We start from the raw sequence: 55,573 nt of genomic DNA on the forward strand, positions 1-55,573 counted from the left end.
GAAAAAAGCGAAAGTTCGTTCGCATCATATATGACCTTTTTTATGCTGCTTTCACTTGGCGTTTTTTTCGTTTCCGGCGGATATCTTCTTTATATCGGCCCGGAGCCGCCCGGGTTATCTATATCAATGTCTGACCCAGGATTGTTAATCAGATCCTAACATAAGGCTCAAGGCGAGTGCATACTGCGCCGTCGAGCTCAGGGGTTGATTTCACGCATCAGCTAAGGCGCAGTACGCACCGCCTTAGCCATGTCGTTAGGCGTTCTACGCACGGTGGCTAACTTGTACTTCAACCACGCATTGGAGAGACGAAGGGATTATCATAAGAGTAATGAAAACCTCACTTGAACACCTTCCTGAACAAAAACAGCAAGAATTACAAAAAGCTATCGAGATCATTCGAGAAGAAATCGATCTCGATATGCTTATATTGTTTGGGAGTTATGTCCGTGGTGACTGGGTTGAAGACCTTGACCCAGAAACGCTTCTCTATCGCTATCAAAGCGACTTCGACCTTCTGGTTGTTACCGAAACACCTCGCCAAGCCAGCAAAATCGAGCAAAACAATCAGCTTGCTCAACGCTTAGCCAAAACTATCCACCGAACCCCAATCAGCCTGATTGCCGAAGATATCCAGTTTTTAAATCGTCGTTTAAGGAAAAGTCAGTATTTTTATATTGACATCCTGCGGGAAGGAGTACTTCTGTATGATTCAGGTAAGTTTCAATTGGCGGAGCCAATTGAAATATCACCCAAAGAACGAAAAAAATTAGCTGAAGAGGATTTTGAGTATTGGTTCAATAGTGCTAAAGAGTTTTATGCTACATACCAAATAATGCTCGAACAGAACTTTCATAATAAAGCAGCATTCATTTTGCATCAAGCAACGGAATGTTTTTATGGAACTATTCTATTAGTATTTACTCGCTATAAACCAAGTACTCATGATTTAGAGAAATTAAGTCAAAGAGTATCAAGCATAGAGCCAAGGTTCTTAACCATATTTCCGCGTGCTACTGAAGAAGAAAAAGAAAGGTTTAAGTTGCTTCGGAAAGCCTATGTGGATGCCCGGTATAAACCAAATTATACAATCACAAAAGAAGAGCTTAACTGGCTTGCGGAGCGAGTACAAGAGTTACAGAGTTTAACAGAAAAATTATGTAGGGAGAAAATAGCAAGCTACGAGTAGAAATCAAACAGTAAAGGGGCTAGGCTTAATTGACGAGTCGTTTTTCACAGATCATTCGCCTAACATTCGGCTGCAGGCGACCCAATGCCGCGGTCCGGCTCCTCAGCAACTTTCAAGCTCAGTGCCACGCGGCATTGGGCGCCTGAGCCCAAACGTTATGTGAAATAGAGATCAGTCAATGATTCAAGTGGATGACTATCACTTTGTGATAGGAAAAGATGGAGAATGGATAAAAAGACCAGGACGGTTGAAGATGTCTTTTTGTACAAAAAGCGTCACTAAGTCGGAAATTCTCGCAGAAAAGTTAGTAAAAAATACTAGGCTAAAAGGGCAATTGAGGGAAAGAGTAGTATTCAGTATTGCAAAATTCGAAGAGGCCTCCGAGTGTTTAAATGAGTATTTGCATAAGTGTCAGGTCTTGACCTGTGCCTTCTCGATCAGACTGATAATTTTACTGATCCTTGAGTAGTGCACTCCCACATGATCGCCGATCTCCCGCATGTTGTAGCCCCCGCCGGCAAAGGCCTCGAAGATTGCGGTATCTCGCATCCCTGCGGAAAGGTTCTGCCGGGGGTTTCGGCAAGAAGATGATAATAGAAGGCGTTAATGGTTGGCACAGTACATCCTTGCGGTTAGAGGTTGCCTGAAGGCCGAAGGCGGGATGCGCTGCGCTTTCCCGCCCTACGCGGGCTGTGTGTGCAGCTCTCATGATACCCCCGCCATCAGACTCTCATAAGGGATACGCAATCCGTCGTGCAGGCGCTTCACCATACGCAGGCTCAAGGGGCGCTTGCGATTCAACACCTCCGACACCCGACCGCTGGGGCCGATATAGGCCTCGAGATCGCGTGGGGTCAGCCCCTGTTGTTCCATTCTGAATCTGATGGCGTCGACGGGGTTCGCCGGACCGATCGGATAATGCTTATTCTCATAGGCTTCGATCAGGGTAACCAGGATCTCCATTTCATCCGCCTCCGGCGTTCCCTCTTCGGCCTGAAAAATCGCCTCGAGACGGCGAAAAGCCGCTTGCAGATCCTCGTTGCAACGGATAGGCCTAATATTCATTCACGGTCTCCACGTCGATCTTGTCGTACTGCGCATGGCTTCCTACGAATTTCACCCACACGATGCCGGCCCGATACTGCACCTCTACTACCAAGCGGTACTTGTTGCCGCCGATATTGAACACGACACGATTGTTGGCACAGATGCTGGCGTTGCGGTACTGCGCCTTGATCTGCTGGGGTGATGCCCATTTGGCTCTTGCCGCTTCCTCATGCCAGCTTTGCAATGGGCCTTGAGCATCCCTGTATGCAGGCTGGTCGCAGAATTTCTTCAACGTGCTCTTGGCGATAATCCGCATGTTTCAGTGTATCTCCCATTATGGGAGAAGTGTAGCCAAGAAGCGCCCATCCAGCAAGGGGGGAAAGGGGTCAGGTCTTGACCTGTGCCTTCGCGATCAGACTGATCATTCTACTGATCATCGAGTAGTGCACTCCCCCATGATCGCCGATCTTCCGCATGTTGTAGCCCCCGCTGGCAAAGGTTTCGAAGATTGCGGTACCGGCATGATCAAGGCACCCTCGCGCGGGGCGCCGTGTCGGCTGGAGGACTTCGATTCCGCCTCGCTGCTGGCGCGTGGGCATGACTCTGCGCCATGAAGTCCCTCGACATGCACGGTAAGTCCTGATGGTTGTCAAAGGTTGCGAAATAGCTAAACTAGCTGTGTCAGTCATTCCATGGAGAATCCCATGATTACCGTAACCTCTGTCGAAGCGCAAAATCGTTTCGGCGAACTGATCGACCGATCCCAGCGTGAACCCGTCGAGGTCACTCGACGTAGACGGACCGTGGCCTATGTCGTTTCCAGCCATGACATGCAGGAGTTGGTTGAATTGCGTAGACGGCGTGACGAGGCGACACGCTGGTATTCTCGCTACCGCCGGAAGGTGACCGAGCAAACGGATGACAGCGAATCCCCCACTCTCACGGATTCGGGCGTGAACCGCTTGGTGCATGAGCTTCGTTAGGCGGATCGTCATCGACACGGGCGTGTTGGTGAGTGCCGCCATCCGGCCCGAGTCTGTTCCTGCATTGGCGCTGGAAAAGGCCCTGCTGCAATTCGAGATTTGCGCCAGTGACGAGACGTTGGCCGAACTGGAAACCGTCCTGATGCGCCCAAAGTTCGACCCTTATGTCGGGACCGGCTTGCGGCGGGAATTCGTCGCCGAATTTCGGCAAAGGGTGACCATGGTCGCCGTCGACCGGACCGTGACCGACTGTACCGACCCGAAAGACAACAAATTTCTCGCACTCGCAGAGGCAGCCGGCGCTGAGCTCATCGTCGCCAGCGACCCGCACCTCACCGATATGCACCCCTGGAGGGAGATACCGATCCTGCCTCCGTCGGCGTTCTTGGTGGGTATTCGGTGACGAGAAGAATCGAGTCGAGCCGAGATAACCTATGCACGGAGAAGTCATGTTGGAATCCCCCCGGATTACCATTGATTTTCGAGTCGGCGAGTGCCACAGATGGGCGAAAGACTACTGCGCAGTATTTCACCAAGTGATAAACTTTTTTTCATGAGGAGAGTGTTCAGGACCCGTACCTTCACTCGTTGGATGCGCAGGGTGGACTTGTCTGATGCAACGCTCTGCAAGGCCATTTCCGAGATGGAGGATGGTCTGATCGATGCGGACCTCGGTGGCGGCGTGCTGAAAAAGCGCATCGCGCTTCCGGGGCAAGGAAGGCGCGGCGGCGCCCGGACAATCGTCGCCACAAACCTGGGAAGCCGCTGGTTCTTTCTCTACGGATTTGCGAAGAACGAGCGGGTCAACATCGATGAGCGTGAATTGCGTCTATTCCGGGAAGTGGCAACGGACCTGCTCGGGCTCGATGATCGACAAATCGTCGTTGCGCTTTCCTCCGGTGAGATAGAGAAGATTTGTCATGACCACAACCAAGAGTAACAGCCGAATCCTGTCAGAAATGCATGAAACCGCTCGCGGATTGCACGCAGCCGGCCTGATCGACAAACGCCGCATGCACGAGTTCGATGCATTGTGCCATCTCGATGTCGAGGAGATGCCGCCAGAAAAGATCAGAGCGCTTCGCGAAACGGCGCATGTCAGCCAAGCGGTTTTTGCCGCTATCTTGAATACGAGTGTGTCCACCGTTCAAAAGTGGGAAATAGGTGAGAAGAAGCCGAGCGGGCCTTCCGTGAAACTTCTCACGCTCATTGATCGTAAGGGGTTGGAAGCGGTGTTGTGAGTGGACAGGGGCAAGTTCTCGCAATGTGGTGCTTACAAGATACGGACGACGCAGCAAGGCTTGTTCTCTGCCGTGAAATCATGGAATCTGGGTGGTGGCAGAGCGAGGTCAGTGTATCTATGGAATGCAAGACCCCGATCCCCTTTCGGCTTGGTAACAAGACCTCGGAGCGGGTGAATCAGCGACTTGCCTCCGTCCTGAGCCTGAGCAATATCGATTGGACGAGCGGTATATTCGTCACCGTCACCGAAACAACACTCCGAGTTCGTCAACTTCCTTTGTGATCGTCCACCGTGGGCATTTTGATGGCAGACCTGGATCATCAGCTGGCCGCACGCACGAGAAATACCGTGATGTGGCCCCATCGTTCCACTGCGACACGCCAACAGCTCAGCAACGCAAAAACCGTGGTACGTCCCCGGTTTCCCTCCCCCATGATCGTCGATCTTCCGCATGTTGTAGTCCCCGCCGGCAAAGGTTTCGAAGATTGCGGTATCTTAATCTCTGATGGTTGGAGAATGCCCCATGACCACGGTCGTCCTCTCCGATGAAAGGCAAGTTCCGCTTCCGGCGGACCTGCGTCGGCGGCTCGGACTAGGTGCAGGTGCGCGACTAGAACTTTCAGAGGCGCCCGATGGACTGCGGCTACGCGTTCTTCGCGCACATCCCCCGACGGACATCGCGAACCTTGCCGGCATGATCAAGGCACCCTCGCGCGGGGCGCCGTGTCGGCTAGAGGACTTCGATCCCGCCTCGCTGCTGGTGCGTGAGCATGACTCTGCGCCATGAAGTCCCTCGACACCAACGTCCTCGCGCGCTTCTTCATCGACGATCCTGACGATGTGCAGGCCACGGGGTAGCGCCCCGCGGCGGTCGCCGCCCTTTCCGAGCCCTCCATAGTCACGGTAACCGTGCTGCTGGAATTTGAGTGGGTGATGCGCGGCTTCTACGGGTTGGTGCGGGCGGATATCACGCAGGTGTTGTCCGCGCTTCTTGGTATTGAGCATATCACCATCGAGGATCGCGAGGCGGTCGCCACCGCATTGGATCTCTTCGATGCCGGTATGGACCTCGCCGATGCCTTACACCTGGTCTGCAGCAACCGCGCGGCCGCCTTTGTCACTTTCGGTCGGAGACTGGCAAAGCGCGCCAAGGTGCTTGGGTGTTCCCCAGCGGTAGAGCTCCTGAAGTGAGCATGAGGGAAGGGGAAAGGCGGGGAGAGGTGCCCCACCCAATGATGGATTCGGTTGAAGCGTTGGGTATACACGCCGTTTAACTGGCGCATCCCTGCGGAAAGGTAGCTGTCGGGGGTTTCGGCAAGAAGATGATAATGGTTCCCCATCTGACAGTAGGCGTGAACAACCCAGTTGAAGCGTTTGCAGACCTGTCCCAAGACATCCAGCCACAGCTCCCGATCGCCGTCTTCCAAGAAAATAGCGTTCCGCCTATCCCATGGCGTGAATCTACTCGATCACGGATCAAGACCTGACCCCGTCTCCTCTCACTTGCGTGTTGTGGCGCGCCTGGGAGCAGATATTCGAGCACAGGAAGGGGAAACAATTGACCTTTCCGTCGAACGAGGCGATGTCCATTTGTTTGATTCTGAAACCGGCGAGAATATCACTCCGGTGGTTTCATGATTTTCCGGTTCTCCCGGTCGTTGTTGCGAAGGTAAGACCGGCGGGGGAGTCCGGGTAGAGTCGTCGGCTGTCCATTTCGTCCTTGCGGGACCTGCCGTCGACGATCGGGCCGATTCCTTCGGGCTTGAAGCGAATCGTGCGAAAGGATGGCCGGTCGGCTGTCAGCTCGATGAGGCGCTTTGCACCAGTCGTCCGTTATAAACAAGATGGGTGTCCTTTTATTGTTTTCTGTGTTTTCTGGGCGATGAAAACACAACATTTTGTGGTTTTTCGCAACCAGTGAACAATATCTTGTACCTGAATAGTTACGATTTTGGAAGAATGAGGATACATACATGCAAGAGATAATCGACCGGCTGTTGGCCCGTCCATTCGATTGGGCCGAAGCGCCCCGGATGGGGGCATCCGGATTTCACTCCAAGTTCGGTGGCATCGAGTGGAAGCATGATGATACCGGCATCTACACACGTGCAGGTGGACCGGAGCGCAGCCGCGGTGAGCCCCTTTCCGTCTTGACCGCTCTGGATCTGTACGGGGATGCGATCTTTGCGTTCTCCATGCGTTATGGCATCCCTATGGAGCTGATCCTGATGACGATTGGGGTGGAGACCGCTTTTTTCCTCAGGCCGAATATACCGCTGAACTTAGGGAGAACCCGTCATGCACCTCGATCAAGCCTGCGATGATTTTCTTTCCCACTGCCGATTCGACAAGAACCTGTCGGAGCATACGCTACGCGCTTATGCAATCGACCTCAAACAATTCCAATGTTTTAAAACCCCCCGAAGTGACGTCACGCAATGCAAGCGGGAAGACATACGCGCCTATCTCAAGTGCCTGAATGACAAATGCAATTTGAAGGAGGCCAGCATCAAACGTCACATCGCCAGCGTCCGCGCCATGTTTCGTTGGTTGGAAACCGAAGAGGTCATCGATGTCACCCCGTTCCACCGACTGGCAATCGATATCAAACAGCCGGTACATTTGCCACGGGCACTTACCAGCAACGAGATCCGGCGCCTACTACGCCAACCCTTGACCAAGCTCGGTCTGCCGACACGCAATCCATACAAGTCGCAAAGGATTGCCCGCACGGTTCGAGACCATACGGGGTTTCTAGAATTGACGACCTTGGTAACGCTCGAGCTGCTTTTTGCAACCGGGGTTCGGGTCAGCGAGTTGAGCGCAGTGAAAGTTTCGGACGTCGATTTTGATCGTCGGATGATCTTGATCCGTGGCAAGGGTAACAGAGAAAGGCATGTCGTTATCCCAGATACCGACTTACGAGAGCTGATTCTGGGCTATGTCGAGGCCCGCGATACCCTGTCCCCAACGACCACAAGCTTGCTTATAAACTCCCGTGGCACACCCGCGTCACCACAATTCTTGCGCCACCTTGTGATCAAGGCGGGAGAACGTGCGAATCTTACGCGCCGAGTGACTCCCCACATGCTGAGGCATTCTACGGCCACACACCTCCTCGAAGCTGGAATCGATATCCGCTATGTCCAGAGGTTGCTCGGCCACCAAAGTATCACTACGACACAGATCTACACGCATGTGACGGATTCTTCGCTGAAATCCGCGATAAGCAGTACTAAATTCAGGGTTCAGCTATTGGAGAGAAACGATAACTAGGAATTATCCTTCAATTCAAGAGGTTGTTATTGTGAGAATCTGTGTTGCTAATTTATTGGGAATATTAAAAGAAAGCGTTAATGCAGATATAATCTTTTCTATTCTAGAAGAACTTCAACCTAATAAGCTATCCATAAATGAATTAGCTGAGGCAATTTTATCGATCGAGAGAAAATATGCACAAAGGTTTGGTACCGAGCACGTTAATAACTTTGGGACTGGTGGAGACTGGAAAAAAACGATAAATATATCAACAATGTCGTCCATAATTGCGGCTAGGCATTTTTTGCCAATAGTAAAAGTTGGCACAAGCCATGTAACGTCTTCATGGGGCAGTAGGGAGTTCTTTGATGCGTTGAAGTTATCAGGTAACAACTTGATCGAAGATTACCTAAGAATATCAGAATTTAGATACATTGGGTTAGAAGAATTAGGTATACCATACAGCAATCCCTTACGGGCTGCTAGAAGAGATTTATTTGAAAATGAATTTCTTGACATATTCAAGGTAATATTTCCTATTTCCAACTTAACAGGATCTTTAGGGCAAGTAAACGGGGTTTCTGATGTTAGGTATCTGAGTATTTTCGTGGATATAGTCAGACACCTAAGAAGAAACAGTATTATTTTGCACAACGAGAACGGTATTGACGAAATATTCTCTGGAGGGAATGTGATAATTGAAATAAGAGACGGAAGAGTTAAAGAAGAATATCTGACTATAGGCCCGTATAGTGAAGAAACTTCTGAATTTATGAAGGAATCAAGTTCAGTACTTCATCATGTAGATAAATTTGAGAGAATACTGTTAAAAAAGTGCCCGGCAAGTGCTTTAGAAACAGTTGGATATAACATATCCGCAGTCACTAAACTAAAAATGCCTTTTGTACCTATTAATGATATATATGATATGGTAAGTAATGTTATCTAAGCATCAAAATCTATGCTTAGCTTAGCAAGGTTACATGCTTCTGGATAATTGCTTTCAAGATAACCTAAAAACTCATTAATACCTATTATCGGAAGCAAGTTTTTTCTGCTTGTTTCAATATGGTTTCGTATATATCTTAACACCCAGTCATTATAGAATACGATCATGAAATGTGGATTACTGTCTGTCGAGAATGCTGGATTATGAATATAGGTTACACATTGTTCCAACCCTTCTTTTTCTCCCATGAAATATGTAACAAGTTGTGATTGTTGCACATTTGCATTAGCATTAGCATTTTTTCGTGGCACGTAGAAAGTTATTTTTTTTCCTTCTTTTTCTGTTATTTTCTTGGCGAGCGTCGTATACAATGCATATATATTCTGAACCCATATTTCTCTTTCTTCCTCACCTAACTCTGACAGAACTGGATAGTAATAATATGCTCTCTCAAAATGATCGGATCTATAACGTCTTGCATGAACGTCGCTTTGATGATCTAGATCTGATGTCTCAAATCTAAGTGGTGCATTATATGCATGATAAATCCCCGTAAAATCATCAAAAATATTCCGGCTCTCTCTCATATCCGTTATTAATTTTATTCCTCCCTTGCTATAGGGGCAGTTGAAATCTTTATCTGGCAAAGCGCATTTATTAAAATCACTTCTTATTTTCTTTACTTCAAAAAATATATGCACAGAGAAAAAAGATACAAAGCCGGCAAAGATAATGAGAAAAGCTAGTTCTTTCCCCGGAAATAAAAATTCCGAGAATTGGCTAAATATCGCTATCAATACTAATACACTAGCCGATCCGTAACTAAGAATCTTTTCCAAGGTATCTCTTTGCATCGAGTGCCCCCAATTTATAATGAATAATTCCTAGTTATCACTTTATTGTGATGAAAAGAAATTAGTCAGGTGGCTACAGGTGATTGATCACCTGTGGCCTCCACAGAACGGTTAAGGCAAATCCGACCTCCCCATCAACCACTCGTCCACGGCACGGGCACACTGGCGGCCTTCGCGGATGGCCCATACTACCAGGGATTGGCCGCGGCGCATATCGCCGGCGGCGAAGACGCCGGGGATTGAGGTGTGGTAGGCATCGGGGCCTTCGGTGTGGCTTTTGACATTGCCGTGTCCGTCGTGCTCCACGCCCAACTCTTCGAGCATCCCGGCATGGATCGGGTGTAAAAAACCCATGGCGAGGGTGACCAGATCGGCTTCCAGGGAGGATTCGGTACCTGGGATCGGGGTGTCTACCCAACGTCCAGCGGCATCTTTTTTCCACTCTACTTCGACGTACTCGACCGATTTGACTCTGCCATTTCCGTCATCCATGAACCGAGTTGTTTTCACCGACCACAAGCGGGGCTCGCAGCCTTCTTCCTGGGAGCTGGAGGTGCGCAGCTTGTTAGGCCAGTCGGGCCAGGTGAGTCCTTTGTCTTCTTGCTCCGGGGGCTGGGGCAGGATTTCGAGCTGGGCGACGGATTTGGCGCCGTGGCGGTTGGCGGTGCCGATGCAGTCCGAGCCGGTGTCGCCGCCGCCGATGACGACGACTTGCTTGCCTTCGGCGCTGATGAATTCGGCATCCGGCACATGGACGCCTTGGACACGCTTGCTGTTGGAACGCAGAAAATCCATGGCGAAATACACGCCCCGGAGCTCACGGCCCGGCACCGGCAGATCCCGAGGTTGTTCGGAGCCACCGGCGAGCACGACGGCGTCATAGTCCTCGACCAGCCTGCAGGCCGGGATGTCGATGCCGACGTGCACATTCGTGTGAAACTCCACGCCCTCGGCCCGCATCTGGGCCATGCGCCGGTCGATGAGTCGCTTATCGAGCTTGAAATCCGGGATGCCGTAGCGCAGCAGTCCGCCGATGCGGTCCTGGCGCTCGAAGAGCTTGACGGAGTGGCCAGCGCGGGCGAGCTGTTGTGCCGCTGCCAGGCCGGCGGGTCCGGAGCCGACCACGGCAACTCGCTTGCGGGTCTTGTGGCGGGCGATCTGGGGTTGGATCCAGCCTTGCTCCCAGGCCTTGTCGATGATGGCGCATTCGATGGTCTTGATGGTGACCGGGGCGTCGTGCAGGTTCAGGGTGCAGGCGGCCTCGCAGGGGGCGGGGCAGATGCGCCCGGTGAACTCCGGGAAGTTGTTGGTGGCGTGCAGCACCTCGATGGCCGCCTGCCAATCGCCTCGGTATACCAGGTCGTTCCAGTCCGGAATCAGGTTGTCTACCGGACAGCCTTGGTGACAGGACCGTAGGGCGGGAAAGCGCAGCGCATCCCGCCGCGTCAGTCTCAGTTTGTCAAGGGAAGTGGCGTAAAATCCCGCGCTGGCAGAAGCCGCTCAAAGTCGTAGTCGAAGGTTACCAAATGCTCGCCGAGCGTTTCGACCGTGGAAGCAATCCAAGCATTGGTCACGCGGTTGCCGCGTAGGCCGAGTGTCAGCGACTTGTTGCGCAGGAGGGGCCACTCCCTTCCGCAGTTGCGCAGATCGACACCGGGCGAATACTAAGAAGCTGTCTAAAAACTAAGTCATTGATTTTTATGGAACCGTACCCGGAGGGTGGGCTGTGCCCACCGGTCAGGCGTAGTATTTGGTGGGCACAGCCCACCCTACAGGTTAGTTGGTTTTTAGACAGCCTCTAAGCGTCTCGTGCTCCTGGACCGCAGCCGCTTTGGCCCTCGCCAGCAGGTCGTTATGAAGATGGAATGGATGTTCCCGGCCTTCAGGTCCCGCCAACCATCACGGTGGGTCACGATATGCCTGTCACCTGACGCGAGCCTCTCGAATGCGCGCATCGTCGGCCATGGCTTTCAGGTAGGCGGCATCGTCGCCGAGACCCTCGAAGGCGTAAGGATTCAGGAACTGGCGACCCCACAGCAGGGTGCGGTCTGTCGGAGCGAGCTCGGCTTGGTCACAAACGCTGTCCCAGCTCGCGATAATCTTGTCCAGCAGACCTTCGAGGATCGCGATTGCCTCTTCGCGGGACAGCAGAAAATGAGCCGCGGCATTGAGGCATGAAGCGATCCGGCTCATGCGATCTCCACCGGTGATCAGCATCGCCTGTGAGGCCTCGTTGCCGGTGCGCGGTTGCGGACAGATATCGTAGGCCGGTGTCAGCGCGAGCGTCTGCCCGTCCCAGAAGGCCGAATGGTTGCGGGCATGATCGTCCGTATTGCCGCACAGGATGTTGAATGCCAGCCGGGAGAAGAGCTCGCGTAGCGTTGCTCGAGCATCTTTGAAGCGGTGACGGGCGAGCTCCGCCAAGTCTTCGTAGCTCGCATAGCGCGCCATCATCTCATCGAGGGCGAGCATCGTGAGTGCCGACACCATCGCCTTGCGTTGCCACCCACCACCGGATGGCGCGCGGTCGAAACGCTCGATCAGCAGCACTTCTTTGTGCATCGCGCGGGCAAGGGAGACGGGCGCCACCTCGAGCCCCGCCAGAGCGCCAATTCGCATGGCAATGAATTCTGCCTTGACCAGGCTGTAGAGATCGGTCGCCGACGCAAACTTGGCGATGTATTTTTTGCTACCCGTTTGGATCTGCGCCTTGGGCCGTGCTCCGCCGATCGAGGTCCCATGCAGCAAGGCTTGATCGAGCTCGGGGCTCAAGGGCAAGCCTTTTTCTACGCGCTCGGCGGACTGTACGAGCCCGCGTAGGGCGGGACAGGTCAGGGACGACCGTATCCCGCCGTCCGAGTATCGGCGGGATGCGCTGCGCTTTCCCGCCCTACGCGGGCTGGCGGGGCCCTCGCTACATCAACGCCCAGCTAATCTTCCGGAGCAACGAAGACAAGGAGTGGAGGGACGCGACGGGTGATGGCGGGTGCATTCAACAGAAAGTTTCTGTCCCGCCCTATGGCATGGTGTTACTTCGAGAGGGATCGTAGTGTTGACATTTAGAAGGTCCGCACAGCGGACCCTACGTCAACCATATACTAAGGCTTGTCCACCAGGATTCTCACAGATTTTTTCGTTTTTTTATCTGCGAAAATCTGCGAAATCTGTGGATTAAAAAGGTTTTGTTGCTCGCGTCAGGGCCGTGTGTGCCGAAAACGCCGCTCCACCGGATACGCAAACACATCCTCCAGATACCCGTTTCGGATGACCTCCTGGCGCCGGCGCCACCAGGCGGCATCCAGCAGCTCTCGGTGGTATTCCAGGAAACACGCACGGATGCGGGGATCCGGGAGCAGAAAGGTCGCAAACTCCTCCGGGAAGACATCCCCCGGCGCTGGCGTATACCAGGGCTCATCCGCCAGTTCCATCTCCGGAAACGGCGCCTCCGGGATTTCTCGGAAGTTGCACTCGGTCAGATAACAGATCTCGTCATAGTCGTAAAAGACTACGCGACCCTGGCGGGTAACGCCGAAATTCTTGAACAGCAAGTCACCCGGGAAGATGTTTGCGGCGGCCAGTTGTTTGATGGCATCGCCGTATTCCCGGATCGCATGCCTTAGCTGCCCCGCGTCCGCCGTCTCCAGATAGAGATTGAGGGGACGCATGCGCCGTTCGATATACAGGTGTTTGATAATGACCTGATCGCCCTCGATCACCAGGCTGTTCGCCGCCTCCTCCCGGAGCTGGGTCAGCAAGGCATCGGAGAAACGCTCCCGCGGGAAGGCCACATCGGAGTACTCCCAAGAGTCCGCCATCCGTCCCACACGATCGTGCAGCTTGACCAGCTGGTACTTGCGCATGACCGTCTCCCGGGTCGTCGCCTTGGGCGATGGGAAGCGATCTTTGATCACCTTGAACACATAAGGAAAGGACGCCAGGGTGAAGACGCACATCACCAGACCGCGGATGCCCGGCGCTACCATTAGCTCGTCATTGGAGTAGCGCAGATGCTTGAGGAATGAGCGATAAAACTCGGCCTTGCCGAACTTATGTAGGCCGATGGCCGTATAGAGCTGCGCCTTGCTCGTGTGAGGCATCAAGGGCCGCAGGAACTCCACCACCGCAGCCGGCACCTGAGTATCTACCATGAAGTAGGCACGCGAAAAGCTGAAGATATCCCCGATCTCATCGCTGCCCATAAGCAGGGTGTCCACATAGAGACCACCCTCCTCGTCGTTCAAGATCGGAATGACGAAAGGAATCTGATCGGCCCCGTTGATGGCCTTACCGATGATGTAGGCGCCCTTGTTGCGATAAAAGACCTGCCTGAGGACCGCAAGCTGGAAGTTCTCACGCCTGTCCCTTCCACTCGGGAAGCGGGTCCGGATGGCGCGGGTGAGATTGCGCACATCGGCCCAAACGTCGCGGAAGGGCAACCGAAATCCGAAGCCGGACAGAATCTCGCAGACGACCTGAGCGAAGCCGTCCCGGGTCGGATAGTAACAGCGAAAGCTGGGGGTCTCCGACTCCAGGTGCTCGGTGGATATCACCGGCCATACGAAGATGAATTCGTTATTGTAATAGGTGCGGTGGAATAGGTGACAGAAGACCGAATTGTAATAGGTCTCCGCCAGCTCCGGCTGGCGGTGTTCGGGCAGCAGGCGCAGGTATTCCACCTTGACCCGCCGCCACAGGCGTGCGTCGAGGTCTTGGATGCCAAACTCGGAGCGCAAACCGGCGATGGTCTCGCCCACATGCCGGTCGTAGTAACCGATGCGCTCGCGGGCGGCGCGCTGCACTTCCTCCCAATCCGCATCCTCGAACCACCGCCTTGCCCCCGCGGTCGTCATCCGATACCACCGGTAGTGGCGATTGAACCCGGAATGGATCGCCCTAGCGATCTGCTTTGCCAGGACCCATGCCATTGGGTTACCCGTTAGTCGTGAAGCGCCCGAAATTGGAGTCGTTGGAGCGTCTTGGGGGCTGCATTCACGAAAAGATCAGTTCTGCCTGCTTTGGGGTCTGGAGCCACTCCGGAAGCCTCGGCATCGGTAGACTTGCAAGTTCACTCGGTTCCAGCTTGTGCAATCCCCCACCATAGGTTCTTCCTCCGTTAATTAAGACTTGCTTTTTGAGGTTATTCAGGCAATCGAGAAGTTCTTCCATAGCATCGTTAAATTGCACATCTGCCGGATCGAACTGGTGAATATGAGTCAGGGTCACCCTGCGGAGAAGATACTCTCGGAGGACACGTCCGTAGTTCACGGAGAGAAACTCGCTGGGGATCAACCAGGATGCAACCGCATTTGGTGCAAGTAGATGATGGGAAAGAAGGATAAAGTAGACGTACAGACCGCTTAATCCGCTGGGATTGAGACCTAGCTCGGATCGGACGCGACCCTGTAGAACCGATTTAACGGCTGACGGGATATGGTGGTGTCTTACATAGGGGGGATTTGTGCATAGTAGGCTGAATGTACCACGATTCTCCGGTAGTTTTGTGAAATCAAGGAAATTTTGGTTGATGACCCTAAACGGAGCGTCCGGCCATAGCTCACTGGCAATAGATGAATACTCAGCATCAAGCTCGATTCCTGATGCTTGTTTTATTCGTTCCTTGTCGGCACCAGCTTCTATTGCACCGAAGAAAACTCCTGTCCCTAATGCAGGTTCGAGAAAGCAAATATCACGATTACCGTGAAAGTGTAACGAATGCTTTACAATATCCCGTGCAAGATCAAAAGGTGTCGAAAATTGCCCAAGCCGATTGCGTTCCTCCTGCGTCCTGCAATCATCGATTTCCTTCTGTTTTATAACCGGAACATTCACCTTCTGTTTACCACTACTTCCCACTGCAACATTGAGACGGAACGTGAAGAAGCCTGGAGAAAGATGCCGTGCATCATCAATACTAGTTGGCGAAAGGTACCGGTATTTTTGAAGCTCAAGCCACTTCTGGATCGATTCCAGTTGGCGACGTTCCTGAGCGTTTCGGATAATGGGATCCGCAGTAGCACCGCAAAGACGGTCTGCAACGACGCTGGCTGCTCGAGCAATTTGACTCTCGGATGGATCCTTACCCGTTTCGAGCCAGGAGAAAAGATCACGATCCGCGAGTTCAATCCAGAGTTGGGGTTTGTCTGCATTGATTGCCATTGCTTGCGCAAGTATTTCTCTGCTATTCGACGCCGCACTCCTAAACCTCGAGCGCCTCCACGGAGACCAAGATGCCGTCCTCGTCGCAATAGATATGATCGCCCGGCCGGAAGCAGACCCCGGCGAAGCTCACCGGGATGTCCCGCTGCCCTTCCCCCCGCTTCTCGCTCTTGCGCGGATTGGCGGCCAGTGCCTTCACTCCCAGCGCCATACCGGCGAGTTCGACCGTATCCCGCACACAGCCGAACAACAGCACCCCGCGCCAGCCGTGCTCGACGGCGCTGGCCGCGATCAGATCGCCGAGCATCGCGCAGCGTAGGGAACCGCCGGCATCCACCACCAGCACCCTCCCCTCCCCCGGTTCGCCCAGAACGGCCTTGACCAGGGAGTTGTCCTCAAAGCACTTGACGGTGGCGATGGGACCGCAAAAGCGGGCGTGACCGCCGAAATCCCGGAAGATAGGGTCGCAGACCCGAACTCGGTCACCAGAGTCGTCAAAGAGATCGGCGGTTTTGAAGGTCATGGGGCTGTCTGTCAGGAGGCATCATCTGTTCCAAGCTAAATCCGTTCAAAAACGAGTCTATAACCTGGCGGGTCTTGACACCCACAGCCATGCCGCACCGCGGACGCCGCTGGAGTCCCCGTGGACGGGGGGCCGTAAGTCGATATGGGTTCCGTCCGAGAACAGGTACCGGCCAATGAGCTTGGGTACCTCGCGGTAGAGCCGATCGAGGTTCGAGAGTCCGCCGCCGAGTACGATCACGTCCGGGTCGAGAAGGTTAACGACGCTGGCGAGTGCTCGGGCCATACGGTCCTCATAGCGCCGCAAGGCGGCCTCGGCTTCCGGGTCATGGGCCGCGGCGACGATCTGTGGGGGCGTCAGGTGGCGTCCCGTGGTCCGCAGCAAATCACCGGCGAGTCCCGGCCCTGACAGGAAGGTCTCGATGCAACCTCGTTTGCCGCAGTGACAGGGTGGTCCCGGCAGCTCGTCGTCCCGCGGCCAGGGCAGGGGATTATGTCCCCATTCGCCGGCGATGCGGTTGGGTCCGGTGAGCAGGCGGCCGTTCACCACGATGCCGCCGCCGGTACCGGTGCCGATGATCACGCCGAACACCGTGCCTACCCCACTGCCGGCGCCGTCTACCGCCTCGGAGAGGGCGAAGCAGTCGGCGTCGTTGGCCAACCGTACCGGGCGTCCCAGCATTTCGGCCAGATCCACATCCAGGTGTTTCCCGTTTAGCCATACCGAGTTGGCATTGCGCATGCGGCCGGTAAAGGGAGACAAGGAGCCTGGGATACCGACGCCCACGGTGCCGCGGGCGCCGGTCTCCGATTCCACCTTGGCGACCAGTTCACCGATGGTGCGCAGGGTCCCGGCATAATCGTTGCGCGGGGTTTGCATCCGGTGGCGCGCCCGCACCCCCTGATCGGCGTCCAGCGCGATGACTTCGGTCTTGGTGCCGCCCAGATCAATTCCGATGCGGATTTCGCTCATATTGCCCGGCTTGTCCTATTGTTCGGCTCATCTCTAAGAGGCTGTCTGGTTAAAAGCAATCCTGAATTGTTTGGCGCTGTTTGGGGGACTTGACATGTTGCGTTCGACGCCCAACGGCTCGTTGGTCCACGGCCAGGCCCGGTGCCGGCGTCTTAACGCAACCTACACCCACATGATCCCCCGCGCGGCCTGCACGCGCGGACCTCGCCTTAAGTGTAGGTTGCGTGGCCTAACGCAACACGACGCTAGGCTCCGTTTTAACCAGACAGCTTCTAACCCCGACTAAACATTTTTTTAAGCTGCTGAGCCATTCCCTTAATCTTTCCCTGCATCAGCATTTTCCACCCCCCTTCCGTCTTCTTAAAGGAAACAACTTCCATTGTCTCCATCGTCATGTCTCCCAACTTGGCATGGGTTCGAGCGAGCACATGACGCAGATTTTCTCCTTCAGGGACGGTACCCAAGATATCGACCTGTTTGAATTCGAGCTGACCGAGTTGTTCTGCCTGAGCCATGACCCCCTTGAAAAAGGATGAGAAAAAGTCTGTATCAGACATGGTCTTAAGCGTCGCTTTGGTCATCCCTGGTCCAAAGAACTGGGCCAACATCTGCGGCGCCATTTCGTCCGGCACCTCAGAAAAAAACGACAACATCTCCCTCATATCGCGCAAAGCCGAGGGGTCATAGAGTTCCACAAGCTTATCCCACTGATCTTCCTTCATAAAATCGAAGTAGGATTTCGATAGTTCCTCCGGCGTGCTGGCATAACTTAGTGAGGCTATGAGGAATATGCCGCTGATGACCGCAATGATCTGTTTCATCTCGTTCTCCTTACCTTTGTTTTAGGGGACCTTGAAAAATCACCTTCCCGGCAATTTTTGAAGGCGTGAAGTGATAACCTGATTTCCACTTCGCTCGATTTTTCCAAGCACTTGGATGCCTGGAAAATGGCGGGGCATCCTTGCCCCACATGGACACTTTGAATGTGGTGCCCAAGCACCACACCTCAGTCGGCTGCATCCGTTGTTCTCGGGGTATCAACTCCGCTCCGTGGTTGCTGCGGACTCGGCGCTGGTCCGAGGTGGCGTGAGATCCGAGTCCAAGCGGTCGCCGGAGGGGTTGGTGAAGCGGTCGTTGAGCGTCTGTACGTAGAGATCGGCGTCCTGCCTCACCTTACGCAGGCGGCGCCTGGCGCGTGTATTCCAACCGACCGGCGTGCGCGCGAAGATGGTTCGCCACCAACAGGTGTTACGTGTGAAGGCACGGGCCAGGTTACTGTACAGGCCCTCCTCCGCGGCTCGGGCGGTCAATGAGCGGGCGACGGATTTCGCGGCCAGGGAGCGGATCCCGAAATGGGCCGCTACGAACAGGACGAAGGCCACAATAATCAGGGTCGGGATCACCCAGGAGGTATCCATGACACTCTGGAGTACGGCCAGTCCGTCGCCCCGGAAGATCCAAGCCAGCAAGGCGATCAGGGCCAGACCCAGGACGATTCCGTCGCCCCACAGGGTGCGTCTGCGCCAACGGTCGATTGCCCGCTGGAGAAAGGGTACGGTGCGTTCTTCGATGTCCTTGGCGGTCCTGTCCACGGCGCTGACGATGCGGTAGGCCCGCTCGACCTCCACCTCCTGCATGCGCCTGTGGATCTCCTTCAAGTCTTGGTCCCGCTTCTCCTCATACCGGGCGCGCTTGGCCGCGTCCTCGATGAAGATAGCGGCGTCCGGGTTGTAGATGGTGTAGAAACGCCCGGCGGTCAGGCCCTCCTCACCGATAGCCCGCTGCCAGGCGGCGATTACATCTTCGGGGTTGTCCTCCCGCGCCGTGGTATCGAGTTGATTGAGGATGTACAGGAACTTGCCGGCGTCCGGCCGTTTGATGGTATCGGCGACCAGATGTTTCAAGGTATCGCGCATGGCCCCCGGCTCCGGGTGGCGGGCATCGAAGAATACCAGTACCAGATCGGACAGGCCGATGATGTGATCGGTGATACGCAGCGTCGCCGTGCGCTGGGCGTCGGCATCGAAGCCCGGCGAGTCGATGAGGATCCTGCCCCGCAGCCGTTCGCTGGAGCTGGCCTTGAGCTGCAGGTAGGTGTCGATGCGTTCGCCTTCGCCTTCGGACACCAGCTCGATATCCTTAGAGATCTGATAGAGGGGAAAACGCGGGTCCGAATCGAGGGCAACCCCCGGCAAGGCGTGGTCCGTCGACTCGCGACTGTAGCAAATGACGGTGAAACGGTCGTCTACCGCCTGGTTGCCCGTTCGCTGCAGCTTGCTGCCGAGGAAGTGGTTGACGAAGGTGGATTTGCCGGCGGAGAAGGTTCCGAGCACCGAGATCAGGGGCCACCACGGGATTTGGGTGGCGTAGGATTGGTCCTTCTCGAGGAGACCCATGCCATAGGCAACCCGATCCAGGGTGCGGAAGCTCTGAACCGTACCGAGCAGCACCGGGTTTTCCTGCTCCAGATGGGCCTCCAGATTCTTCAGTCGTTGCTCGACGGCGTTTGTGGAAGGATACATCGCATGGTTCCTCATGGCTTCGAAGCGCGGTCCGGAATCGGGGAAGAGGTTCGGATCCGGTCGACCCTCTATCATATGCTCACTGAATGTTATACCTAAACAGTGTTCGGGACGATACCCTGCTTGTGTTAGTGTCGCTATTTATGTTCACGGGCAGCTAATCGAGTCCTCACGATCACGCGCACCCGCTTCTCGGGTGATATCCGGGACCGAATTCCAGCCGATACAAGTGGTTGTCGGCTTCCATTAGGCACCTGATTTGTATGCATTAATCCTTGCCCGTGCTTGCGGGCATCGATTGATTTGGTGATAATTCTTTTTTTGTTGCAGTAGAAAGTTACTCGGGTAGCAAAGCACATGGGATTATCGATGGTTCGCGGATTGCTGGTGGTGGGTTTGGCGTTGGCGGCACAGGCCGTTGCGGCGGTGCCTCCGGGCGGCGAGTTCGTGGTGAAGCAGGCCGAGGGGGCCCCTACCGTCTCGGTGGGCGGGACCGTGATCCCTTATAAGGAGGTAACCTTCGCCGCCCAGCTGCCGGGACGGGTCAAATACCTTGCCGGTATCGAAGGCGATGCCTTCAAGAAGAGCGACCTGCTCGTCTCCCTCGACGACCGTGAGCTGCTCGCCAACCGCCAGGCCCTGCTGGCCCGGATGCAAAGCGCCGATGCCGCGCTGCGCAACGCCGGCATGCAGTACAACCGTGAGATCTTCGCGCCGCGCTCCCGCACCCCCCCGGGCGGCATGGGCATCCCGAACCTGTTCGACCAGATGTTCACCCGACCCATGGAGGATTTCATGGGGGAACGCTCTCGGGGCGCGGAATTGTCCGCGGATCTTTACTCCTCCGGTACCCAGGTCGAGCAGGCACGCAGCACCCTCATGCGGTTGCAGGCGGAGCTGCAGGCGTTGGATTCCAAGTTGCGCGATGCCCGCAGCATCGCACCCTTCGACGGTGTCATCGTCAAGAAATTCATCGAGGTCGGCGATACGGTGCAGCCCGGTCAACCGCTGCTCAATTACGCCGATGTCCAGTACCTACAGGTCGAGGTGGATGTTCCGGCGCGACTGCGGCCAGGTCTGCGCGAGGGCCTTATGATCCACGCCGAGCTCGATGTGAACCACCGGCGGGTGCCGGCCCGGGTGGCCCAGATTTTCCCCATGGCCGATCCCCAGCGGCATACGGTCAAGGTCAAGCTCGACCTGCCCCAGGGCGTATCCGAGCCGGGGATGTACGCCAAGGTGCTGGTGCCGGATTTCCAGGCCCCCATGCGCGCCAACCCGGTCATCCCCGAGTCGGCGATCCGCTACAACGGCAGCCTGCCGGGGGTCTATGTGCTCGATGAGCAGGACCATGCCGAGTTGCGCCTCATCCGGGTCGGGGAGCCGCTTCCGGACGGCTTGATCACCGTGCTCAGCGGTCTGCGCCCGGACGAGCGGATCCTGGCGGACCCGCCGCCGGGGGTCGCCGCCGGTTGGTCCACCCAGCAACAACGGCAGCCTGAAGATGGGCATATTGAACGATGAATGAAGACCAGACCCTGACGAGTCCCGAGGGTCGGAAACCCAAGTACACGGATGAACACCTCGGCATCGCCGGGCGCACGGCGCGATTCTTCATCCGCTCCCCCCTGTCGCCTCTGTTCTTTGTCGCGATGCTCCTGATGGGCCTGCTCGGTCTGGTGATGACGCCCCGCCAAGAGGATCCCCAGATCTCGGTGCCCATGATCGACATCATGGTGCAGTATACAGGGGCCTCCGCCCAGCAGGTGTCGAACCTGGCGATGCAGCCGCTCGAGCGCATCATGAGCGAGATTCCAGGGGTCAAGCACGTCTACTCGGCATCCCAACGCAATAGAGGATTGGTCACCGTCGAGTTCGAGGTGGGGGAGCGGATGGGTCCGTCGTTGGTGAAGGTGAACGACAAGCTCGCCTCCAACATGGACAAGATCCCACCGGGGGTCATGCCGCCCTTGGTCAAGACCAAGGGCATCGACGACGTACCCATCGTCACCCTTACCTTGTGGTCGAAGGATCTGGACCAGGACGGCCAGCCGGACGTAGACGACGGGCAGCTGCGCCTCCTCGCCCAGGACGTGCTCCAAGCGGTCAAGGAGGTCAAGGACACGGGCAACGCCTTTATCGTGGGCGGCCGCCGCGAGCAGGTGACGGTGGACGTCTACCCCGAGCGCCTGTCCGGCTACGGCATCAGCCTGGATCAGGTCGCCCAGACCCTCAAGACCGCCAATGCCGAGACCATGGCCGGCGGGGTGGAGTCGAGCGGCGCCCATTTTTCGGTGACCACCGGCTCCTTCCTCAAGAGCGCCGACGAGATCAATCGGCTGGTGGTGGGGACCCACCAGAATGTTCCCATCTATGTGCGCGATGTGGCGCGGGTCGTCCAGGGTCCGGAGGACGCCAAGCAACTGGTGGCCTACTACACGGGGCCGGCCGCACTGGAAGACCTGAAGGCCGATGGAGTGCCCGCGGTCACCCTTGCCATCGCCAAGAAGGAGCTGACCAACGGGGTCACCGTCGCCAACGCCATTATCGAGCGCGTGGAACAGATCAAGGGCGAGCGGATCCCCAACAATGTGGCGGTCAGTATCACCCGCAACTATGGGGAAACCGCGGATGATAAGGTCTCGGACCTGATCAAGAAGCTGTTCATCGCCACCTTTTTCGTCTTCCTGTTGGTCTGGGGGGCGTTCCGGGCCTTGCGGCCGGCCATCGTGGTGCTGCTGGTCATCCCGGTGGTCCTGCTCATGACCATCTTTACCGCCTGGGTCTGGGAGTACACCATCGACCGGGTGAGCCTGTTCGCCCTCATCTTCTCCATCGGCATCCTGGTAGATGATGCCATCGTGGTGATCGAGAACATCTACCGGCGCTGGCTGGAGGAGGGGCGCACCGACGACGAGACCGCGGTGGACGCGGTACGCGAGGTAGGTAACCCCACCATTCTCGCCACCTTTACCGTCATCGCCGCGCTGCTGCCCATGGGCTTCGTGAGCGGCATGATGGGGCCCTACATGGAGCCGATCCCGGCCCTGGGCTCGGTGGCCATGTTTATCTCCCTGTTCGCCGCCTTCGTATTCACCCCCTACTTTGCGTTGTCCAAGTGGCTGCGGCCCTCCATGCGCTACCTGGAGACGGCGGAAAGACGTGAGCATAAGGGAGCGGAAAGGCTCGAGAAAGGCTTCCGCAAGGTCCTGACCCCCCTCATCGAGCGCAAGGGCAGACGGACCCTCTTCCGCCTCGTCCTCTGGGGCATCTTCCTCTTCACCTGTGCCTTCTTCTACTTCAAGTGGGTCCCGGTGAAGATGTTGCCCCTGGACAACAAGCCGGAGTTCTCGGTCGTGATCGACATGCCGGAAGGCACGGCCTTGCCGGTCACCGCCAACCTCGCGCACCGCATGGCAGAAGCGTTGCGCACCCTGCCGGAGGTAACGGCCATCCAGCTCTACGCGGGCACAGCACGACCCTTCGATTTCAACGGCATGGTGCGCCACTATTACATGCGGTCCGACCCCTGGCAGGGCGAGCTCCAGGTGCAGCTCCTGCACAAGAACGACCGCGAGCGGAGCAGTCACGAGCTGGCGGTCACGGCCCGAGAGATGCTGGCGGAGCTGGCCGAGGCGGCCGGTGCCAATATCGCCGTCGTCGAGATGCCGCCGGGGCCGCCGGTATTACAGTCGGTGGTGGCAGAGATCCATGGTCCGACACCGGAGATCCGCCGCCAGTTCGCGCGTGATATGACCGAGTTCTTCGCCCAGGCCGAGAGTGCCCGCGACGTCGACAACTACCTGCGCGACACCTACGATTACTGGCGCTTCGACGTGGATACCGAAAAGGCGGTGCGCCGTGGCATCTCTGTCGATACGATCAATCGCAACCTGGCCATGGCCCTGGGCGGGGCGCCGATCGGAGACGTCAAACAGAAGGCGGGCCACGAACCCATCGAGATCGTCGTGCAGGTCCCGTTGGCGGAGCGTTCCCAGATCGAACGCCTGGGCGATCTGCCGATCCAGTCCAGTGGCGGATTCACCATTCCACTGCGGGAGCTCGGGGCCTTCCAGCGGGTACCCGAGGAGGCCATCATCTACCGCAAGGACCTGCGTGCGGTCGAGTTCGTGGTTGCCGACGTGGGCGGTACCCTGGCCGCGCCCGTCTATGCCATGTTCCAGATCCGGGACGCGATGGATACCGCCGGTTATGTGGCACCGGATGGCTCGGTCCCACAGGCCTACTGGATCGGTCCCCCCCCCAACGATCGGTATTCGGCCTGGGAGTGGAGCGGCGAGTGGACGGTCACCTACGAGACCTTCCGCGACATGGGCGCCGCCTTCATGGTCGCTCTGGTGCTCATCTACATCCTGGTGGTTTGGGAATTCGGCAACTTCCGGATCCCCCTGGTGATCATGGCGCCCATTCCCCTGACCCTGTTAGGGATCATCCCGGCCCACCTGATCATGTTCAAGCTGGGACTGGGTGGTGAGTTCACCGCGACCTCGATGATCGGCTGGATCGCCCTGGCCGGCATCATCGTGCGTAACTCGATCCTGCTCGTGGACTTCTCGATCCACGAGGTACAGAAGGGGGTGCCCGTGGCCGAGGCCGTCATCCGGGCCTGTAAGACCCGGACCCGCCCCATCGTTATCACCGCCCTGGCCCTGGTGGCGGGTTCCAGCGTCATCTTTACCGATCCGATCTTCCAGGGCATGGCGATCTCGCTGGCCTCCGGGGTGTTAGTCTCGACCCTGCTCACGCTCATTGTGATCCCCTTGGGCTGCGTCGCCGCCAGCAAGGACCTGTGCGAGGTGGCGGCAGCAACCGCACCGGCCGGCACAAGCGTGCCTTGCGCAACGGCAGAGGCCGAGGAGGAACCGAAGATCGAGAAGGAACCCAAGCAGAAGGAGCCCCGGACCGGCATCCTGACCAAGGTCTGGGGCTACCTGGTGGAAGGGATCATCATGGGCTTTTACCTGATCCGCGGGCTCTTTCTATTGTTGTACGATTTTCTGATGGGCTGGGTGAAAAAGAAATGGCCCACGCCCAAGCCGCCGGCCCCGCCAGCCGTGCCGGGCGCAGGTGGTGGGGGCCTGTCAGGTGGTTCCGGTACTTCCCCGACCGTTTCGGTTGCGGGATCCGGTAGCGCGCCGGTACCGCCGCCGTCGGACAGTGCCGCGGCGAGGACCGAGCACCCATCGAGCACGCCTGAGGAGACAGCCTCAGTGCCGCAGACCGAGGAGACGGATACACCAGCCGCACGGGAAAAGGCAACCGGTGTTGAGTCGCGGAAGGATACCCTGACCGTCGGACAGGAGTCACGGCAAAGCACGCCGGAGGTTCAGGCGGAGCAGGCCGGTACCTCAAGCGCACCCCAAGCGGCCGGCGGGGCGACACCGGCGACTGATGCAAAACCGATGGCAGTGACGGACGCGGCTTCCGATGCAGCGGAGGAAATGGTCTCAAAACCGCAAACCGATCCAGCCGTGACGGCGGAACAGGATGCATCGGCGGCGCAGAGAGAGGCAACCGGCAAAGAGGCCGCCGACGATACCCGCAAGGAGCGGGTTGCTACGGAGAAACCGGTGGCAAAGAAGACCACGGCCAAGCCGAAAACGGCAAAGCCGGCGTCGATCCAGAAAAAGCCCAGGCGGCGTGGCATACGCCTTAAAGCGGATGATGGCCAGGGACCGAGCTTTGACTGACATCAGGGCCTTGATTCGTTCTGCACGGTGACCAGTGCTGCCCTACCAATGGTGCCGAATCGACGCCTTCCAACCCGATGAACAGGGGTGAAACCGAGATGAAGATTGCGATACCGACGATTTGGCGCTCGCTGGCCATCGGGCTGTTGGCGGCGGCTTCCGGCACGGTGCTCGCCGGCACCCAGTTCTCCGCCGAGGTGTCCCAGCAGGGGCCCCAAGGAAAGCTATCCGCCGGCAAGTTGTTCGTGGGCGACAAGCGGACGCGCACCGAGCTGTCCCAGCAGGGACAACAGATTATCCAGATAACCGATGAAGGTCGCGGTGTCGAATGGATGCTGTTTCCGGACCGGAAAAAGTACATGGAGCGACCGCTGGGCAGACCGGGCGGTACCATGCCAGGCACGCGGCCAATCCAGGCCAAGGATCCCTGTGGCGACATGCTGGGGCTGACTTGCCGACAGCTCGGGGAGGAGAAGATCGGCGGACGCACGGCCGTCAAGTGGGAGATGGTCGCTTCCGCTTCCCATTCGGAACAGCCCATGAAGAGCACCCAGTGGATCGATAAGGAGCGGGGTGTCCCCTTACGTCAGGAGCTGTTCGACGGGCAGACTAGACAACTCAAGTTTGTTGGCCCGGAGGAGCTGAACGGGCGCCGGGTCGAGAAATGGGAGCTGGTCGTGACCATGCCCGGTCGGCCGGAGACGCGGACCTTCCAGTGGTTCGATCCCGAACTCGGTCTCGCCTTGCGTCAGGAGTTCCCGGGAGGTATGATTAGCAAACCTGAAGAACATCCGCCTCGGCAAGCAGCCCGATGACTTGTTCAAGGTTCCCGACGGTTATGAGCGTATGACCGTCCCACAAGGGGCGCCGGGGCAACTGAAACCACGGCAGAGACCGCCGGGGGGGTCGCAGCCACAAGGCGCGGCAACCGACCGCTGAGAGGCGGTCTGAAAAAGGGTGTAGCCCGCGTAGGCTGGGTTGAGGAACGAAACCCAGCTTACAGGTTACAGGTCGAATCGTTCGATAAACGATCAGAGCCATAAAGCGATATTCATTGAGGGTATCCAAATATAGGAACCTAAATGTAGGTTCCTATATTTAGGTACCTAATATTAGGTACCGGTACCTATATTTAGGAACATGTTAATAAATATAGGTACTTTAGCTGCGGCGGCGAAGCCGTCGATTGCATGTTAGGCACAACGAGGGAAACCTCATGAAGTACAGCAATCACCAAGATAGCCTCATAGCGCTTGTTTCTCATCTTGGATTAACAAAGCACAAAAGCCGTACACCTCTGTTCATATCGAAAAATACTGGTATTCCAGAAGACAAGGTAAGAAAAATTCTTGCTGAATTTCCTGGATTGTTCAGAAAATCAAGAAACATATCGTCTAAGAACGAGAATTTTTATACACTACAAATTAGATACGCATTACGTGGTAGTCAATATGATGAAGATACAAAAGAAGAAGAAGGAACCCCTCTTGAAATTACTCATATAGTTTCTTTACTGGATTTCATTTCAAATCAAGCGCACCAGGAACAAAATATAAATATAGCAAATGTTCAGCTTGAGCAGACCAAGGAATTATTTCTTAAAGAACTCCAACTAAACAAAGAAAGCATGTCTCAGGAATTGACAATTGCAAAATCACAAATAAATAATAGCAAAAGAGCCTCAATCATTGCTGCAGTGGCAGCAATTATTTCAGCAATTATTTCAGCGGTGGTGGCTAATAATTGTTAAATGATAGCATAGTCAACTGGCCATAATAAAAGAAACCTGTTTCCGTGAACTAGCTGAGCCATTTATGGGAGCATTTCGTTACAAAACAGTGGGTTACTGGTAAACTGTCTCTCTTCGTGGACTCACCTGGCAGGTGCTCTGTTGCAACGCTTTCTCATTACTGAATCCGAGGCGGATCTCGAATAAAAAGGACACCCACTTTGTTTGACATCTTTTCCCTCCCAAACTAAGCTGCCTAAGCTGCCTTTCGACACGGAACCACAGAGAACCTATCATGACCGCTCCCCGCTCTGCTCTTGTCTCCCTTGAGGACACTCCTTGGTATCACTGTGTATGCCGCTGTGTGCGTCGTGCCTTCCTGTGTGGCGAGGACCACGCCTCGGGTATGAATTTCGACCACCGCCGCGGCTGGATCGTCGAGCGCATCCAGCAGCTTGCTACCCCGCGAATGAGAGTAGTAAAGGACATCCATTTTGTTTGCAGCTCATTCGCCTAACATTTTGCCGAAAGAGAAGGACACCCATTTTTTAACCTGCCGAAAGTGCCGAAAGTGCCGAAAGAGAAGGACACCCATTTTTTAACCTGATCCTAAGAACACTAAGAACAGAGAACAGAAAAGGACACCCACTTTGTTTGACATCTTTTCCCTCCCAAACTAAGCTGCCTTTCGACACGGAACCACAGAGAACCTATCATGACCGCTCCCCGCTCTGCTCTTGTCTCCCTTGAAGATACCCCTTGGTATCACTGCGTATGCCGCTGCGTGCGCCGTGCCTTCTTGTGTGGCGAGGATCAATTCTCAGGCATGAATTTCGACCACCGCCGCGGCTGGATTGTCGAGCGTATGCAGCAGCTTGCGACCCTGTTTGCCATCGACGTGGCCGCCTATGCGGTGATGAGTAACCACTACCACATCGTGGTACGCATCGACCGGGAACGGGTCTTGGAGTGGTCGCTGGAAGAGGTACTGAGGCGCTGGACGGCGCTCTTCACCGGGCCTTTGTTGGTGACGAGGTATCTTTCGGCATCACGAGCGGAGATGACCCAGGCGGAGATTGCCAAGGTTGGAGAGCTTGCCGAGGTCTATCGGGAGCGGTTGCATGATTTGTCCTGGTTTATGCGCACCCTCAACGAGCACATCGCCCGCCGGGCCAATGCGGAGGATGGGGTGAAGGGGCGTTTCTGGGAGGGTCGCTTCAAGAGCCAGGCGTTGCTCGACGAAGGGGCGCTGCTGGCGGCGATGGCCTATGTGGATCTCAATCCGGTCCGGGCGGGGCTGGCGGAAACGCCGGAGACCTCGGACTATACCTCGATTCAGGAACGCGTCGTCGGCTTGCCGGAGGAGACTGGATCCAAAACCACGCGGGAGACTGCAACCGTTAAAGATCCTGACACAGTACTCGACGGGGAGCGGTTACGACCGGAGGCCGAGACGCAAATCTTGCCCCAAGCCCCGCTGATGCCCTTTGATGCCACTGCACGGACTCCCTGGGCGGTGCCTTTTGCCTTTGATGACTACTTGGAGCTGGTCGACTGGACGGGCCGGGCGTTACGTGAGGATAAGTCTGGATCCATCGAGGCACGAGAACCCAAGCTCCTCGCGCGATTGAGCATTGATGGGAAGCAATTTATCGGCTATTCCGAGCGTCTTCTCAAGGCATTCGGAACGGCGGTCGGCGCACCGGCATCGCTCACGGATCTTTGTGCCCGGCGTCAGACCAAGTACCTGCGCGGCATCCGGGCTGCGCGAGCGGTGTTTGTAGCCAAACAAGCGGCGTGATAAGGTTTGAGTGGGTAAAGTCCGCTGTGAGGACCGATTGGGTTATCCGTTCCCCGTCGCTGTGCTTTTTGGGGAGCCGATTTGCAATGTTAGCCCTTCTGTAAAAGGCCCTGCAATGGAAGTCAAACTAAGCAAGCAACAGAAAGTCACCGTAAATAGTGCGGAAGACATTTATCTGATCATGCGCCAGATTCTCCGTAGAGAGACTCAACCACTATGCACTAAAGTGCATAGGTTGCTCCTGGACTGAAAGTCCCAAATCATTCTAAGATAATGTTTCCTGAATCCTTGTTGGATGGATGACGATGATGTTCCAAGTATTCTTGAACCATTTCATCTGTCACATTTCCTGTTGTCCAGGCACCATACCCTATCGCCCAAAAATGCTTTCCCCAATATCGTTTTCTTAATGGACCATTAAAATGCTAACGGTATGACTACCACGTCTTTGGTCACTCATTAGCCAATTGTAGCCTACTTGTGTAGCAGCTAAAGCCTTGCACTAAAGTGCATAGTTTTGGACTAGCGCAAAACTTGACCGAACAATTATGTAAAGAGAAGATAGAAAGTTTTAGTGAGTAAGATGGTAAAGCAGCGTAATAAAAACATCAAACCGACCGGCATGAAAGCTTATGCTGGCGCTATGTCGCCATTAGTTTCTATGACAATTTAAGATATATAAAGGTAAAGTGTATATTATGAAAAACCTTACATTGAGTATCGATGACCAAGTGTTATCGATGGTCGCAATGTATGCGGCTAAAAATAATTCATCTGTAAATAGTCTGATTCAGAAATACTTCATTGAGATTGCGAATCGTGAAAGCACAGTACAAAAGGCTCGGTTGAAAATAAGGGAATTGAGCGTTCAAACTGGTGCTCGAATAGGTTCAAAGTCTTGGACACGAGACGACTTGTATGAGCGTTGATTCTTTTGTTGATACTAATGTTTTGGTCTACGCTGCGACTTGCGATGAGGTTAACAAGGCCAAGCGTGATCGGGCCTTGGAGCTTATTGACACTGAGAATTTTGCACTTTCCGCTCAGGTTCTTCAGGAGTTCTATGTCACCGAGCAAAGAAAAGGACACCCATTTTTTAACCTGATCCTTACCCCAGTGCCATTAAGTTAAGTTTTGTAGGTCGGGTTAGGCGCGCCTTGCGATGCGGGCGTGGACAACCGAGGCTGAACGCGCCGTAACCCGACATCCCAGGCTGGCTCCCATCATCGTCTGTCGGGTTACGGCGCGCCTCAATCCTGTGACCCAACCGAACACCGAAGCACGCGCCTAACCCGACCTACCACGACCAGCGGCCGACAGCTAACTTAATGGCATTGATCCTTCCCCTATCGGAGAGTTCGTCGCAAAACAGTGAAAACTGTCGGCTAAAAATGGCTTATTCTCTAGTGTGGAGCACCTTTTGCCCAACAAGACAAATTCAACCAACCTCCTTCGTCGGCGGCTGATTCAGACATTATGCTCTAAAAAGACATCTCGCCGGAAGTACGCTATACTGTACAAAATTGAGTACGTTTTTGAGGTGAGATATGCATCATCCAATCATTGATCAAGACATTCGTCCAATGTCCGAATTTCGGTCAGGAGTCGCATCATTCATCAAACAAGTCCATGAAACTAAAAGACCTTTAGTAATTACACAGCATGGTAAAGGTGTAGGTGTTCTTCTTGATGTGGCTGAATATGAAGCAATGCGGGAAAAAATTGAATTACTTGAAGACATTCAAACAGCTATTGTGCAATTGAATGAGGGGAACGGTGTTGAGCATCATAACGCAAAGAAAATGATATTAGCCAGGTTGAATAAATGAGTATAACTTGGTCTCCACTAGCTATAGACAGAGTATCTGAAATTGCTGAATATATTGCACAAGATAAACCAAGAGCCGCTGAAAAATGGGTAGATAAAATATTTACTCTGGTTGAAAGACTGGATGAATTTCCTGAAAGTGGGCGTGTAGTGCCTGAAATCAAGAACAAGGCTTTCCGTGAAATTATAAGTGGCAATTATCGAATTATATATAAATATGAAAATACTGAGGTAATAATACTCACCGTGCGACATGGTAAACAAATACTTCCTATTGAAGAAATTAAAGCATAACAAGGCAAATCCGGGTAAAAACGCAGGTAAAAACGGGGACAGACCCTGAAGTATCCCCACAAATCAGCCTCTGGCTCCCACGCTCCAGCGTGGGAGCAAATCCAGACGCTCCAGCGTCATGAAACCTTGGCCGCTGGAGCGGCCACAACGGCATTCCCACGCGGGAGCGTGGGAACGAGCCATCAGGGCATCGTGGCCGCTCATTCGCTCCATAACTCGTTGTTTTAGATTGCAATAATGTGGGGATACCTCAGGGACAGACCACGTTATTTCAATTTGGTGCTGTCCTGTATTAATGTAACCGCCTAACCTTCGCGTTAGGTATCCTATATGTCGGGTCCCGCAATGGAAGTCAAATTAAGCAAGCAACAAAAAGTCACCGTAAAGGGTTCGGAAGATATTTATCTGATCATGCGCCAGATTCTCCGGAGAGAGAATAAAATCGGTCAAGGTCAGGAACACTTCTGGATGGTGGGTTTGAATCAGGCGAACAAAATCCTCTATATCGAGTTGGTCGCCCTGGGGTCTTCCAACATGGTGGGCATCAACCCCAGAGAAGCCTTCCGCATGGCGATTTACAAGCTCGCCGTTCAGGTTATCATGGTCCATAACCACCCCGGTGGAAATGTGACGCCTTCAATCGAAGATGAGGATCTCACCGATCATTTTATTCAGGCAGGTAAATTCCTCAAGGTCGAAGTGATCGATCATCTCATCATCAGCGATGAAACCTATCATAGTTTTGTCGAGTCGGGGATCTTCAAGAAACTTCAGGCAAGTGAGCGATGGGTTTTGCCTTATAAAGTCAAGAAGAGGATCAGGAATGAGGGTAAAGAAGAAGGATTAAAGGAGGGTAAGGAGGAAGGGCTTCAGCTTGGGGAGAAAATTGGGAAAGAAGAGGGATTAAAAGAAGGGGAGAAGAAAGGTAAAATTGAAGTAGCAAAGGCATTGAAGCAAAAAGAGATCAGCATAACGATTATTGCTGAAACATCAGGGCTTTCAATCGAAGAGATTAAAAAACTATAAGGAAAAGGGGCCAGGCTCAATTGATAGGTCGTTTTTCACAGATCATTCGTCTAACAGATCATTCGTCTAACATTCGGCTGCAGGCGACCCAATGCCGCGGTCCAGCTCCTCAGGAACTTTCAAGCTCAGTGCCACGCGGCATTGGGCGCCTGAGCCCAAGCGTTAGCTGAATACCAAAAGTTGTAGTGGAGTTGACTCAAAGGTATTAAAGCATGAATATTGAACAATTATATCAGCAATACATAAATCCGATACCGGCGACGGAGCAGTTGGAACTGATTTCTCTTATCAGTAAAAAGCTGATAGTAAAATCCGAACAAGATAGAAAACAGCGAAGACTGGTTGAGCTTGAAGGACTGGGATCTAAAATATGGGAAGGTGTTAATGCCCAAAAATATGTCGACGAACTGAGAGATGAATGGAATCACCGTTTATGATAATTCCTGATACTGTTTTTACAGAAATAAGGCGACTGGGATTCGATACATCTCCTTTTATCTATTTTGTCGAACGTCACCCTGTTTATCTTCCAATGATACGGGATATTATTAGAAGGATTGACGAGGGTATCATCAAGGGTTATGGTTCAGTGATCACGCTTACCGAGGTTCTTGTGTATCCGAGGCGTGAAGGGAAAATCTCCCTTGAAAATGAATACCGTGATATTCTCCAGAACAGCCGAAATTTTGAACTTGTCCCGATTAGTGCCGGGGTAGCCGACCAGGCATCAGAACTTCGGAGTCGTCATAACCTACGAACTCCTGATGCCTTACAGATTACTGCAGTTCTTTCTGTTGGTTGCGAAGCATTTCTTACCAATGATAAAAAGCTAAAACATGTTGATGATCTAAGAATAATTGTATTGGATGATTACTTACCAGAAATACGGAAAGAAAAGGACATCCATTTTTTAACCTGATCCTTACCCTATCGGAGATACGGAATAATGCGAGTTACTACTACAAAAGGCCAAGTTACGATTCCTCGAGCTGTAAGAGAAGCTTTAGGGATATCTCCCGAAACAGAAATCGATTTTGTTGAAGATAGTAGTCGATTTTATATCGTAAAAACCGGCGCGCCGAATGTAACGGGAAAATTTGGAAAATTCAGAGGGATAGCGTCAGCGAAAATGTCTACTGACGAAATAATGAGTCTTACAAGGGAATCATGATGAATGGTATTTTGGTTGCGATACAAAAATGCGCATCACTTGAATTTTTTATGAGTCCATAAGAAGGTAGCCGCGAAGCCGTTCATCCGACCAGGAGGGCGTGAAAGCTGATGATAACCATAATCGGAAGTTTCAAAGGCGGGTCAGGCAAGAGCACCGTCACCTTCAACCTGGCGGTATGGCTCGCCATGGCCGAGGTGAAGGTCCAGCTCATCGACGCCGATCCCCAAGCGACCCTGGCCGATGTGGTAGAGGTGCGCATGGAAGAAGGCTTCGATCCCCCGTTGCGTATCGGGGACAAATCGGGGTTGACCCCGGAGCGGCTGAATGCCGCGGATGAGACCCTGATCGACGTTGGTACAGCGGATATGGACTCGATGCATCGGGCCTTGGCGCTGTGTGATCGGGTGGTCGTCCCCGTGCCCCCCTCCCAAGCGGATATCTGGTCCACGCAACGTTACATCCGTCTGGTGAACTCGGTACAAAGAGACAAGCCAGCGGACATCCTCGGCTTCATAAACCGTGGCGACACCCATCATGCCGTCCGCGAGACCGATGAAGCCGCCGCCGCGCTGGTTTCGCTGCCGGGCATCAAGTTCCTCAAGCCGCGGCTGTGCCAGCGCACCGTTTTTCGGCGCTCCTTCAGCGAGGGATTGGCAGTGTTCGAGCTAGAGCCGCGGGGTAAGGGGGCACGGGAGTTCTTTGCCCTGGCCGCCGCTCTCTATCCCAACCTGGTCAGCTGAGCCCTTACCCGCGGGCAATCGGGACGAATGCGTATCGCCTTTTCAGCTTCCAGCTACCAGTCGCCAGCTTCCAGCAGCTGGAAGCTGGCGTCGGCGTCGAATCCATCTCACAGGACGTCGGCATCCTCAAACCCATGCTGGCGAGCATGGAGGGCGTAGAGCAGGGCATTCAGTCCATGACCTTCACCACCGCGAAGATGCAGAGTGACATGGCGGACATGAATCGCAGCATCGGTCGTCCCATGACCTTCATGAATCGGTTCATATCTTGGTGAGCCGATTTGCCTGTCGCTAAATCGAGGTAAAATGAGGTCTTAATCACCCGGCTGGCGGCCTGCCGGGAAGAAGTAGTACAAGATTGTCCCGGTGAATGAGTTCTTCGTCGTCCAGGTAGCCCAGGATCCCTTCGAATCCGGTACTAGGCTGGCCCTTGATGCGATCCGACTCCAGGGCATCGTAATTGACAAGCCCACGGGCGATTTCATGGCCCTGCTCGTCGACACAGGCTACGACCTCACCGCGCTGGAAAGTGCCTTGCACCTCCTTTACCCCCACCGCCAGGAGGCTCTTGCCCTGTCCCTGCAGGGCATGCACTGCACCAGCGTCCAAGATAAGCCTGCCTCGGACCTGAAGCTGACCGGCCAGCCACCGCTTGCGGGCGGCCTGAGGCCCCTGGACCGGGGTCAGCAGGGTCCCGACCCCTTCACCTGCACCGACCCGCCGCAGCACATCATCCTCCTTTCCCGGAGCGATGACGGTCGCGGTCCCTGAACGGGCTGCGAGCCGTGCGGCGCGTACCTTGGTCACCATGCCGCCCAGACCCAATCCGCTGACACTGCCGCCGGCTACGGCATCGAGCCGGGGATTGTCGATCCGGATCTCGGAGATGAGCCTGGCGTCCGGATCTAAGCGGGGATCGCGGTCACACAGGCCCTCCTGGTCGGTGAGTAGAATCAACAGATCGGCCTCGACCAGGTTGGCGACCAGGGCGGCCAGGGTGTCATTGTCCCCGAACCTTAGCTCGTCCGTGGCGACCGTATCGTTCTCGTTGACCACCGGCACCACCCGGAGCCGCAATAGGGAAAGCAAGGTGCTGCGGGCGTTCAAGTAGCGCCCCCGGTCGGCCAGGTCTTCCCGCGTGAGCAGAATCTGTGCCGCGTGGATGCCGCGCTTCTGAAAGCAGGCCTCGTAGGCCTGGATCAGGCCCATCTGGCCGATGGCGGCAGCGGCCTGCAGCTCATGCAGGGATTTGGGGCGTCGGGTCCAACCCATGCGGGCCATACCCTCGGCGACGGCACCTGATGAGACGACCACCAGCTCGCCCCTGTTGCGCAGGAATCCGGTTACCTGGTCGGCCCAAGGGGCCAGGACCGTCCGATCAACCCCCCGGCCATCCCTGGTGAGCAAGGCGCTGCCGATCTTGACGACCCAACGTTTGGTATTGCGGATGCCGTCGCGGGAGATCACGGGCTGACTTCATCCTTCATGATACCCAATACCATAAGTTAGCTGTTGGCCGCTTGTCGTGGTGGGTCGGAATACGAAAGAGAAAACGACGAAGCGCGCGAATCGGCGCGAACAAGATCCCTCCCTTCGGTTCGGGATGACAATTTCATGAGGATTCGCGTGATGCGTAGTTTTTTCCGCTTACTTTGCCGACCGGTAACGCTTAACTTAACGGCATTGGTACTATTCTGCTTCGCCTTGCCGGACCGGGGTGGTTTACCGGACGTCTTGGAGTGCGAATGAAAAATGCTAACGGGCAGATTTGTTTACTCATGTATCCTTCATGCCAAGGGATGCCAATCACCCCCATTATCCACAGCTTGGTCCGGGGCAGTCGCGCTCGGCTCGATCGCTGCTTCCCGGCGCTCCTGGTCCAGATACCGCATCAGGGCCCGCGTCAGATCCCCCGTACCCTCGCCCGTGACGGCGGAGATACCAAATGCCGGGCCGCTCCAGCCGAGCCGCTCCAGGATCCCGGTACGCCGCCGCTCAAAGTCTGCGGGTTCCAGCAGGTCGCGCTTGTTGAGCACGAGCCAACGCTCCTTCCGTGCCAGGTTCCCATCGTAGGCCTTGAGCTCACTTTCGACCTCGCGCACCTGTTGTACCGGATCCACAAAATCGTCCGGGGGGGCAATGTCTAGTAGATGCAACAATAATCTGGTGCGGGCAAGGTGCTTGAGGAAGCGAATGCCCAATCCCGCCCCCATGGCCGCACCCTTGATGACACCTGGTATGTCCGCGACGACGAAGCCGCGCCCGTTTCCCGAGCTGACCACGCCCAGATTGGGGTACAGGGTCGTGAAGGGATAGCCCGCTACCTTCGGCCGGGCACCGGATAGCTTGCGGATCAGACTCGATTTACCCGCGTTCGGGAAGCCCAGCAGCCCAACGTCCGCGAGCAGAATGAGTTCCAGGTGGAGCCGGCGCTGCTCCCCAGGTGTTCCCGGCGTGGATTGGCGCGGCGCGCGGTTGGTGCTCGACCGGAAGCGGGCGTTGCCGATACCGTGGAAACCACCCTGGGCAACGAGCAGACGCTCACCTTTACGCAAGAGCTCGCCGATGGACTCCCAGGTCTCCTCGTCCCGCACCCGGGTGCCGACCGGAACCCGTACCAGCAAGTCCTCGCCGCTACGACCGGTCATATTGCGGCCCCTGCCGTCCTTTCCGCGCTCGGCGCGGAATCCTTGTCGATGGCGGAAATCCACGAGGGTATTGAGATTGGCGTCCGCAACCAGAAAAACACTGCCGCCGTCCCCGCCGTCCCCACCATCCGGGCCGCCTCTGGGGATGAACTTCTCGCGCCGGAAGCTCACGCAACCGCTGCCGCCGTCGCCGGCCTCGACGCGGATACTGGCCTCATCGACGAACTTCATGACTTGTTTTCTAAGGACCTGTTGTTGCCCCTGCCTGCCTGACACTCCGAAGTTTGACGGGGACCATGGCCGGAGACATCACAACACAGGCAAAAACGCAAAAAGCCCCGTCACTCGACGAGGCTTTTCCGCCTAGGAACTATAGGACCTGGAAACGGGGAGATTAAGCGGTCTCGACGCTGACGTACTTGCGGTTCCTGGGGCCCTTGACTGCGAACTTCACGACACCCTCCGCCAGCGCATAGAGGGTGTAATCCCTACCGCGACCTACATTCTCGCCATTATGGAACTCGGTGCCCCGCTGACGGACGATTATATTGCCGGCCCGGACCGCCTGGCCGCCGTAGATCTTGACGCCGAGGCGTTTGGACCGTGAATCGCGACCATTACGGGAGCTGCCGCCTGCCTTTTTGTGTGCCATGGTGCCATATCTCCTCAACCGGCGTTGATACCGGTAACCTCGAGCTCCGTGAACCCCTGACGATGGCCTTGGCGCTTCAGGTGATGCTTACGCCTGCGGAACTTGATGATCTTGACCTTTTCGCCACGGCCATGGGATTTAATGGTAGCCGTCACCTTGCCGCCGTTCAGGTAGGGCTTGCCAACCTTGACGTCCTCACCGTCAGCAACCATGAGCACCTTGTCGAGCTCGACAGCCGCACCCGCCTCGGCAGCGATTTTCTCGACTTTCAGCGTGTCGCCCTCGGCAACCCGGTATTGCTTGCCCCCGGTTTGAATTACTGCGTACATGAAACCCGTCTCCCCAACAATCTGTCCGGTTGGCGCCCCTGGAGCGGGACAAGCCGAGGGAAAGGGATGTTAGCTTGTGCTGCCGATCGAGTCAAACCATCCGGATTTAAGGCAGTGGCTCAGTCTGAAAATTTTATGCTTGGCCGCTCACTTTCCGGCCCATTTAACGCCACGACGCAATGGCGCCAAGACGCCAAGTTTCTTTGTTCTTTCTTGGCGCCTTGGCGTCCTTGCGTCCTTGCGTTTTTTCGCAATTTCCGTTTTTTCGCGAACTGAGCCACTACCGGATTTAAAGCGTTCGTATCAGGCCGAACCGGGCAAGCGAGGGTAATCCATGAGACCCCAGAGGGGCCTTCCGGAGGTCACACAGAAGGATTGCCGGCTTGACAGCCTCTTGCCCCGCCCCTAGCATCATTGGCCGCCATCTTCATTTAGTCGCTTCCCCATCAGTATGGACTTGTCGGAGATTCGCGCTCCCGTCGCAGAGGACATGCAGATCGTCGACCGTTTGATCTTGCGACGACTCAAGTCCGATGTGACCCTTATCAACCAAATCGGTCACTACATCATTGAGAGTGGCGGCAAACGGCTGCGCCCGCTCACCGTGCTCCTAGTGGCTCGTGCCTGCGGCTATCAGGGTAACCAACATACCGGGCTTGCCGCCGTAGTGGAGTTCATCCACACCGCCACCCTCCTCCACGATGATGTCGTCGACGGTTCGGAGCTGCGCCGTAGCCGCGAGACCATCAACGCGGTATGGGGCAACCAGGGGAGTGTCCTGGTTGGTGATTTCCTCTATTCGCGCGCCTTCGAGATGATGGTGGACCTGGACAACATGCGGGTGATGGACGTCCTCTCCCACGCCACCAACCGCATCGCCGAGGGTGAGGTGTTACAGCTGCTCAACTGCAATGATCCGGACACCACCGAAGCGCGTTACCTGGAAGTCATCGAGCGCAAGACCGCGACCCTGTTCGAGGCTGGTACTCGCCTAGGTGCGGTGCTTGCCCAAGCCCCGGAAGCAATGGAAGCCGCCGCCGCCCAATACGGGCTCCAGCTCGGAATCGCCTTTCAATTGGTGGATGATGCCCTCGACTACCATGCCGACGATGACCGATTAGGCAAGAACCTGGGCGATGACCTGGCCGAAGGCAAGCCCACACTCCCGATCATCCGGGCGATGGAGGTAGGCACCGACCAGGAACGCAGGCTCCTGCGCCAAGCCGTCGAGAACGGCGGACGGGATCAAATCGATGCGGTTGCCGAGGCGATTGAATCGACAGAGGCCATTGATTACACTATCTCGGTTGCGCGCCGACACGCACAGTTGGCCAAGGAATCGGCCGCGATGCTTCCCGAATCGGTCCAGCGCACGGCGTTGAAGAAGCTGGCGGATTTCGCCGTTGCGCGCACCTACTAACTAAATCGGGGTGTAGCTCAGTCTGGTAGAGCACTACGTTCGGGACGTAGGGGCCGGAGGTTCGAATCCTCTCACCCCGACCAATTCATACTCGATTTCTGTTCCCTCGCGATGTCGCGAACGGCGCGTCCTAGCCTGTACGAGCTTATTTCGTCAAACCGTCCGCATTCCACATCCAGCGCCCATGAGGTTGTCTAAATCCGTACCGGATGGCAGATTGTCGTTATGACCTCCGCTGTTCAGCTCTACGAAGCGCTCGCCACAGCGCCGGACGACAAGACCCGTGCGAAGCTGATCGCGGAGGCCATTGAGCGTCTGGAAGAACGCTATCCCCACCTCCCCGACCTCACTACCCGGGCCCATCTGCGGGAAACAGAGCTTTGCCTGCGCGAAGAGATCGGACAGGTCCGTGCGGACCTCAAGGCCGGGATCGAGCAACTCCGCTCAGAAATCGAGCAGCTCCGCTCGGAGCTCAAGACCGAAATCGCGAACGTCAAGCTGGATTTGATCAAGTGGATCGTCCCGATGATGTTCGCCCAGGTTGCGGTCATTGCAGCCCTAGTCAAGCTATTGTAGGTCACCGCGTTCTTAAGTACGCCGCTCCATGGTCACTACGACGACAACAAGAAACGACGCGTTGAGCAACTTTGATGAAGACCTCACACGCAACTTGACACATCCCGGAATCGTTTGATCATCCAGGTTTCTGAGTCGAATCAAGCACAAGCAAGGAATGCGAGTTCCTGCATTGCCGGTGGGAACCATTCGGGATCTACATGGAGCGAGGATCACATTGCCCCAACGAAGATGCAACCGTAACGAAGAATCGGCCTCTTTATCCCACAGGAGCTCACCCATGAACGAACACGCCATCAGTTGGTTCGCGATCCCTGTTACCGACCTGGAACGTGCAAGGACCTTCTACAGCACCCTGCTCGGTATCACAATGCCCGATCTTGTCACCCCGGCTGGGACCTGCGCAGTGTTCCCCCAGATGGAGACCGGCATCTCCGGCTCCTTGAATCCCTTTATGGGCTTTAAGCCAAGCGCCGACAGCGGCGTGACCATTTGGCTCGATGCGGGCGATGACCTACAGGTTCCACTCGATCGTGTTGCAGGGGCGGGCGGTAAAGTGCTGCAGCCCAAAGAACAGATCGGCGAGTTCGGCTACATCGCGATGATCCTCGACACCGAGGGGAACCGCATCGGCCTGCATTCACCGAACTAGGTCGTGTTGACATTTAGAAGGCCCACACAGCGGACTCTACCTCAGACCCGTAGGGTGGGCTGCGCCCACCAGCTAGGCACGGTAGTGGTAGGCACAGCCCACCCTACGGGTTACCCGCAAAATATGCAGAAATTGGGTACTAGTACCTGGTTTCATGTGATATTGCAAATTCGTAGCATTGAGAGTGAGGAAGCTCGCATTAAGCTCAAGCGACTCTACCTGCAATATCAAGCGAAATGAGGTACTAGGCTCTTTCCCAACCAACACCCGGTCCAGCCGCTCCAGAGAAACGGTAGCCGGCATATCGCACTTCGCCCAGGCCTCCTTCTTACTCAGCTTGCCAGGTAACGAGCGCAGGTCCATCCGAAGGTGGAAAGGTTCTAGCGGGTTCGGCGCGGTGGTGCTCAGCGGCACGCTGGTGCAAAGCTGGTTCGAGCGCCGGGGCCGTGGTGAGATCACCACCACCGGCCGCCGTTTGATCATCTCGGGGCCTCGAAACCGGTATTGAAGTCACACATCGGCACCATGCCGGGCTGGGGATGAAATGTCAGCGGCATCTTTAGCGGACCACTGCTTCAGCGTCGAAAACCTGGTCGAGCCGGCTGTTGGTAGTCACCGCCAAGACCTGTTTCCGAACGGCATCATTCCCGACATCCAGCCGGAAATACCGCTCCACCCCATCGGCTCCCTGCTGCTTGCGGATCAGTTGTATCCGGTCGAACAAGGTCCAGTGCCGCTCCGCGAACTTGGCCAGGCCCACGGCCTTGGCGGCATTATCCTTCAAGCTCGGATCGTGGGGCTCCAGAATATCGCACAGAAAACCCTTTGCATCCCGCCTCACCACCAGCAGATCGGGGAACATGGGTTTCACGTTTCCCGCCTCCTCGTAAGGAATCTCCAGCGACCAAGGCTTGCGGTCCAGATTCCTCAGCCAACCGATCACCGACGAGTCGGCAAGTTCCTCCCGCAACACCCCTTGCTCCCAGGTCCCGAGGTCCGCCCGAAACTTGCCGTCATCTTCAAGAAACAGGTGCTTGGCGTACTCGGGGGCCGTCGGGGAACGGCGGAAGTCGATGGTCTCCGGCAAGACCCACGGAATCGTCTGCGGAACGCTGGTAGCCAGGCGCAACCGCTGAAAATGCTGCCGCCGCTGCTCCTTCAGCTTGCCAATATCCCGCTTGTGCTGGGCATAGAGCGTATCGAATTGGCCCTCCGCAAAGGCCTCCAGGCGCTTCATCCCCGCGTGGTCCTGGGCCAGCACAACCGCCTCCACCTTCACCGCATCGGCGTCCCGATCCCCCCCTGTTTCGGACCGATAACGCCAGTAATCCATGTGCAGCCCGTTGCCCAGTCGCCGCCCCGCTTGCTCAAAGTGGCGGTCGATGTCGGCGGAAGCCGCCTCGATGCTGTACTCCCCTTCATCCTCCGCGACGCCGGTTCCATGCCCCACGGCAATGGTTTTCAGGTCAATGCCGGTAATCTGCTTGGCCCGTTCCTCCAGCGTCCCGGCATCCCGCAACCGCTGCACCTCCGCGGTCATCTGCTCGACAATCCGCGTCTTCACCGTCCCTTGCGCGTCTTCGTCGATGCGGTCATGGGTCAACCCGCGCCCCAATCCCATCAAGCGGCGCAAGGCACTTTGCCTGCGCACGGCATTCACCCGGTAGGTCACCAGTTCGCCCAGCGCCTTAAATACCTCCTCCAGGCCCTCGCGGCGATACAGGGTCACCAACTCCCGGCTGGTGCCCGTTTCGGACGGCGGCACGTCTTCGACGTTCCTCAAATCCTCAATGACCGATTCCACCGTGGCCCGGTCGTAATGGGGCAGGAACAGATGCACGTCGTTCAGCGCAGCATCGGCCTCCACCCGCCGCGCCAGCGGCGTCCGCACCATGCGCCCGAGCAGCTGGGCGATGTAGGTATGATCCCGCGCCCGCCGGAACGACATCATCACCTCGGCGCGGGGGCAGTCCCAACCCGTGGAAAGGCTCATCTTGAACAGCACCACCCCGATGTTGCGCTCTTCCTCGATACGGGAGGCCTCGATGCGCCGCACCCGGCGGCCATCCACGTCCAGATCGCCGCTGTCATTGAAGGTGTGCGCCACCTCGCCTTCCCGCAGCCGGCGGCCGATGGCGCTCTCCAGTGTCGCCAGGCTGGTGCTGAGGTTGGTCCTGGTCAGCGTCTTGTCGCTGCCGTCCTCCACCTGAATCACCAGGATCGGCCACACGATCTCTTCATCCTGATTTCGGCAATAGGCCGACCAACCCTTTTCGATGGTCTGCCAGCGGTGCGCCGCCTCGGCCAATAGCGTCATCTCCGCCCGACTGGCCGCATCCGGGTAATGAATCAGGATGCGGTCCTTGAGCAGCCCCGATTCCCGCACGGCCTCGGCCTCGATATAGACCTTGTGCACCGTGTGCGTAGTGCCCGACAACAGCAGTTCCTCGAACCGACTCGGCGTGGCGGAGACCCCGATCACCTGCGGCATCCGGCACAGGCCATCCTCCGGGCTGCCCAGCAGGAACCGTTGCAGAATCGTCCGCGCCTTCTCCGCCGCCTTGCCACCGCGCATCCCCCGGTGGGCCTCATCGATCACTACATAGAAACGGTCCGGCACGGCCTGGGCGGTCTTGGTCAGGGTCTCCCAGATGGAATGGGTCCGCTTGTCACCCCCCTTCTGCGTCAGCAACTTATCGGTACCGAGCTTCTGGGTGTTCATGAAATAGATGTGGCCGCCCGCCAGCCGTTCGGCGTCGAAGTCGGCATCGATCGTCACCAACTGGCGTACCCGGATGCGGTCGGATTTGCCCTCGATCTTCAGCCGGGTCTGCTCATTCAGTTCCGGTCTCCCCCCGGGGTTTCCCGATAGCGGTAACCCATCTCGGGGAACACCGTCAACAGTTTTGCTTTATGATGCCATCCTGTAAGACCTACCGCGCTCACCGCATCCTACGAGGCCTCAGGCGGCTTGCCGTTCGGTGGAGATCCGGATTCACCCTGCGGCGGTGATCCGCTGAAATGCCAGCTCCCGCATATCCGCCTGAACCGATGCATGTTCGATCGTCATACCGAGTACATTGCCCTGTGCATCCAGGTCGATGTAGAGATTCTCGCTGATCTCGCGGGTCTCGGATACGGGGTGGTCGGACAACTCCATGTGCGCCGTATCCGTGTCTTCGAAATACTTGATCTTCATTTCATGGCTCCTGAAAGTCCCGGTCGAAAAAGGCGTTATGGACGGTCTCGCCATCTTCGAGCAGGACGATGCGCAGATATTTTTCCACCTCCGCAATATAACCCCACTTGCGAATCCGGCCATCCTTTTGAACCTAGGTAGCCAATGGCCGGCGATCTACCGCCTCGATCCACGCCAGCTCGATTCCTGCCCGGTCGGGCCGTTGACGGGTGTAGAGAAAATATCGGGTGAACTTCATGTCCCATCCCCGCCCTTGTTGATGACAAAGTTCTCCAGATAATCCCGGTAGAGCTGGATCAGATTCGGCACCCGCAACTCCCCCGCCATCTCCTGGAAGGCCTCCTCCGAATCCGTCACCAGAAAGACATGGGTCAGATCGTCCCGACCGTCCAACTCGGCGGCAAAATCCGCGAACCGGGTTTCATCCACCAGCACGGCAAAGGGATTCCGTTCCGGGATCAGCATAGCCGGAAGCGGTTGGTTTGCCGGTAGCTCCGGGCGTGGCCCAATGGCCCCGGCCCGCAGCCAGAGCAGGGGCAGAATCTCCCGGAACTGGCGGCCCAGGGCCACATGGTCCTTGTCCAGGAAATCGAGCCGGAAATACTCCAGATTGGCGGCAAAGCCCTCCCGCATCGGGCGCTTTTCTTCCTCGGTAACGATGACTGGCCCGAGCAGATCATGGATGCGCGCCCTCAAACCGTCGAAGGTCGCCTTGCCGGCGGTGACCATGTAGAAATCTTCGATGTGTTCCTGATCCTCCAGCGCCTCCAGCCAGGCATCGGCCTGCGACTCGTCGAACAGGATAGAGGCCGGGTGCTTCTCGGAGACCACGAAAGCGGAATCCTTCTTCACCTCCGATTGCGGGATGCCCTCGATCAGGGCCACCAACTGTTTCTTCTTGGCGGCGGTATTCAAATCTTCGATGGAAGTGAAACCGATCTGCTGGAATTTGCGGGGCTTCTCCTTCTCGATAGTCTTGCCGGTCAGATATTCGCCGTCCAGTTCCGAGCCGTCATCCCGTTTGCCAAGAATCGTGTATTTGGAACGGGGCCAGGTGACGGATTGGCAGATGCCGTGTTGTTCCCACGCCGTGTTTCCGGGATGTAAACCTTGCTCGCTAAGTGTTCTGGATTCTTCTTCGGAAACTTCATTGTTGGTAACAAGGACGCAACGCCTCACACCATTATCTAATTCATTAAGCAGATTTACGGCGTGAAGGGTTGTGCCGGAACCAGCAAAAAAATCAATTATTAGGGCATCTGGCTTTGCTGCACCAGATACTCTAAGCGCGTCTACAACAGAAAATGGCGATTTCGGAAAAGGAAAGGGGCGGTCACTTCTCCCAAGAATTTGTTCAAGCTCCGAAGCCCCATGGGCCACAATCGAGTAATTATCTGAGTCCCACCATGTAGAAGGCAGCGAACCTTCCGGGTTTGGGCGAAGTTTTCTCCATATTACAAAGTTGCCATCTGAATTCTCTCGAATCTCAAATTCCTCCGATCCATCCATCATCTTTGCCGGAGACAAGCTCCAGATTCTTTCTCGCCCATCATCGCCAATAGGAAACATCTCAACTTCCCCCTTTTTAGGAGTGTCCCGAACATCCCACTGCCGGGTTTCTTTATTCCAATCCATGGCTGGAACCCTAAAACCATCAGCAGTCACATAAAGAGGGAAATACTGTTTGGGCCGAGCTTTTCTGAACGTATTTGCCCCACCTCGTTTTCTTAGGTTTTGCCAACCGAATGGCCCTTTATCATCAGTCTCGCAGAAAAATACCTGTTGACCTCCGGATATAGGGACCCGACCGATGGATGCACTCTCACCCTTACCAAAAAACAATGCGTATTCATGGTTTACACGAAATCCCCTAGTGGAAGGCCGTCCAGATGGGCTGGTTCTAACGACAGCAGTACCGAGGTATGACAATTCATTTAGAGATGAGGAAATCAAAGTTCTGATGTGATGATGCTCAAAATCATCAATCGTTATACATAAGATTCCATCCTTCCTTAACAACCGAACGGCGATCTTCAATCGCCGCCTCATCATTGCCAACCATTTGCTATGCCTCCAGTTGTCATTGGCATCCACATAATCATTGTTGTATTTCCAATCCCTCGCCCCGGTGTTATAGGGCGGATCGATATAGATGCAATCCACCTGCCCGGCATAGAGATATTCCAGCAATTGCAGGGCGTGGTAGTTGTCGGCCTCGATCAGGGTATGCCAAGGGGCATCCTCCGGTCCGTTCTGTACCTTGTCCACCGGCGTCAGGGCGGGAAAGATGGGCTCGCCGAACCGGCGCACTACCACCAGATCACCCACCGGAATCCGGCGCGTCTCGCCACTGCCGATATTGCGGCAATGGGCCTCGCCGTCGCGCATGGACAGCACCCGCCACAGATCCAACAGCGGCCCATCCCGCAGCGCCACCTTGCTATGCCTGCGTATCTTGGCGCCGTAGATGGGGGTCAGCTCCGGCAAGTGGTCCTCGAATACCAGGCCGAACTTCTTTTCCTTGGTAAGGCGGCGCAGCTCCACCGCCAGGCGCTCGCGCAACGCCTGGTCCTCGATCTGGACAATCAGGTCGTCAATCGCCGCCACGGCACGGCTCCTTGTTGGTTCCGTAGTTGTTCATGCTTAGTAACGATTCAAAAAAGAGAACCCAGAGAAAGAAACGCTAAGGCGCAAGGACGCCAAGACGCAAAGATTCTTTGTTCTTTCTTTGCGTCTTGGCGCCCTTGCGTCCTGGCGTTAAATGGGCCGGAAAGTGAGCGGCCAAGCATAAATTTTTCAAACTGAGCCACTGCCCTCCCAATCCAGCCCTGGACAATGCGCCGAAACCCGTTATAATGGGTGCCTACAAGGTGGCCCAAAAGGTGAGTCACCTGAATAGGCAGGCCCCGATACGGCGGCAACCGTACCGAGGCCCTGACCACAACCCAACCTGTATGGAGGTTCGGCCATGGCTAATGACCATTCTACCTTTACTCTCAACGGTGAGACTATCGCCCGCATCCGGGATGCCCTGCTGATCGGGCTTGCTGCCTTTGGCGAGATCGAGCGGTTATCCGCCGTGCAAGAAATCCGAGCAATGAAGGGGAAACCGGTTAAGAAGGACCTTCGAGTTATCCACCCCACCGGCGCGTCGGATACGGTATCTCGATTTGCCGACGCCCTGCGCACCCTGGGCTGAGTCATGGGCAAACTTACCGACCGTAAGGTCCGGAACGTCGGACCCGGTAAGTACAACGACGGCGGCGGGCTGTGGCTCGCCGTTGCCAAGACCGGCACCCGGAAATGGTGCTTGCGTTACACCATCGACGGCAAGCGCCGGGAGATGGGCTTAGGCGGCTTTTCGGACGTGAGTCTGGCCGAGGCCCGCAACCTGGCCGCCAAGTATCGCAAGCAAGCCAAAGCCGGTATCGATCCCATCGAGGCCCGCCGCAATGCCCGCAACCGGCCCACCTTCACCACCTGCGCCGCCCGGTACATCCGGGCGCACCGGCGCGGCTGGAAGAATACCGAACATGCTCATCAATGGGTCCGTACCCTCAAGACCTATGCCTGCCCGGTAATCGGCGCCAAGCCGGTAGACGTCATCGGCACGGACGACGTGCTGGCAATCCTGACCCCGCTCTGGAACACCAAGACCGAGACCGCCAGGCGGCTACAGGGACGCATGGAAGACGTGCTGGACTATGCGGCGGCGCATGGCTACCGGGACCAGGCCAACCCGGCCCGCTGGCGGGGACACCTGGAGCAGCTGCTACCCGGATCGAAAACCAGGTAGAGGCGGCCTACCGACGCGGGGACCTGTTCGCCAAACGTGCCCGGATGATGCAGGCGTGGGCGGAGTTCATAACCAGGGTGCCGGCGCCAGTGACCAGCTTACCGACGGCCGAGAAGATCCCGGCCCCGGCCAACAAACCTGCCGGTGCCTTATGGCCCTGCGGAGAAATCCCTTGCAGAAGAGGTAACTTACTGGAAAGAAAGGGTCTTTATTCTATGATTGGCGGAGAGAGAGGGATTCGAACCCTCGATGGGCTATTAACCCATACTCCCTTAGCAGGGGAGCGCCTTCAGCCGCTCGGCCATCTCTCCAAAACAAGATGCGGTACCACCGGCATCCGCAACCGCAGGTTACCCCCTGAGCTGCAGGCACGCTGTTACAGCCTTGCCTTCTTTTAGAGAAGCCAACAGGGGGAAGAGAACAGGCAACATCACAAAGCCCGATCAGGGGCGGAGGTCGTATCCCTGCCCTAGTGTTTGACTACTCAGGAACAGCATCAGGGACGGCTTTGGCTTCATCTTGCTGTGTAGCCTGCTCTGCTTGCTCCCGCTTTATGCGCTCGTAGATTTCTTCGCGGTGTACCGCTATGTCGCGGGGCGCGTTGACGCCGATGCGCACCTGATTTCCTTTGACACCGAGTACGGTAACGGTCACCTCATCGCCGATCATCAGGGTTTCGCCGACTCGTCGGGTGAGTATCAACATTGTTATTTCTCCCTCATCTCCTTTTCCAGATCGCGACCCGTCTCCGCCATGGCCAGCGTTTTGCGGTGCCACCGAACGGAGATCAGTCACGGCCAACCAAGCATGGAATCCAGAGTTAAACTCCACATTTCCTAATTCTAACAACAGCTCAGACTACACCAAAGTCTTTTTGTTACCACTGCCTTACCATCATTGGGGAAATCAGGCAGACAGGGGCTTAAGAAGCTGTTTGGTTAACCAGATAGTTTCTCAGTCCCCATGATGCAATTCGAAGGCCTGGTGCAAGGCCCGCACGCCGAGCTCTAAGTACTTTTCGTCCACGACCACGGATATCTTGATCTCCGAGGTGGAAATCATTTGAATGTTGATACCCTCCTTCGCCAGGGCGGCAAACATCTTGCTGGCGATCCCGGCGTGGGAACGCATGCCGACGCCGACCAGAGAGATCTTGACGATCCGATCGTCGCCCGCGACCTCCCGCGCCGCCAGGGACCGCGCCGTGGTGTCCAATATTTCCAGGGCCCGCTCATAGTCGTTGCGGTGAACGGTAAAGGTAAAGTCCGTCGTGGCCTCGTCGGCAGTGACATTCTGGATGATCATGTCGACTTCGATATTGGCCTCCGCGATGGGGCCAAGGATCTTGTGGGCTACGCCCGGCTGATCCGGAACGCCTAGGATGGTGAGTTTGGCCTCGTCGCGGTTGGATGCAATGCCGGAGATAACGGCGCCTTCCACTGCTTCCTCCTCGAAACTGATCAATGTGCCCTCCCCATCTTCATCTTCGAACTTAGGGCTGGGGAGCACCCGCAAGGGGACCCGGTACTTGCCTGCAAACTCCACCGCCCGGATCTGCAGGACCTTCGAGCCCAGACTCGCCATCTCCAGCATCTCCTCGAAAGTGATGCGGTTGAGCTTGCGGGCCCGCGGCTCGATGCGCGGGTCGGTGGTGTAGACACCATCCACATCCGTATAGATCTGGCACTCGTCGGCACCCAAAGCGGCGGCCATGGCCACCGCCGAGGTATCCGAACCGCCACGCCCCAGGGTGGTGATGTCGCCCGCTTCGTCCACGCCCTGAAATCCGGCCACCACGACCACGCACCCGGCATCCAAATCGGCCTTGACCCGGGCGCCGTCGATTTTGCGGATCCGGGCCTTGTTATGGGCACTGTCGGTGCGGATGTGGACCTGGCCCCCGGTATAGGACTTGGCGGGACAGCCTAAGTCCTCCAGCGCCATGCTAAGCAGGGCGATCGTGACCTGCTCGCCGGTGGACAGGAGTACGTCCATCTCCCGCGGGTTGGGCCGCGCCTGGATCGCCTTGGCCAGGGCGACGAGACGATCGGTCTCGCCCAACATGGCCGAAACGACCACCACCACCCGATCGCCCCGCTCGCGCCAGGTCCTGACCCGTGCCGCGACGGCCTTGATCCGTTCGATACTACCGACGGAGGTGCCGCCGTATTTCTGGACGATCAGGGACATAGGACTTCCCGGATGGCCTATCTTTTTCAGGAAGGGAAAACTACGAATCACGCGAATCTACGCGAATCAGATGGTTCGTGCCCACCGGAACTTCGCGTCGATTCATGCGATCTGTCGTTAAAATAATACCTTAAAGTACAGCTTCTCTGCGTTCTCAGCGTCTTAAGCAAGGTCACCGAACAATACTCACTGCTAAAATAAGCGTTTGGCCTGGAAACGAGTCGGGTAGGTTGGGCAAAGGCGCGCACTGCAGAGCCGGCGACCAGACCGATGGCCCATAGCGCGCCGTGCCCAACAGATGGATCGCGATGGGCACGCTTCGCTTTGTGCATCCTATACAAGCAGCCGTGGTGCGGAAACCGCCGCAGAATGACCGAAACCTTGAGCCCAGTTTGATGGACGCTTGCTTTGCCCATCCTACGGGCTGCCTGCTTTTTTATCCACAGATTACACAGATCTCCGCAGATGAAAATATTCGATCACCTATTCATCTATCATACATGAGGCCAGGCAGTGAATCACTTCTTTGCCGTCTTCATATGCCCGCACCGCCTCTGCGTAGGTAGCGGTCGTGTTTATTTTTCCTGTACGGGAGAAATTGTTTCTCCATAGAATAAGATTGGTGTATGAGTTTTGTATGTGACGATGGTTATCTCGAAGATATTTCTCGGTTTTTTCATCCAGTCTTTGTTGAAACCTCGTTTCGTACTTGGCTCCAAAGCGTGAAATGTGTTCTTCCTTGATTGTTTTTAACCGTATCCTGCCATTGATCCTATCGAGGTGGGCTTCCATAAAATGCCCGAATACTTGGTGTTTTCGGCGCGCGAATTCTATGAGTATTTCCTTTATCGCCAACTCATAGACCGTCACCGCCGCTACGGAAACGAATCCCACATATTTCGCCTTCAACAAGGGGTTGGTGATTTCAGGCACAATGTCATTCAGATGATTGACTATATCATCCGCGTATCGAAAATGCGAGCCGTATATCACGGCACTAGCCCAGGATATATTCCTTGACCTTTTTTATCCTATCTTTCACTACCTTGGTATCCGTGGTATTTATCCTGGTATACTCCCTGAAATTATCGTTATCCACAAGATCTGAATACCGCGCCTTCAATTCACTATAATCGACATCTTTATGATATTCGATAAGGACACTCATTACAGAGTCAAGGGCCGAAACATTTACAGGTCCTCGTAGATGGAAAGGTTTCTGGCCAAGAGATTGAATAATCGATTCGGTCACCTTACCGAAGGTCTCGAAAAATCCGGTTGCTTTTTCCGAGGCTCCGGAATTGTGTTCCTTCATTGCTCGATTCAGAAATTCCTTCATGGGCTTTTCATACTCATCGGCGGCACCGACCAATGAGAATACCCGCAAGAGTAATTCGATATCTTTCTGGTGCTTATCCAGGTAGGATTTACCGAGTATCTTTCTCCAATTGGTATCCCTGTTTGCTTGTTTCAGGAGCCTATTGAATTCTCCTCTGAATACGCAGTTTCTTATCTCCTGTGGTTTCAGCGGGGTTCCCCCTGTATTGAGCCTCTCAAAGATATGGTATGCACTGGTGCCTTCACCGGTTGGGCTCAATCTGCGGATAGAAAAGGGAGGTCGTCGGATTCCGGCAATCCCCGCCGGAATGACGAAGTGGGGGCCGAACGATCAGGCTCCATCAGGCAATATGTTCCCGTAAAAATTCCGGCGCAAAATCGGCTCCATTACTCCATGCCAGGGTATGTCCTTCCAATTTGAATGACTTGAAAAAAAATTTGTCTTTCAATGGCTCGAAAATTTCACCATCCAGTTCGGTAGATAGATCTATTTCACCCGATGCCCCGTCATTGAAAGACACGCGAATTCGATAGTCATCGATATAGGTTGCCTGTGTAACATGAAGAAACATAACCCTACTCCAAAGGTTCGATTTTTGATAATGGCTTTCTGTTCATCGCAGCTTCCCAATTTGCCATAAGTTCGTTCTTATGCAAAACATACCACTCTAAAACCGCACTCAACGCACGTCGTGGGAATTTACCCGTTACTACACCCGTTTCGATCTCAACTGTTATCTCGTATTCTCCATACTCTGCATGAAAGTGGGCGGGAGCATGTTCACGAATATACATTCGTATGATTATTCCTAAAAAGCGGCTGATTTCCGGCATCTGTTTATTTTCCGCTTATGCAGCGTGAGCAAGTCTTTGATTGACGACATGCCAGAATACCGAGGTTTGTTCAAACTTTTGGTCGAAAAAATCCTCAAAGAAACCGGCCTCGTTCAGAAGAGTGGGATACGAATACCGCTCGCCATCCTCACCGAATTCAGTCACCCAATCTCCCGGCTCTGTCGGGTCTACCACGTCGAAGAGTTCCGGTGCATAAAGATAAGGTTTTCCGACATCGTTCAGTATTCTATAGTCATTTGCCTCGATGCCTAGAACAAAGTAGTGCTGCCCTTCCGAGAGGTCAGAGTAGCGAGGATTCGCAGACTTTAATTTCACAATCATTTCTCTGAGACTACCTTTATCTTGGTTTCGAATCTGCCGATACCGTAATGCTCATACCAGTGAAACTCACATAAATATCCTTCCGACTCGAACACCGGGCTGCTTTTCTTGAGCCACTTTGATTGCTGACCTCTATACCGATCCACGAGTCGTTGGACATCCCGGATACGTTTACCTTTTGCGATTACTCGCGACTGAGTTTAGAATGAAAACTAATGCTCCGCCAGCTAAGCGAAGAGTATTACCAATTGCCGAGATAAGATCATTCATAGTTTTACCCTCAACGGTGAATATATCGCGCAATCATGCAACCCCTCTGACCTCAAATTAAGGGGTGTCTTATGCAATTTTTTTCCGCACCCAATCTGCGACCAGTCCCAGCGCCTCGGGCAGGCTCGCCGGGTCATTGCCGCCGGCCTGGGCCATATCCGCTCGACCACCGCCCCGGCCACCCACCTTCGCGGCCACTAGCTTGACCAGGTCGCCTGCGTGCATAGGGTCCGTCAGGTCCTTGGTAACCCCCGCGACCAGGCTCACCTTGCCGTCACTCTCGGCGGCCAGGACCACCACCGCCGAGCCCAGCTGGTCCTTGAGCCGGTCCAGGGTATCACGCAGACCTTTGGGATCCGCCCCCTCGAGCTTGGCCGCCAGTACCTTGACGCCGTCCACGTCCACCGCTTGGGCGGCCAAGTCCCGGCCCGCGCTGCTTGCCAGCTTGGCCTTGGCCTCGCCGAGTTCCTTCTCCAGCCGCTTAGCCTGCTCCAGGAGTTGGACCACCTTGCCGTCCAGATCCTCGCGCGTGCCCTTGACCAGGCGCGCGAGGTGCAACAGGCGCTCCTCGTCTGCCTCCACCCAGTCCAACGCACCTTCGCCGCTCACCGCCTCGATGCGTCTTACCCCGGAGGCGATACCAGTTTCGGCAACGATCTTGAACAGACCGATGTCGCCGAGGGCGCGCACATGGGTGCCGCCGCAGAGCTCGGTGGAGAAATCCCCCATGCGCAGCACCCGCACCTGCTCGGCGTACTTCTCGTCGAACAGGGCCGTGGCACCGGAGGCCTTGGCATCGTCGAGGGACATGATCCGGGTCTCCACCAGGTGGTTGGCACGGATCTCCCGGTTGACCAGACGCTCGATCCGGAGGATCTGATCGCGACCGAGCGGCTCGAAATGAGAGAAATCGAAGCGCAGACGCTCGGGGCCTACCAGGGAGCCCTGCTGCTGCACGTGATCCCCCAACACCTCACGCAAGGCGGCATGGAGCAGATGAGTGGCGGAGTGATTGAGTGCGATCCGGCGCCGGCGCTGCGCATCCACCCGGACCTCCACCCGATCGCCCACTTGGAGCTCCCCTTCCGCCATGCGGGCGATGTGACCAATGACGCTGGTGCCTTGTTTCCGGGTATCCAGGATGCGGGCACGCACGCCTTCGCGCGCGAGCTCGCCGGTATCACCCACTTGACCGCCGGCCTCGGCATAGAAGGGGGTAACGTCGAGTACGACCAGGCCCTCCTGGCCCGCGGAGAGGTTGTCCCGCGACTCGCCATCCCGGTAGATCGCCATTACCGTTGCCTGGTCGGCGAGCTGCTCGTAGCCGGTGAAGTCGGTCTCCCCCTCCAAGTCCAGGGCCATGTCCTGGGTCGTGCCGAACCGACTCGCTGCCCGGGCCCGCTCTTTCTGCTCCGCCATCGCCTGCTCAAAGCCCGCCATATCCAGGCTTAAGCCTCGTTCACGGGCCACGTCGGCCGTAAGGTCAGTGGGAAAGCCGTAGGTATCATAGAGCTTGAACACAGTCGCGCCGTCGATGCGGTCGCCCTGAATCCCGGCGATGGCTTGCTCCAGGATCCGCATACCCTGCTCCAGGGTCTCGGCGAAGCGCTCCTCTTCGACCCTGAGCACCCGTTCCACCTGGGCCTGGGCAGCCACGAGCTCCGGGTAGGCAGCACCCATCTGTCCTGTCAGTGTCGCCACCAGGCGGTAGAAAAAAGGCTCACGGCAGCCGAGCCGATAGCCGTGGCGGATTGCGCGCCGGATGATCCGGCGCAGGACATAGCCCCGCCCCTCATTGCCGGGGGTGATGCCGTCACTGATCAGAAAGCCGGCAGAGCGGATGTGATCGGCAATGACCCGCAGCGACTGGTTGCGATGGTCCGCACGGCCGGTCAGCTCCGCCGCGGCCTCGATCAGGGCACGGAACAGATCGATCTCATAATTGTCACGGGTCCCCTGCATGATCGCCGCCAGGCGCTCGAGGCCCATGCCGGTGTCCACTGAGGGATGCGGCAGGGGCGTGAGTCGTCCCTCCGCGTCCCGGTCGTACTGCATGAACACCAGGTTCCAGACCTCCACAAAGCGGTCCCCGTCTTGGTCCGGGGTACCGGGAGGACCACCGGGCACCTCCGGACCATGGTCGTAGAAGATCTCGGAGCAAGGGCCGCAGGGGCCGGTCTCCCCCATCGACCAAAAATTGTCCTGCTCGCCGCAGCGCGAGACGCGCTCGGGACTCACATCGATGTCATCACGCCAGATAGCTTCCGCCTCCTGGTCCTCCTCGTAGACCGTGATCCACAGCCGCTCCTCCGGCAAGGCCAGCACCTGGGTAAGGTAATCCCAGGCATACCGGATCGCCTCCGGCTTGAAATAGTCTCCAAAGCTGAAATTGCCCAGCATCTCGAAAAAGGTGTGATGACGGACCGTGTAACCCACGTTTTCCAGGTCATTGTGCTTGCCCCCGGCCCGCACGCAGCGTTGGGCGCTGACGGCACACCGATAGGGCCGCTGCTCCCGGCCCAAAAATACCTCTTTGAATTGCACCATACCCGCATTGGTGAACAGCAGCGTGGGGTCGGCGGCGGGTACCAACGGACTACCGGGTACCACCTGGTGCCCGCGCTCGGCGAAGTAACGGAGAAAGCTGGTGCGGAGTTCTGCGCTACTCTTCATGGGACAGATTTATCTGGACACTCGGGGACGTTGGCGGGCACGCGGGAGGCTTAGAGGCTATCTAAAAACCAGCACATTTCAAAGATGCGGTTCGCTGCCTGCCCCCTGTCTGCCGTGCCTGTTCCATCCTTGGGAGTAAGGCAGACCGGCACCGGCAGGCGTTCCTGGGTCGGGACAGGCAGGCGCTCACCGCATCCTACGGGCTCTTCATGAGGCAGATTTGTCATGGACACTCGAAGACGCCGGAGGACTCGCGGGAGGCTTATTCCATCCGGATCAGAATTCGTCTTTGCCGTTCAGAAAGTCGGCGATCAGCTGGGCGGGAAACCCCCGATACTCCAGAAACCGGGCCCGCTGCGCACGCGCCTTGGCATCACAGGCACGCCCGGGGCCGAACCGCTTGTCATGGGCCTTGGACAGCGCAGCCAACCATTCCTGCGTCGAGCGCCCCAGGGATGACTCGATCAGCTCCTCGGCAAGGCCCCGGTGGCACAGCTCTTGGCGGATCCGCACGGGCCCGAACCCTTTGCGTACCCGCTCATCGACATAGGTCTCGGCCATCCGCCGATCGCTCACCAGGCCGCGGTCGGCCAGGTCCTCGATAAGCCGTTCGACCTCCGTCTCGGCATAACCGCATGCGCACAGCTTGCGCCGG

General features: G+C 56.1%; 58 protein-coding genes, 2 tRNA genes and 4 pseudogenes (1 of these 64 cut by a window edge). 32 read left to right on the forward strand and 32 right to left on the reverse strand.

Annotated elements, in window-relative coordinates:
• Nucleotides 1-331 precede the first annotated feature (331 nt).
• A complete protein-coding gene (locus E1958_RS03540; protein WP_133510649.1) occupies nucleotides 332-1,189 on the forward strand; it encodes a HEPN domain-containing protein in 858 nt (285 codons plus the stop codon).
• Between the two features lie 411 nt (nucleotides 1,190-1,600).
• On the opposite strand, the gene E1958_RS03545 is transcribed toward E1958_RS03540, so the two are convergent.
• The 3 genes from E1958_RS03545 to E1958_RS03555 form a co-directional block, all read right to left on the reverse strand.
• The gene (locus E1958_RS03545) at nucleotides 1,601-1,738 is read right to left on the reverse strand and encodes a hypothetical protein (protein ID WP_207787737.1); all 138 of its coding nucleotides are present in this window, start codon (nucleotides 1,736-1,738) and stop codon (nucleotides 1,601-1,603) included.
• 156 nt (nucleotides 1,739-1,894) lie between these two features.
• The gene (locus tag E1958_RS03550) at nucleotides 1,895-2,254 is read right to left on the reverse strand and encodes a helix-turn-helix domain-containing protein (RefSeq protein WP_133510650.1); all 360 of its coding nucleotides are present in this window, start codon (nucleotides 2,252-2,254) and stop codon (nucleotides 1,895-1,897) included.
• A complete protein-coding gene (locus E1958_RS03555; protein ID WP_133510651.1) occupies nucleotides 2,244-2,552 on the reverse strand; it encodes a type II toxin-antitoxin system HigB family toxin in 309 nt (102 codons plus the stop codon). Before E1958_RS03555 ends, E1958_RS03550 begins: the two co-directional genes overlap by 11 nt.
• 388 nt (nucleotides 2,553-2,940) lie before the next feature.
• Between E1958_RS03555 and E1958_RS03560 the strand changes: the two genes are divergently transcribed.
• The 6 genes from E1958_RS03560 to E1958_RS03580 all read left to right on the forward strand — a co-directional run bounded on the left by E1958_RS03560 (nucleotide 2,941) and on the right by E1958_RS03580 (nucleotide 5,653).
• On the forward strand, nucleotides 2,941-3,219 hold the full coding sequence (locus E1958_RS03560) for a type II toxin-antitoxin system Phd/YefM family antitoxin (RefSeq protein ID WP_089728851.1): 279 nt from the start codon (nucleotides 2,941-2,943) through the stop codon (nucleotides 3,217-3,219).
• The gene (locus E1958_RS03565) at nucleotides 3,206-3,622 is read left to right on the forward strand and encodes a putative toxin-antitoxin system toxin component, PIN family (protein WP_133510652.1); all 417 of its coding nucleotides are present in this window, start codon (nucleotides 3,206-3,208) and stop codon (nucleotides 3,620-3,622) included. Before E1958_RS03560 ends, E1958_RS03565 begins: the two co-directional genes overlap by 14 nt.
• Nucleotides 3,623-3,721: 99 nt before the next feature.
• A complete protein-coding gene (locus tag E1958_RS03570; RefSeq protein WP_243448402.1) occupies nucleotides 3,722-4,159 on the forward strand; it encodes a type II toxin-antitoxin system RelE/ParE family toxin in 438 nt (145 codons plus the stop codon).
• Entirely contained in the window at nucleotides 4,140-4,460 is a 321-nt protein-coding gene (locus E1958_RS03575) for a helix-turn-helix domain-containing protein (RefSeq protein ID WP_133510653.1), read from the forward strand. Before E1958_RS03570 ends, E1958_RS03575 begins: the two co-directional genes overlap by 20 nt.
• Nucleotides 4,461-4,985: 525 nt before the next feature.
• Nucleotides 4,986-5,249, forward strand: coding sequence for an AbrB/MazE/SpoVT family DNA-binding domain-containing protein (locus tag E1958_RS21855; protein ID WP_369334487.1), 264 nt, complete (start codon nucleotides 4,986-4,988; stop codon nucleotides 5,247-5,249).
• Between the two features lie 122 nt (nucleotides 5,250-5,371).
• On the forward strand, nucleotides 5,372-5,653 hold the full coding sequence (locus E1958_RS03580; RefSeq protein WP_133510654.1) for a PIN domain-containing protein: 282 nt from the start codon (nucleotides 5,372-5,374) through the stop codon (nucleotides 5,651-5,653).
• Nucleotides 5,654-5,679: 26 nt separating this feature from the next.
• Here E1958_RS03580 and E1958_RS03585 read toward each other — a convergent pair.
• Nucleotides 5,680-5,895: pseudogene (locus tag E1958_RS03585) on the reverse strand (transposase); the annotation flags it as partial.
• 540 nt (nucleotides 5,896-6,435) lie between these two features.
• On the opposite strand from E1958_RS03585, the gene E1958_RS03590 reads away from it, so the two are divergent.
• The 3 genes from E1958_RS03590 to E1958_RS03600 are packed head-to-tail and all read left to right on the forward strand — an operon-like array spanning nucleotide 6,436 to nucleotide 8,669.
• Complete coding sequence (locus E1958_RS03590) at nucleotides 6,436-6,786, forward strand: hypothetical protein (RefSeq protein ID WP_133510655.1); 351 nt, start codon at nucleotides 6,436-6,438, stop codon at nucleotides 6,784-6,786.
• Nucleotides 6,761-7,738, forward strand: coding sequence for a tyrosine-type recombinase/integrase (locus tag E1958_RS03595; protein WP_133510656.1), 978 nt, complete (start codon nucleotides 6,761-6,763; stop codon nucleotides 7,736-7,738). The genes E1958_RS03590 and E1958_RS03595 overlap by 26 nt, the downstream gene beginning before the upstream one ends.
• A 31-nt stretch (nucleotides 7,739-7,769) precedes the next feature.
• On the forward strand, nucleotides 7,770-8,669 hold the full coding sequence (locus tag E1958_RS03600) for a hypothetical protein (RefSeq protein ID WP_165741856.1): 900 nt from the start codon (nucleotides 7,770-7,772) through the stop codon (nucleotides 8,667-8,669).
• Here the strand turns inward: E1958_RS03600 and E1958_RS03605 are convergent.
• From E1958_RS03605 to E1958_RS03645, 9 genes and pseudogenes are all read right to left on the reverse strand, one after another.
• Nucleotides 8,666-9,523, reverse strand: a complete 858-nt coding sequence (locus tag E1958_RS03605; RefSeq protein WP_133510658.1) for a hypothetical protein — start codon at nucleotides 9,521-9,523, stop codon at nucleotides 8,666-8,668. The two genes, E1958_RS03600 and E1958_RS03605, sit on opposite strands and share 4 nt — an antisense overlap.
• 111 nt (nucleotides 9,524-9,634) lie before the next feature.
• A pseudogene (locus E1958_RS03610) lies at nucleotides 9,635-10,930 on the reverse strand (glutamate synthase subunit beta); the annotation flags it as partial.
• A gap of 516 nt (nucleotides 10,931-11,446) precedes the next feature.
• The gene (locus tag E1958_RS03615; protein WP_243448403.1) at nucleotides 11,447-12,295 is read right to left on the reverse strand and encodes a type II toxin-antitoxin system HipA family toxin; all 849 of its coding nucleotides are present in this window, start codon (nucleotides 12,293-12,295) and stop codon (nucleotides 11,447-11,449) included.
• 422 nt (nucleotides 12,296-12,717) lie between these two features.
• Nucleotides 12,718-14,448 carry a bifunctional isocitrate dehydrogenase kinase/phosphatase gene (aceK, locus tag E1958_RS03620; protein WP_133510661.1) on the reverse strand — a complete coding sequence of 577 codons (1,731 nt, stop codon included), beginning with the start codon at nucleotides 14,446-14,448 and terminating at the stop codon, nucleotides 12,718-12,720.
• A 64-nt stretch (nucleotides 14,449-14,512) separates the two neighbouring features.
• On the reverse strand, nucleotides 14,513-15,679 hold the full coding sequence (locus tag E1958_RS03625; protein WP_133510662.1) for a XamI family restriction endonuclease: 1,167 nt from the start codon (nucleotides 15,677-15,679) through the stop codon (nucleotides 14,513-14,515).
• Nucleotides 15,680-15,719: 40 nt separating this feature from the next.
• The gene (gene rraA, locus E1958_RS03630; RefSeq protein ID WP_133510663.1) at nucleotides 15,720-16,202 is read right to left on the reverse strand and encodes a ribonuclease E activity regulator RraA; all 483 of its coding nucleotides are present in this window, start codon (nucleotides 16,200-16,202) and stop codon (nucleotides 15,720-15,722) included.
• Between the two features lie 57 nt (nucleotides 16,203-16,259).
• Nucleotides 16,260-17,174 carry an ROK family protein gene (locus E1958_RS03635; protein WP_207787739.1) on the reverse strand — a complete coding sequence of 305 codons (915 nt, stop codon included), beginning with the start codon at nucleotides 17,172-17,174 and terminating at the stop codon, nucleotides 16,260-16,262.
• A gap of 272 nt (nucleotides 17,175-17,446) precedes the next feature.
• Complete coding sequence (locus E1958_RS03640; protein ID WP_133510664.1) at nucleotides 17,447-17,995, reverse strand: hypothetical protein; 549 nt, start codon at nucleotides 17,993-17,995, stop codon at nucleotides 17,447-17,449.
• Between the two features lie 216 nt (nucleotides 17,996-18,211).
• Nucleotides 18,212-19,696, reverse strand: a complete 1,485-nt coding sequence (locus E1958_RS03645; protein WP_133510665.1) for a dynamin family protein — start codon at nucleotides 19,694-19,696, stop codon at nucleotides 18,212-18,214.
• A gap of 357 nt (nucleotides 19,697-20,053) precedes the next feature.
• Here E1958_RS03645 and E1958_RS03650 point away from each other — a divergent pair, with 357 nt between their 5' ends.
• The 6 genes and pseudogenes from E1958_RS03650 (at nucleotide 20,054) to E1958_RS03675 (ending at nucleotide 28,937) form a co-directional block, all read left to right on the forward strand.
• Nucleotides 20,054-21,220 carry an efflux RND transporter periplasmic adaptor subunit gene (locus E1958_RS03650; RefSeq protein WP_133510666.1) on the forward strand — a complete coding sequence of 389 codons (1,167 nt, stop codon included), beginning with the start codon at nucleotides 20,054-20,056 and terminating at the stop codon, nucleotides 21,218-21,220.
• Nucleotides 21,217-25,407, forward strand: coding sequence for an efflux RND transporter permease subunit (locus tag E1958_RS03655; protein WP_133510667.1), 4,191 nt, complete (start codon nucleotides 21,217-21,219; stop codon nucleotides 25,405-25,407). The genes E1958_RS03650 and E1958_RS03655 overlap by 4 nt, the downstream gene beginning before the upstream one ends.
• 98 nt (nucleotides 25,408-25,505) lie before the next feature.
• A complete protein-coding gene (locus E1958_RS03660; protein WP_208108567.1) occupies nucleotides 25,506-26,222 on the forward strand; it encodes a LolA-like protein in 717 nt (238 codons plus the stop codon).
• A 401-nt stretch (nucleotides 26,223-26,623) separates the two neighbouring features.
• On the forward strand, nucleotides 26,624-27,157 hold the full coding sequence (locus E1958_RS03665; RefSeq protein WP_133510668.1) for a hypothetical protein: 534 nt from the start codon (nucleotides 26,624-26,626) through the stop codon (nucleotides 27,155-27,157).
• A 274-nt stretch (nucleotides 27,158-27,431) separates the two neighbouring features.
• Nucleotides 27,432-27,599: pseudogene (locus E1958_RS03670) on the forward strand (transposase); the annotation flags it as partial.
• Nucleotides 27,600-27,851: 252 nt separating this feature from the next.
• Nucleotides 27,852-28,937 carry a transposase gene (locus tag E1958_RS03675; protein WP_133510670.1) on the forward strand — a complete coding sequence of 362 codons (1,086 nt, stop codon included), beginning with the start codon at nucleotides 27,852-27,854 and terminating at the stop codon, nucleotides 28,935-28,937.
• Nucleotides 28,938-29,197: 260 nt separating this feature from the next.
• Here E1958_RS03675 and E1958_RS03680 read toward each other — a convergent pair.
• Nucleotides 29,198-29,347 (reverse strand): annotated as a pseudogene (locus E1958_RS03680) (transposase); the annotation flags it as partial.
• A gap of 288 nt (nucleotides 29,348-29,635) precedes the next feature.
• On the opposite strand from E1958_RS03680, the gene E1958_RS21860 reads away from it, so the two are divergent.
• The 10 genes from E1958_RS21860 (at nucleotide 29,636) to E1958_RS20110 (ending at nucleotide 34,274) form a co-directional block, all read left to right on the forward strand.
• Complete coding sequence (locus tag E1958_RS21860; protein ID WP_369334479.1) at nucleotides 29,636-29,866, forward strand: DUF6364 family protein; 231 nt, start codon at nucleotides 29,636-29,638, stop codon at nucleotides 29,864-29,866.
• Nucleotides 29,856-30,068, forward strand: a complete 213-nt coding sequence (locus E1958_RS03685) for a PIN domain-containing protein (RefSeq protein ID WP_133510671.1) — start codon at nucleotides 29,856-29,858, stop codon at nucleotides 30,066-30,068. The genes E1958_RS21860 and E1958_RS03685 overlap by 11 nt, the downstream gene beginning before the upstream one ends.
• Nucleotides 30,069-30,484: 416 nt before the next feature.
• The gene (locus E1958_RS03690) at nucleotides 30,485-30,766 is read left to right on the forward strand and encodes a type II toxin-antitoxin system Phd/YefM family antitoxin (protein ID WP_089727166.1); all 282 of its coding nucleotides are present in this window, start codon (nucleotides 30,485-30,487) and stop codon (nucleotides 30,764-30,766) included.
• Nucleotides 30,763-31,059: a type II toxin-antitoxin system RelE/ParE family toxin gene (locus tag E1958_RS03695; protein ID WP_133510672.1), complete on the forward strand. Its 297-nt coding sequence runs from the start codon at nucleotides 30,763-30,765 to the stop codon at nucleotides 31,057-31,059. The genes E1958_RS03690 and E1958_RS03695 overlap by 4 nt, the downstream gene beginning before the upstream one ends.
• Nucleotides 31,060-31,404: 345 nt before the next feature.
• Nucleotides 31,405-32,085: a JAB domain-containing protein gene (locus tag E1958_RS03700; RefSeq protein WP_133510673.1), complete on the forward strand. Its 681-nt coding sequence runs from the start codon at nucleotides 31,405-31,407 to the stop codon at nucleotides 32,083-32,085.
• A 212-nt stretch (nucleotides 32,086-32,297) separates the two neighbouring features.
• Entirely contained in the window at nucleotides 32,298-32,522 is a 225-nt protein-coding gene (locus tag E1958_RS03705; protein WP_133510674.1) for a hypothetical protein, read from the forward strand.
• The gene (locus E1958_RS03710) at nucleotides 32,504-33,004 is read left to right on the forward strand and encodes a type II toxin-antitoxin system VapC family toxin (protein ID WP_133510675.1); all 501 of its coding nucleotides are present in this window, start codon (nucleotides 32,504-32,506) and stop codon (nucleotides 33,002-33,004) included. Before E1958_RS03705 ends, E1958_RS03710 begins: the two co-directional genes overlap by 19 nt.
• 27 nt (nucleotides 33,005-33,031) lie before the next feature.
• Nucleotides 33,032-33,256 (forward strand): AbrB/MazE/SpoVT family DNA-binding domain-containing protein, encoded by a 225-nt coding sequence (locus E1958_RS03715; protein ID WP_133510676.1) that lies wholly within the window; start codon nucleotides 33,032-33,034, stop codon nucleotides 33,254-33,256.
• A 110-nt stretch (nucleotides 33,257-33,366) separates the two neighbouring features.
• Nucleotides 33,367-33,999, forward strand: a complete 633-nt coding sequence (locus E1958_RS03720; protein ID WP_089726511.1) for a nucleotide-binding protein — start codon at nucleotides 33,367-33,369, stop codon at nucleotides 33,997-33,999.
• Between the two features lie 134 nt (nucleotides 34,000-34,133).
• Nucleotides 34,134-34,274, forward strand: coding sequence for a hypothetical protein (locus tag E1958_RS20110; protein WP_165741674.1), 141 nt, complete (start codon nucleotides 34,134-34,136; stop codon nucleotides 34,272-34,274).
• Between the two features lie 43 nt (nucleotides 34,275-34,317).
• On the opposite strand, the gene proB is transcribed toward E1958_RS20110, so the two are convergent.
• The 4 genes from proB to rplU all read right to left on the reverse strand — a co-directional run bounded on the left by proB (nucleotide 34,318) and on the right by rplU (nucleotide 37,628).
• Nucleotides 34,318-35,466 carry a glutamate 5-kinase gene (gene proB / locus E1958_RS03725; RefSeq protein ID WP_133510677.1) on the reverse strand — a complete coding sequence of 383 codons (1,149 nt, stop codon included), beginning with the start codon at nucleotides 35,464-35,466 and terminating at the stop codon, nucleotides 34,318-34,320.
• Nucleotides 35,467-35,786: 320 nt separating this feature from the next.
• Entirely contained in the window at nucleotides 35,787-36,878 is a 1,092-nt protein-coding gene (gene cgtA, locus E1958_RS03730; protein ID WP_133510678.1) for an Obg family GTPase CgtA, read from the reverse strand.
• Nucleotides 36,879-37,041: 163 nt separating this feature from the next.
• The gene (gene rpmA / locus E1958_RS03735) at nucleotides 37,042-37,299 is read right to left on the reverse strand and encodes a 50S ribosomal protein L27 (protein ID WP_089726093.1); all 258 of its coding nucleotides are present in this window, start codon (nucleotides 37,297-37,299) and stop codon (nucleotides 37,042-37,044) included.
• 14 nt (nucleotides 37,300-37,313) lie between these two features.
• The gene (rplU, locus tag E1958_RS03740) at nucleotides 37,314-37,628 is read right to left on the reverse strand and encodes a 50S ribosomal protein L21 (RefSeq protein ID WP_133510679.1); all 315 of its coding nucleotides are present in this window, start codon (nucleotides 37,626-37,628) and stop codon (nucleotides 37,314-37,316) included.
• A 451-nt stretch (nucleotides 37,629-38,079) separates the two neighbouring features.
• Between rplU and E1958_RS03745 the strand changes: the two genes are divergently transcribed.
• The 4 genes from E1958_RS03745 to E1958_RS03760 all read left to right on the forward strand — a co-directional run bounded on the left by E1958_RS03745 (nucleotide 38,080) and on the right by E1958_RS03760 (nucleotide 40,276).
• Nucleotides 38,080-39,048 (forward strand): polyprenyl synthetase family protein, encoded by a 969-nt coding sequence (locus tag E1958_RS03745; protein ID WP_133510680.1) that lies wholly within the window; start codon nucleotides 38,080-38,082, stop codon nucleotides 39,046-39,048.
• A gap of 6 nt (nucleotides 39,049-39,054) precedes the next feature.
• Nucleotides 39,055-39,131 (forward strand) — tRNA-Pro (locus E1958_RS03750).
• Between the two features lie 142 nt (nucleotides 39,132-39,273).
• The gene (locus tag E1958_RS03755; protein WP_133510681.1) at nucleotides 39,274-39,624 is read left to right on the forward strand and encodes a CCDC90 family protein; all 351 of its coding nucleotides are present in this window, start codon (nucleotides 39,274-39,276) and stop codon (nucleotides 39,622-39,624) included.
• Nucleotides 39,625-39,904: 280 nt separating this feature from the next.
• Nucleotides 39,905-40,276, forward strand: a complete 372-nt coding sequence (locus E1958_RS03760) for a VOC family protein (protein WP_089728273.1) — start codon at nucleotides 39,905-39,907, stop codon at nucleotides 40,274-40,276.
• 72 nt (nucleotides 40,277-40,348) lie between these two features.
• On the opposite strand, the gene E1958_RS21865 is transcribed toward E1958_RS03760, so the two are convergent.
• From E1958_RS21865 to E1958_RS03785, 4 genes are all read right to left on the reverse strand, one after another.
• Nucleotides 40,349-40,759: a type II toxin-antitoxin system PemK/MazF family toxin gene (locus tag E1958_RS21865; RefSeq protein ID WP_133510682.1), complete on the reverse strand. Its 411-nt coding sequence runs from the start codon at nucleotides 40,757-40,759 to the stop codon at nucleotides 40,349-40,351.
• Between the two features lie 76 nt (nucleotides 40,760-40,835).
• Nucleotides 40,836-43,055 (reverse strand): DEAD/DEAH box helicase, encoded by a 2,220-nt coding sequence (locus E1958_RS03770; protein WP_133510683.1) that lies wholly within the window; start codon nucleotides 43,053-43,055, stop codon nucleotides 40,836-40,838.
• A gap of 216 nt (nucleotides 43,056-43,271) precedes the next feature.
• Nucleotides 43,272-43,475 (reverse strand): DUF2283 domain-containing protein, encoded by a 204-nt coding sequence (locus E1958_RS03775; RefSeq protein WP_089728268.1) that lies wholly within the window; start codon nucleotides 43,473-43,475, stop codon nucleotides 43,272-43,274.
• Between the two features lie 234 nt (nucleotides 43,476-43,709).
• Entirely contained in the window at nucleotides 43,710-46,082 is a 2,373-nt protein-coding gene (locus tag E1958_RS03785; RefSeq protein ID WP_165741676.1) for a site-specific DNA-methyltransferase, read from the reverse strand.
• 361 nt (nucleotides 46,083-46,443) lie between these two features.
• Between E1958_RS03785 and E1958_RS03790 the strand changes: the two genes are divergently transcribed.
• Nucleotides 46,444-46,674: a hypothetical protein gene (locus tag E1958_RS03790; RefSeq protein ID WP_133510684.1), complete on the forward strand. Its 231-nt coding sequence runs from the start codon at nucleotides 46,444-46,446 to the stop codon at nucleotides 46,672-46,674.
• Nucleotides 46,675-46,677: 3 nt separating this feature from the next.
• Nucleotides 46,678-47,271 (forward strand): tyrosine-type recombinase/integrase, encoded by a 594-nt coding sequence (locus E1958_RS03795; protein WP_133510685.1) that lies wholly within the window; start codon nucleotides 46,678-46,680, stop codon nucleotides 47,269-47,271.
• 220 nt (nucleotides 47,272-47,491) lie between these two features.
• Here the strand turns inward: E1958_RS03795 and E1958_RS03800 are convergent.
• The 10 genes from E1958_RS03800 to E1958_RS03845 form a co-directional block, all read right to left on the reverse strand.
• A tRNA-Ser gene (locus E1958_RS03800) sits at nucleotides 47,492-47,582 on the reverse strand.
• 169 nt (nucleotides 47,583-47,751) lie between these two features.
• A complete protein-coding gene (gene csrA / locus E1958_RS03805; RefSeq protein WP_133510686.1) occupies nucleotides 47,752-47,976 on the reverse strand; it encodes a carbon storage regulator CsrA in 225 nt (74 codons plus the stop codon).
• A 249-nt stretch (nucleotides 47,977-48,225) separates the two neighbouring features.
• Nucleotides 48,226-49,461, reverse strand: coding sequence for an aspartate kinase (locus E1958_RS03810; protein WP_133510687.1), 1,236 nt, complete (start codon nucleotides 49,459-49,461; stop codon nucleotides 48,226-48,228).
• Nucleotides 49,462-49,944: 483 nt separating this feature from the next.
• Nucleotides 49,945-50,454, reverse strand: coding sequence for a HEPN domain-containing protein (locus E1958_RS03815; protein WP_133510688.1), 510 nt, complete (start codon nucleotides 50,452-50,454; stop codon nucleotides 49,945-49,947).
• Between the two features lie 4 nt (nucleotides 50,455-50,458).
• Complete coding sequence (locus E1958_RS03820) at nucleotides 50,459-51,058, reverse strand: hypothetical protein (protein ID WP_133510689.1); 600 nt, start codon at nucleotides 51,056-51,058, stop codon at nucleotides 50,459-50,461.
• Nucleotides 51,059-51,140: 82 nt separating this feature from the next.
• Complete coding sequence (locus E1958_RS03825) at nucleotides 51,141-51,371, reverse strand: DUF2442 domain-containing protein (protein ID WP_089725859.1); 231 nt, start codon at nucleotides 51,369-51,371, stop codon at nucleotides 51,141-51,143.
• Nucleotides 51,372-51,375: 4 nt separating this feature from the next.
• Nucleotides 51,376-51,633: a DUF4160 domain-containing protein gene (locus tag E1958_RS03830; protein ID WP_133510690.1), complete on the reverse strand. Its 258-nt coding sequence runs from the start codon at nucleotides 51,631-51,633 to the stop codon at nucleotides 51,376-51,378.
• A gap of 15 nt (nucleotides 51,634-51,648) precedes the next feature.
• The gene (locus E1958_RS03835; protein WP_166664585.1) at nucleotides 51,649-51,969 is read right to left on the reverse strand and encodes a hypothetical protein; all 321 of its coding nucleotides are present in this window, start codon (nucleotides 51,967-51,969) and stop codon (nucleotides 51,649-51,651) included.
• Between the two features lie 345 nt (nucleotides 51,970-52,314).
• Nucleotides 52,315-54,918, reverse strand: coding sequence for an alanine--tRNA ligase (gene alaS, locus E1958_RS03840; RefSeq protein ID WP_133510692.1), 2,604 nt, complete (start codon nucleotides 54,916-54,918; stop codon nucleotides 52,315-52,317).
• Between the two features lie 276 nt (nucleotides 54,919-55,194).
• On the reverse strand, nucleotides 55,195-55,573 hold the 3' portion of the coding sequence (locus tag E1958_RS03845; RefSeq protein WP_243725232.1) for a regulatory protein RecX. It continues 74 nt past the right edge of the window; 379 of the gene's 453 nt are visible here — the last part of the coding sequence; its start codon lies off the right edge, out of view; it ends in the stop codon at nucleotides 55,195-55,197.

This window comes from Candidatus Thiosymbion oneisti, from assembly GCF_004359955.1.
GTDB classification, from domain to species: Bacteria; Pseudomonadota; Gammaproteobacteria; order Chromatiales; family Chromatiaceae; genus Thiosymbion; species Thiosymbion oneisti.

Excerpts from the sequence above, each read along its gene's own strand:
- E1958_RS03540 (WP_133510649.1), top strand. The coding sequence starts at position 332 with ATGAAAACCTCACTTGAACACCTTCCTGAACAAAAACAGCAAGAATTA.
- E1958_RS03545 (WP_207787737.1), bottom strand. The coding sequence starts at position 1,738 with ATGCGAGATACCGCAATCTTCGAGGCCTTTGCCGGCGGGGGCTACAAC.
- E1958_RS03550 (WP_133510650.1), bottom strand. The coding sequence starts at position 2,254 with ATGAATATTAGGCCTATCCGTTGCAACGAGGATCTGCAAGCGGCTTTT.
- E1958_RS03555 (WP_133510651.1), bottom strand. The coding sequence starts at position 2,552 with ATGCGGATTATCGCCAAGAGCACGTTGAAGAAATTCTGCGACCAGCCT.
- E1958_RS03560 (WP_089728851.1), top strand. The coding sequence starts at position 2,941 with ATGATTACCGTAACCTCTGTCGAAGCGCAAAATCGTTTCGGCGAACTG.
- E1958_RS03565 (WP_133510652.1), top strand. The coding sequence starts at position 3,206 with ATGAGCTTCGTTAGGCGGATCGTCATCGACACGGGCGTGTTGGTGAGT.
- E1958_RS03570 (WP_243448402.1), top strand. The coding sequence starts at position 3,722 with ATGGGCGAAAGACTACTGCGCAGTATTTCACCAAGTGATAAACTTTTT.
- E1958_RS03575 (WP_133510653.1), top strand. The coding sequence starts at position 4,140 with ATGACCACAACCAAGAGTAACAGCCGAATCCTGTCAGAAATGCATGAA.
- E1958_RS21855 (WP_369334487.1), top strand. The coding sequence starts at position 4,986 with ATGACCACGGTCGTCCTCTCCGATGAAAGGCAAGTTCCGCTTCCGGCG.
- E1958_RS03590 (WP_133510655.1), top strand. The coding sequence starts at position 6,436 with ATGCAAGAGATAATCGACCGGCTGTTGGCCCGTCCATTCGATTGGGCC.
- E1958_RS03595 (WP_133510656.1), top strand. The coding sequence starts at position 6,761 with ATGCACCTCGATCAAGCCTGCGATGATTTTCTTTCCCACTGCCGATTC.
- E1958_RS03605 (WP_133510658.1), bottom strand. The coding sequence starts at position 9,523 with ATGCAAAGAGATACCTTGGAAAAGATTCTTAGTTACGGATCGGCTAGT.
- aceK (WP_133510661.1), bottom strand. The coding sequence starts at position 14,448 with ATGGCATGGGTCCTGGCAAAGCAGATCGCTAGGGCGATCCATTCCGGG.
- E1958_RS03625 (WP_133510662.1), bottom strand. The coding sequence starts at position 15,679 with ATGGCAATCAATGCAGACAAACCCCAACTCTGGATTGAACTCGCGGAT.
- rraA (WP_133510663.1), bottom strand. The coding sequence starts at position 16,202 with ATGACCTTCAAAACCGCCGATCTCTTTGACGACTCTGGTGACCGAGTT.
- E1958_RS03635 (WP_207787739.1), bottom strand. The coding sequence starts at position 17,174 with ATGAGCGAAATCCGCATCGGAATTGATCTGGGCGGCACCAAGACCGAA.
- E1958_RS03640 (WP_133510664.1), bottom strand. The coding sequence starts at position 17,995 with ATGAAACAGATCATTGCGGTCATCAGCGGCATATTCCTCATAGCCTCA.
- E1958_RS03645 (WP_133510665.1), bottom strand. The coding sequence starts at position 19,696 with ATGTATCCTTCCACAAACGCCGTCGAGCAACGACTGAAGAATCTGGAG.
- E1958_RS03650 (WP_133510666.1), top strand. The coding sequence starts at position 20,054 with ATGGGATTATCGATGGTTCGCGGATTGCTGGTGGTGGGTTTGGCGTTG.
- E1958_RS03655 (WP_133510667.1), top strand. The coding sequence starts at position 21,217 with ATGAATGAAGACCAGACCCTGACGAGTCCCGAGGGTCGGAAACCCAAG.
- E1958_RS03660 (WP_208108567.1), top strand. The coding sequence starts at position 25,506 with ATGAAGATTGCGATACCGACGATTTGGCGCTCGCTGGCCATCGGGCTG.
- E1958_RS03665 (WP_133510668.1), top strand. The coding sequence starts at position 26,624 with ATGAAGTACAGCAATCACCAAGATAGCCTCATAGCGCTTGTTTCTCAT.
- E1958_RS03675 (WP_133510670.1), top strand. The coding sequence starts at position 27,852 with ATGACCGCTCCCCGCTCTGCTCTTGTCTCCCTTGAAGATACCCCTTGG.
- E1958_RS21860 (WP_369334479.1), top strand. The coding sequence starts at position 29,636 with ATGAAAAACCTTACATTGAGTATCGATGACCAAGTGTTATCGATGGTC.
- E1958_RS03685 (WP_133510671.1), top strand. The coding sequence starts at position 29,856 with ATGAGCGTTGATTCTTTTGTTGATACTAATGTTTTGGTCTACGCTGCG.
- E1958_RS03690 (WP_089727166.1), top strand. The coding sequence starts at position 30,485 with ATGCATCATCCAATCATTGATCAAGACATTCGTCCAATGTCCGAATTT.
- E1958_RS03695 (WP_133510672.1), top strand. The coding sequence starts at position 30,763 with ATGAGTATAACTTGGTCTCCACTAGCTATAGACAGAGTATCTGAAATT.
- E1958_RS03700 (WP_133510673.1), top strand. The coding sequence starts at position 31,405 with ATGGAAGTCAAATTAAGCAAGCAACAAAAAGTCACCGTAAAGGGTTCG.
- E1958_RS03705 (WP_133510674.1), top strand. The coding sequence starts at position 32,298 with ATGAATATTGAACAATTATATCAGCAATACATAAATCCGATACCGGCG.
- E1958_RS03710 (WP_133510675.1), top strand. The coding sequence starts at position 32,504 with ATGGAATCACCGTTTATGATAATTCCTGATACTGTTTTTACAGAAATA.
- E1958_RS03715 (WP_133510676.1), top strand. The coding sequence starts at position 33,032 with ATGCGAGTTACTACTACAAAAGGCCAAGTTACGATTCCTCGAGCTGTA.
- E1958_RS03720 (WP_089726511.1), top strand. The coding sequence starts at position 33,367 with ATGATAACCATAATCGGAAGTTTCAAAGGCGGGTCAGGCAAGAGCACC.
- E1958_RS20110 (WP_165741674.1), top strand. The coding sequence starts at position 34,134 with ATGCTGGCGAGCATGGAGGGCGTAGAGCAGGGCATTCAGTCCATGACC.
- cgtA (WP_133510678.1), bottom strand. The coding sequence starts at position 36,878 with ATGAAGTTCGTCGATGAGGCCAGTATCCGCGTCGAGGCCGGCGACGGC.
- rpmA (WP_089726093.1), bottom strand. The coding sequence starts at position 37,299 with ATGGCACACAAAAAGGCAGGCGGCAGCTCCCGTAATGGTCGCGATTCA.
- rplU (WP_133510679.1), bottom strand. The coding sequence starts at position 37,628 with ATGTACGCAGTAATTCAAACCGGGGGCAAGCAATACCGGGTTGCCGAG.
- E1958_RS03745 (WP_133510680.1), top strand. The coding sequence starts at position 38,080 with ATGGACTTGTCGGAGATTCGCGCTCCCGTCGCAGAGGACATGCAGATC.
- E1958_RS03755 (WP_133510681.1), top strand. The coding sequence starts at position 39,274 with ATGACCTCCGCTGTTCAGCTCTACGAAGCGCTCGCCACAGCGCCGGAC.
- E1958_RS03760 (WP_089728273.1), top strand. The coding sequence starts at position 39,905 with ATGAACGAACACGCCATCAGTTGGTTCGCGATCCCTGTTACCGACCTG.
- E1958_RS21865 (WP_133510682.1), bottom strand. The coding sequence starts at position 40,759 with ATGATCAAACGGCGGCCGGTGGTGGTGATCTCACCACGGCCCCGGCGC.
- E1958_RS03775 (WP_089728268.1), bottom strand. The coding sequence starts at position 43,475 with ATGAAGATCAAGTATTTCGAAGACACGGATACGGCGCACATGGAGTTG.
- E1958_RS03790 (WP_133510684.1), top strand. The coding sequence starts at position 46,444 with ATGGCTAATGACCATTCTACCTTTACTCTCAACGGTGAGACTATCGCC.
- E1958_RS03795 (WP_133510685.1), top strand. The coding sequence starts at position 46,678 with ATGGGCAAACTTACCGACCGTAAGGTCCGGAACGTCGGACCCGGTAAG.
- csrA (WP_133510686.1), bottom strand. The coding sequence starts at position 47,976 with ATGTTGATACTCACCCGACGAGTCGGCGAAACCCTGATGATCGGCGAT.
- E1958_RS03810 (WP_133510687.1), bottom strand. The coding sequence starts at position 49,461 with ATGTCCCTGATCGTCCAGAAATACGGCGGCACCTCCGTCGGTAGTATC.
- E1958_RS03825 (WP_089725859.1), bottom strand. The coding sequence starts at position 51,371 with ATGTTTCTTCATGTTACACAGGCAACCTATATCGATGACTATCGAATT.
- E1958_RS03830 (WP_133510690.1), bottom strand. The coding sequence starts at position 51,633 with ATGCCGGAAATCAGCCGCTTTTTAGGAATAATCATACGAATGTATATT.
- alaS (WP_133510692.1), bottom strand. The coding sequence starts at position 54,918 with ATGAAGAGTAGCGCAGAACTCCGCACCAGCTTTCTCCGTTACTTCGCC.